Source organism: Streptomyces sp. NBC_01451, assembly GCF_036227485.1.
GTDB lineage: Bacteria > Actinomycetota > Actinomycetes > Streptomycetales > Streptomycetaceae > Streptomyces.
The window spans coordinates 5,152,962-5,210,632 of record NZ_CP109479.1 but is presented as its reverse complement, the minus strand read 5'-3'; the positions used below and the strand labels follow the sequence as shown (position 1 = coordinate 5,210,632).

The 57,671-nt window shown below is 64.2% G+C and carries 41 protein-coding genes and 2 pseudogenes (2 of these 43 cut by a window edge); 10 read left to right on the top strand and 33 right to left on the bottom strand.

Annotated features, from left to right (window positions below):
- Positions 1–842: the 3' portion of a diacylglycerol kinase gene (locus OG595_RS22770; protein ID WP_329274813.1), read on the top strand. Its footprint begins 46 nt before the window's first position; only the last 842 of its 888 coding nucleotides appear in the window; the start codon falls outside the window, past its left edge; its stop codon occupies positions 840–842.
- A gap of 107 nt (positions 843–949) precedes the next feature.
- On the opposite strand, the gene eutC is transcribed toward OG595_RS22770, so the two are convergent.
- Entirely contained in the window at positions 950–1,810 is an 861-nt protein-coding gene (gene eutC, locus OG595_RS22765) for an ethanolamine ammonia-lyase subunit EutC (RefSeq protein WP_329274811.1), read from the bottom strand.
- Positions 1,807–3,210 carry an ethanolamine ammonia-lyase subunit EutB gene (locus tag OG595_RS22760; protein ID WP_329274808.1) on the bottom strand — a complete coding sequence of 468 codons (1,404 nt, stop codon included), beginning with the start codon at positions 3,208–3,210 and terminating at the stop codon, positions 1,807–1,809. The genes eutC and OG595_RS22760 overlap by 4 nt, the downstream gene beginning before the upstream one ends.
- 154 nt (positions 3,211–3,364) lie before the next feature.
- On the opposite strand from OG595_RS22760, the gene OG595_RS22755 reads away from it, so the two are divergent.
- Entirely contained in the window at positions 3,365–4,894 is a 1,530-nt protein-coding gene (locus tag OG595_RS22755; RefSeq protein ID WP_329274804.1) for an APC family permease, read from the top strand.
- A gap of 100 nt (positions 4,895–4,994) precedes the next feature.
- Here OG595_RS22755 and OG595_RS22750 read toward each other — a convergent pair whose 3' ends face one another.
- Positions 4,995–5,501 (bottom strand): GbsR/MarR family transcriptional regulator, encoded by a 507-nt coding sequence (locus OG595_RS22750; RefSeq protein WP_329274799.1) that lies wholly within the window; start codon positions 5,499–5,501, stop codon positions 4,995–4,997.
- 73 nt (positions 5,502–5,574) lie between these two features.
- Here OG595_RS22750 and OG595_RS22745 point away from each other — a divergent pair.
- A pseudogene (locus OG595_RS22745) lies at positions 5,575–5,721 on the top strand (ABC transporter); the annotation flags it as partial.
- A 1,062-nt stretch (positions 5,722–6,783) separates the two neighbouring features.
- Here OG595_RS22745 and OG595_RS22740 read toward each other — a convergent pair.
- Together OG595_RS22740 and OG595_RS22735 are read right to left on the bottom strand one after the other, a co-directional pair.
- The gene (locus OG595_RS22740) at positions 6,784–7,011 is read right to left on the bottom strand and encodes a DUF397 domain-containing protein (protein WP_443073114.1); all 228 of its coding nucleotides are present in this window, start codon (positions 7,009–7,011) and stop codon (positions 6,784–6,786) included.
- A gap of 2 nt (positions 7,012–7,013) precedes the next feature.
- On the bottom strand, positions 7,014–7,913 hold the full coding sequence (locus OG595_RS22735; protein ID WP_329274796.1) for a helix-turn-helix domain-containing protein: 900 nt from the start codon (positions 7,911–7,913) through the stop codon (positions 7,014–7,016).
- A gap of 208 nt (positions 7,914–8,121) precedes the next feature.
- On the opposite strand from OG595_RS22735, the gene OG595_RS45410 reads away from it, so the two are divergent.
- Positions 8,122–8,547 (top strand): ATP-binding protein, encoded by a 426-nt coding sequence (locus OG595_RS45410; RefSeq protein ID WP_443073113.1) that lies wholly within the window; start codon positions 8,122–8,124, stop codon positions 8,545–8,547.
- Between the two features lie 856 nt (positions 8,548–9,403).
- Positions 9,404–9,655, top strand: coding sequence for a hypothetical protein (locus tag OG595_RS22730; protein ID WP_329274794.1), 252 nt, complete (start codon positions 9,404–9,406; stop codon positions 9,653–9,655).
- A gap of 450 nt (positions 9,656–10,105) precedes the next feature.
- On the opposite strand, the gene OG595_RS22725 is transcribed toward OG595_RS22730, so the two are convergent.
- The 14 genes from OG595_RS22725 to OG595_RS22660 all read right to left on the bottom strand — a co-directional run bounded on the left by OG595_RS22725 (position 10,106) and on the right by OG595_RS22660 (position 30,823).
- The gene (locus tag OG595_RS22725) at positions 10,106–10,303 is read right to left on the bottom strand and encodes a hypothetical protein (protein ID WP_329274791.1); all 198 of its coding nucleotides are present in this window, start codon (positions 10,301–10,303) and stop codon (positions 10,106–10,108) included.
- Positions 10,300–11,223, bottom strand: a complete 924-nt coding sequence (locus OG595_RS22720; RefSeq protein WP_329274788.1) for a GH25 family lysozyme — start codon at positions 11,221–11,223, stop codon at positions 10,300–10,302. Before OG595_RS22720 ends, OG595_RS22725 begins: the two co-directional genes overlap by 4 nt.
- Before the next feature lie 1,189 nt (positions 11,224–12,412).
- On the bottom strand, positions 12,413–14,509 hold the full coding sequence (locus OG595_RS22715) for a hypothetical protein (protein ID WP_329274786.1): 2,097 nt from the start codon (positions 14,507–14,509) through the stop codon (positions 12,413–12,415).
- A gap of 1,286 nt (positions 14,510–15,795) precedes the next feature.
- Entirely contained in the window at positions 15,796–18,156 is a 2,361-nt protein-coding gene (locus OG595_RS22710; protein ID WP_329274783.1) for a phage tail tape measure protein, read from the bottom strand.
- Positions 18,157–18,309: 153 nt separating this feature from the next.
- Positions 18,310–18,720 carry a hypothetical protein gene (locus OG595_RS22705; protein WP_329274780.1) on the bottom strand — a complete coding sequence of 137 codons (411 nt, stop codon included), beginning with the start codon at positions 18,718–18,720 and terminating at the stop codon, positions 18,310–18,312.
- Between the two features lie 511 nt (positions 18,721–19,231).
- Positions 19,232–19,642, bottom strand: a complete 411-nt coding sequence (locus OG595_RS22700) for a phage tail tube protein (protein ID WP_329274778.1) — start codon at positions 19,640–19,642, stop codon at positions 19,232–19,234.
- A 14-nt stretch (positions 19,643–19,656) separates the two neighbouring features.
- Positions 19,657–20,391 carry a hypothetical protein gene (locus OG595_RS22695; protein WP_329274776.1) on the bottom strand — a complete coding sequence of 245 codons (735 nt, stop codon included), beginning with the start codon at positions 20,389–20,391 and terminating at the stop codon, positions 19,657–19,659.
- Complete coding sequence (locus tag OG595_RS22690; RefSeq protein WP_329274775.1) at positions 20,392–20,835, bottom strand: hypothetical protein; 444 nt, start codon at positions 20,833–20,835, stop codon at positions 20,392–20,394.
- An 8-nt stretch (positions 20,836–20,843) separates the two neighbouring features.
- The gene (locus tag OG595_RS22685) at positions 20,844–21,437 is read right to left on the bottom strand and encodes a phage gp6-like head-tail connector protein (protein WP_329274774.1); all 594 of its coding nucleotides are present in this window, start codon (positions 21,435–21,437) and stop codon (positions 20,844–20,846) included.
- 476 nt (positions 21,438–21,913) lie between these two features.
- Positions 21,914–23,134 (bottom strand): phage major capsid protein, encoded by a 1,221-nt coding sequence (locus tag OG595_RS22680; protein ID WP_329274772.1) that lies wholly within the window; start codon positions 23,132–23,134, stop codon positions 21,914–21,916.
- A gap of 208 nt (positions 23,135–23,342) precedes the next feature.
- A complete protein-coding gene (locus OG595_RS22675; RefSeq protein ID WP_329274770.1) occupies positions 23,343–24,002 on the bottom strand; it encodes an HK97 family phage prohead protease in 660 nt (219 codons plus the stop codon).
- 13 nt (positions 24,003–24,015) lie between these two features.
- On the bottom strand, positions 24,016–25,062 hold the full coding sequence (locus tag OG595_RS22670) for a phage portal protein (RefSeq protein ID WP_329283123.1): 1,047 nt from the start codon (positions 25,060–25,062) through the stop codon (positions 24,016–24,018).
- A gap of 139 nt (positions 25,063–25,201) precedes the next feature.
- Positions 25,202–26,578, bottom strand: a complete 1,377-nt coding sequence (locus tag OG595_RS22665; RefSeq protein ID WP_329283121.1) for a terminase large subunit domain-containing protein — start codon at positions 26,576–26,578, stop codon at positions 25,202–25,204.
- Positions 26,579–29,488: 2,910 nt separating this feature from the next.
- Positions 29,489–30,823, bottom strand: a complete 1,335-nt coding sequence (locus tag OG595_RS22660; RefSeq protein WP_329274768.1) for an AAA family ATPase — start codon at positions 30,821–30,823, stop codon at positions 29,489–29,491.
- Between the two features lie 2,396 nt (positions 30,824–33,219).
- Here OG595_RS22660 and OG595_RS22655 point away from each other — a divergent pair.
- Both OG595_RS22655 and OG595_RS45405 read left to right on the top strand, forming a co-directional pair.
- The gene (locus OG595_RS22655) at positions 33,220–34,818 is read left to right on the top strand and encodes a hypothetical protein (protein WP_329274766.1); all 1,599 of its coding nucleotides are present in this window, start codon (positions 33,220–33,222) and stop codon (positions 34,816–34,818) included.
- 350 nt (positions 34,819–35,168) lie between these two features.
- A complete protein-coding gene (locus OG595_RS45405) occupies positions 35,169–35,666 on the top strand; it encodes a MarR family winged helix-turn-helix transcriptional regulator (RefSeq protein WP_443073111.1) in 498 nt (165 codons plus the stop codon).
- Between the two features lie 182 nt (positions 35,667–35,848).
- Here the strand turns inward: OG595_RS45405 and OG595_RS45400 are convergent, their stop codons facing one another.
- The 7 genes from OG595_RS45400 to OG595_RS22630 form a co-directional block, all read right to left on the bottom strand.
- Positions 35,849–36,736, bottom strand: a complete 888-nt coding sequence (locus OG595_RS45400; protein WP_443073357.1) for a bifunctional DNA primase/polymerase — start codon at positions 36,734–36,736, stop codon at positions 35,849–35,851.
- Between the two features lie 8 nt (positions 36,737–36,744).
- Positions 36,745–36,945: a hypothetical protein gene (locus OG595_RS22650; RefSeq protein WP_329274764.1), complete on the bottom strand. Its 201-nt coding sequence runs from the start codon at positions 36,943–36,945 to the stop codon at positions 36,745–36,747.
- Between the two features lie 170 nt (positions 36,946–37,115).
- Positions 37,116–37,466: a hypothetical protein gene (locus OG595_RS22645; protein ID WP_329274762.1), complete on the bottom strand. Its 351-nt coding sequence runs from the start codon at positions 37,464–37,466 to the stop codon at positions 37,116–37,118.
- Positions 37,467–38,665: 1,199 nt separating this feature from the next.
- Entirely contained in the window at positions 38,666–39,190 is a 525-nt protein-coding gene (locus OG595_RS22640; protein ID WP_329274761.1) for a DNA cytosine methyltransferase, read from the bottom strand.
- Positions 39,191–39,566: 376 nt separating this feature from the next.
- Positions 39,567–40,292 carry a hypothetical protein gene (locus OG595_RS22635; protein ID WP_329274760.1) on the bottom strand — a complete coding sequence of 242 codons (726 nt, stop codon included), beginning with the start codon at positions 40,290–40,292 and terminating at the stop codon, positions 39,567–39,569.
- A 706-nt stretch (positions 40,293–40,998) separates the two neighbouring features.
- Positions 40,999–41,157: a MerR family transcriptional regulator gene (locus OG595_RS45395; protein ID WP_443073110.1), complete on the bottom strand. Its 159-nt coding sequence runs from the start codon at positions 41,155–41,157 to the stop codon at positions 40,999–41,001.
- Between the two features lie 1,693 nt (positions 41,158–42,850).
- Positions 42,851–44,542, bottom strand: coding sequence for a recombinase family protein (locus OG595_RS22630; RefSeq protein WP_329274758.1), 1,692 nt, complete (start codon positions 44,540–44,542; stop codon positions 42,851–42,853).
- A gap of 31 nt (positions 44,543–44,573) precedes the next feature.
- On the opposite strand from OG595_RS22630, the pseudogene OG595_RS22625 reads away from it, so the two are divergent.
- Positions 44,574–45,404, top strand: a pseudogene (locus tag OG595_RS22625) (ABC transporter ATP-binding protein); the annotation flags it as partial.
- Positions 45,401–47,017, top strand: a complete 1,617-nt coding sequence (locus OG595_RS22620) for an ABC transporter permease (protein WP_329274755.1) — start codon at positions 45,401–45,403, stop codon at positions 47,015–47,017. The pseudogene OG595_RS22625 and the gene OG595_RS22620, both read left to right, overlap by 4 nt.
- Positions 47,018–47,354: 337 nt before the next feature.
- Here the strand turns inward: OG595_RS22620 and OG595_RS22615 are convergent, their stop codons facing one another.
- The gene (locus tag OG595_RS22615) at positions 47,355–48,572 is read right to left on the bottom strand and encodes a cytochrome P450 (protein ID WP_329274753.1); all 1,218 of its coding nucleotides are present in this window, start codon (positions 48,570–48,572) and stop codon (positions 47,355–47,357) included.
- A gap of 166 nt (positions 48,573–48,738) precedes the next feature.
- Between OG595_RS22615 and OG595_RS22610 the strand changes: the two genes are divergently transcribed.
- On the top strand, positions 48,739–49,890 hold the full coding sequence (locus OG595_RS22610; RefSeq protein WP_329274750.1) for a lipid II:glycine glycyltransferase FemX: 1,152 nt from the start codon (positions 48,739–48,741) through the stop codon (positions 49,888–49,890).
- A gap of 60 nt (positions 49,891–49,950) precedes the next feature.
- Here the strand turns inward: OG595_RS22610 and OG595_RS22605 are convergent, their stop codons facing one another.
- The 6 genes from OG595_RS22605 to OG595_RS22580 form a co-directional block, all read right to left on the bottom strand.
- Complete coding sequence (locus OG595_RS22605) at positions 49,951–50,625, bottom strand: response regulator transcription factor (RefSeq protein ID WP_329274746.1); 675 nt, start codon at positions 50,623–50,625, stop codon at positions 49,951–49,953.
- Complete coding sequence (locus tag OG595_RS22600) at positions 50,622–52,013, bottom strand: sensor histidine kinase (protein ID WP_329274743.1); 1,392 nt, start codon at positions 52,011–52,013, stop codon at positions 50,622–50,624. Before OG595_RS22600 ends, OG595_RS22605 begins: the two co-directional genes overlap by 4 nt.
- Positions 52,014–52,140: 127 nt before the next feature.
- Positions 52,141–53,013 (bottom strand): alpha/beta hydrolase, encoded by an 873-nt coding sequence (locus tag OG595_RS22595; protein ID WP_329274741.1) that lies wholly within the window; start codon positions 53,011–53,013, stop codon positions 52,141–52,143.
- 233 nt (positions 53,014–53,246) lie between these two features.
- Positions 53,247–56,315 (bottom strand): FG-GAP-like repeat-containing protein, encoded by a 3,069-nt coding sequence (locus OG595_RS22590; RefSeq protein WP_329274738.1) that lies wholly within the window; start codon positions 56,313–56,315, stop codon positions 53,247–53,249.
- 127 nt (positions 56,316–56,442) lie between these two features.
- Positions 56,443–57,657, bottom strand: a complete 1,215-nt coding sequence (gene kynU, locus OG595_RS22585) for a kynureninase (protein WP_329274736.1) — start codon at positions 57,655–57,657, stop codon at positions 56,443–56,445.
- Positions 57,650–57,671: the end of a tryptophan 2,3-dioxygenase family protein gene (locus OG595_RS22580; protein ID WP_329274734.1), read on the bottom strand. The gene runs 824 nt beyond the window's last position; the window shows 22 of its 846 coding nt (coding positions 825–846); the start codon falls outside the window, past its right edge — the gene reads right to left on this strand; its stop codon occupies positions 57,650–57,652. The genes kynU and OG595_RS22580 overlap by 8 nt, the downstream gene beginning before the upstream one ends.

The window sequence follows — 57,671 nt, the reverse complement described above, 5'->3', positions numbered from 1 at the left end:
CGGTCGCCCGGCGGACGGACGGCGAGTCTGTACGAATTGCGAAAGACGTGCTCAGCGCGGGTGCGAGGACAAAGGTGTGCCTCCCGGAAAGTCCCGAGGAATTCGCTCGGGCACTGGCCAGGAGGGGGTCCCGGAGGCCGGTGGTGATCGGCGACGACCGGGCCCTGCTGCGTACGGTGGCCCTGCTGCACCGGCAGCGGGAACTGGCCGGATGTGCACTGTCGATCGTCCCGGTGGGCGCGATCGGAGTGCTCTCCCTCACCCGCTCCCTCGGCGTCCCCACGGGCGCGGTGGCCGCGGCGCGGGCCGTCCTGGAGGGCGCCGAACGCCGCCTGGACCTCCTCGTCGACGACAGCGACGGAGTGGTGGTGGGCGCGGTGCGCATCCCGGCGCTACGAGGGCCGGCGACCGACGGCTCCGAGGAGGCGGAGGCGGATACGGGGGCCGCGGCTCATCCCTGGCTGCGGAGCTGCCAGTCCCTGGTACGGACCCTGGCGGCACGGCCGGCCCGAGGGGCGCGGGGAGCCCGGGTGGCCCCACCGGCGGGCGGCCCCGGGCCCTCGCGACTGCGCGTCGAGGTGGACGGGGTGACCCTCGTGGACCTGGACCAGCCGGTGGAGGCGGTCACACTGAGGCCAAGCCTGTCCGGGGGCGCCCGGGTGGAGGTCCGTCCGGTGTCGGTGGGCGCGGAGGCGTCCCCGCTGGGGGCGGTGGGGGTGCGGGTGACGGTGTCCGGGGCGGATTTCCGGTATCGGGCGGACGCGGGCCTGGTGAGCGGGCCTGTGCGACGGCGGACGTGGGTGGTGCGGGAGGGGGCTTGGGGGCTGACGTTGCCGGGCTAGCCAGATCTGGCCTGGAGGGTTTCGCCCCCGCCGCCCTCACCCGCCCCGTCCCGTTCCTGGGGGCTGCGCCCCCAGGACCCCGCTTCGGCCCTGAAGGGGCCTCGTCCTCAAACTCCCCCGGAGGGGGGACCCCCGGAAGGGCCGGAGATGCCGGCCGGCGCCGACATGTCAGCCCCTCCGGCGTTCGAGGAGCGGGGGTTCGGGGGCAGGAGCGGCGGGGGCGAGTCCGACTCGTCCTTCAGGGCCACCCCCGTCAGCCCCAGCTCCCGCGCCCTCGCCATCAGTGTCGCCAGTTTCGCCGCCGCCGTCTCGTAGGTCAGGCCCAGCGGGGGGCGGATGTTGGACAGGCAGTTGCGGTCCGCGTCCGTGGTCGTGCCCGGGCGCGGGGCGTACGTCAGATACGCGCCCAATGAGTCCGCCGCCGACATGCCGGGGCGTTCGCCGATCAGGACGACCACCATCGCGGCGCCCATCGCGTGGGCCACGTCGTCGCCGAGGGCCACCCGCGCCTGCTCGGCCAGGATCACCGGGGCCACCCGCAGCCCCGGTTCCAGCAGTGCCGTCGTCGCCCGCACCATCGGTGCCGCGTGCTCGTGCACAGCCCGGCTGGACAGGCCGTCGGCCACGACGAACACCAGGTCCCAGTCGCCGCCGGGGAGGTGGGCGCGGTCGATGTCGTCGAGGCGGCGCCCCAGGTCGGGGCGCTGGAGGTAGGTCAGCCGGTCGCCGGCGGCGCTGCGCACCCGTACCGTCGGTTCGCCCGTCAGGGCGGCGGCGACGACCTCCGGTTCGAAGGGCGAGTGCACCGCGTCCCGGGCGGCGGCATGCGCGGCCTGCAACTCCAGGCGGTGGCGGGTGGGGAGGGCAGAGCCCGCGCGGCCGAGGCCGATCCGGGCCTGCGTGTGCCGCCGTAGCGCCGCCCACATCGTGAAGTCATCGGCCACAGCAGTCAGTTGACGATCCGTCATGCCGCCAGTTCCTTTCCGATCGCCGTCAGCGGATGTGCCGTACCGGAGACGTCCCGGATCGCTCCCCGCTCGTCCAGCAGGCCGATGCCGTCCAGCCACGCCTCGAACTCCGGCGCCGGGCGCAGCCCGAGGACCTCGCGGAGGTACAACGCGTCGTGGTACGAGGCGGATTGGTAGTTGAGCATGATGTCGTCGCCGCCCGGCGTGCAGATCACGAAGGACGCGCCCGCGACCCCGAGCATGGTGAGCATCGTCGCCACGTCGTCGTCATCGGCGTCGGCGTGGTTCGTGTAGCAGATGTCCAGGCCCATGGGCAGGCCGAGCAGCTTGCCGCAGAAGTGGTCCTCCAGGGCGGCGCGGAGGATCTGGCGGCCGTCGTAGAGGTACTCGGGGCCGATGAAGCCGACCACGGTGTTCACGAGCAGGGGGTCGTAGCGCCTGGCGACCGCGTAGGCCCGCGCCTCCACGGTCTGCTGGTCGACCCCGTGATGGGCGCCGGCGGACAGTGCGCTGCCCTGCCCGGTCTCGAAGTACAGGGCGTTGCGTCCGACCGTCCCCCGGTTCAGCTCCCCCGCCGCCGCGTACGCCTCGTCCAGCAGCCCCAGGGTCACTCCGAACGAGGCGTTCGCGGCCTGCGTACCCGCGATGGACTGGAAGACCAGGTCGACCGGCGCTCCCCGCTCCATCAGGTCCACGCTCGTCGTGACATGGCACAGCACGCAGGACTGGGTGGGGATCCGGTAGCGCTGGATGACCCCGTCCAGCAGTTCCAGCAGGTCGCGTACGGCCTTGGGGCTGTCCGTCGCCGGGTTGATCCCGATCACGGCGTCGCCCGACCCCAGCAGCAGGCCGTCCAGCAGCGCTGCCGCGACGCCCGCCGGGTCGTCGGTCGGGTGGTTGGGCTGGAGGCGGGTGGCCAGCCGCCCGGGCAGCCCGATGGTCGACCGGAAGGCGGTCACCACCCGCACCTTCCTCGCCACCGCGACCAGATCGGCGTTCCCCATCAGCTTGGACACCGCCGCCACCATCTCGGGCGTCAGCCCCGGCGACACGGCGGCCAGCGCCTGGGCGTCCGCCGCCTCCGACAGCAGCCACTCCCGGAACCCGCCCACGGTCAGCGCGGCCACCGGCGCGAAGGCGGCCAGGTCGTGCGTGTCCACGATCAGCCGGGTCACGTCGTCGTCCTCGTACGGAATCACCGGCTCGGCGAGAAATTGAGCCAGCGGCACCTCCGCCAGCGCCCAGCGCGCCGCGACCCGCTGCTGCGCCGAGTCTGCGGCGAGGCCGGCCAGCCGGTCGCCGGAGCGCTCGGGGCTCGCGGCGGCGAGCAGGCGCGCGAGGGAGTCGAAGCGGTAGCTGTGGCCGCCAAGAGTGGAGGTGTACGTGCTGTACGTGCTCATGGCGACGACCGTACGAGCCACGTGTTGCGGTCAGATTTCTAAAGGTCTGGTTGACAAACATTTAACGCGCCGACACCCTTGACCGACTCATTCGGGCTACAGAGTTCCACCCCACCGGCAGTATGCGGAAAAGCAACCAGGAAGGGGCCACCCGATGGCAGTGGACGAGGGCGTAGCCCCGGCGGAAGAGACGGGCACGGGGACAACTCCCGGCGACGGCGGCACGGTTCACCGGCTGAAGCCGAACGCTATCGGCCTGCTGGGCGTGGTCTTCATGGCCGTCGCCACGGCCGCGCCGATCACCGCGATGACGGGCAACGTGCCCTTCATGGTGTCGTCCGGCAACGGCATCGGCGCCCCCGCGAGCTATCTGGTCGCAATGGTCGTCCTGGCAATCTTTGCCGTCGGCTTCACCTCGATGGCGAAGCACATCACGTCCACCGGCGCCTTCTACGGCTTCATCTCCTACGGCCTCGGCCGCACGGTCGGCCTCGCCTCCGGGCTGCTCGCCACCTTCGCGTACGTCGTCTTCGAGCCCGCCCTGATCGGCATCTTCTCGGTCTTCGCGACCACGACCGTGGAGGACCAGACGGGCGTCCACGTCCCCTGGTGGGTGTTCGCGATCGTCATGCTCGCGATCAATGCCACGGGTACCTGGTTCGGGGTGTCGGTGGCCGAAAAGCTGCTGGTCGTCCTCCTCGGCACCGAGGTGACGATCCTCGCCGCGATGGCGATCTCGGTCGCCCTGCACGGCGGCGGCCCGAACGGCTTCACCTTCGGCCCGGTCAACCCCGTCAACGCCTTCCAGGGCACCAGCGCCGGCCTCGGCCTCTTCTTCGCCTTCTGGTCGTGGGTCGGCTTCGAGTCGACCGCGATGTACGGCGAGGAGTCCCGCGACCCGAAGAAGATCATCCCCAAGGCGACGATGATCAGCGTCCTGGGCGTCGGCGTCTTCTACGTCTTCGTCTCCTGGATGGCCATCACGGGCAACGGCGAGGCGGAGGCGGTCAAGGCGGCCTCGTCCTCGAACCCCCTCGCCCTGTTCTTCAACCCCACCGAGCACTACGTCGGCCACTGGGCGGTCGTCGTCATGCAGTGGCTCATGATCACCGGCTCACTGGCCTGCGGCATGGCCTTCCACAACTGCGCCGCCCGCTACATGTACGCCCTGGGCCGCGAGGGCGTACTCCCCTCCCTCAAGCGGACCATCGGCCGCACCCACCCCGACCACGGCTCCCCGCACGTCGCGGGCTTCGTCCAGACGATCATCAGCGCCCTCCTGCTGCTCGGCTTCTGGGCCGCGCACAAGGACCCGTACACGGGTACGTACGTCCTGCTGGCCATTCTCGGCACCATGGCGATCCTCGTCGTCCAGGCGATCTGCTCCTTCGCGGTCCTGGCCTACTTCCGCAAGAACCACCCCGAGAGCCGCCACTGGTTCCGGACGTTCACGGCCCCGCTCATCGGCGGCCTGGCGATGCTCGCGGTGGTGGTGCTGCTGGTGTCCAACATGGGCGTCGCGGCGGGCACGGAGTCCGGCTCACTCGTCCTCAAGTCGACGCCATGGCTGGTCGCCCTGATCGCGGCGGGCGGCATCGGCTACGCCACCTACCTCAAGCACCGCGCCCCCGAGCGGTACGCACTGCTGGGGCGGACGGTGCTGGAGGAGACCAAGGAGCGGTAACGGTAGGCGAGTTGAGCACATGAACGTGCACATGAACGTGAACGTGGACTGAGCACAGCCAGGACCTTCGGGCAGGGCCCCGACGCGCCGCCACCGCGCGTCAGGAACCCTGCCCGAAGGTCTTTGCGCGCTCCTCGTGCCACCGGTCCATCAGCCGGGTGAGCTCGCCCTCCAGGTACTCGAAGAAGGCGAGCGTCTCGGCGATGCGCCGGCCGCCGGGTGTCTCGGCGCCGAGGCTGTCGACGCCGACGCGCAGGGTCTGCTCCCAGCGTTTCAGGATGGCGTCGCGGTTGGTCAGCGCCTCGTACCACTGGTCGCTGTGCACCCGGTACCGCTCGCGCCGCGAGCCGGGTTCGCGCTCCCGCGAGACCATGTGCACCTGGGACAGATACCGCACGGCGCCGGACACCGCGGCCGGGCTGACCCGGAGCTGTTCGCCGAGTTCGGCCGAGGTAAGGGCGCCGGCGTCAGAGGCGAGCAGTGCCGCGAAGACCCGGGCCGCCATGCGCTGCATCCCGCCCTCGACGAGCTGGGCGGCGAAGCCCTCGACGAACTTGGACACCGCGTCGGGGTCCCGCCCGCTCTCTGCCGCACCCGGTTCCGTCATACGCCGAGTGTAACTGTCATTCATACACTTCCTTAACTTCACAAATTTCTGAAGTAAGCGTACGTTCGGAAACATGACGAAGGCCAGCCCCGCTGTCGAGGTGTCCGGACTCCACAAGTCGTTCGGGAAGACGCATGCCCTGGACGGCCTCGACCTCACCGTCGAGACCGGCGAAGTGCACGGTTTCCTCGGCCCCAACGGCTCCGGAAACCCGATTACAGGCTTGGGGCTCAATTTGTGACCTACTTGTGATCAAGGTCTGTGTGGCTTTGTCCGGGTTCCAACAGGACTGTCAGCCTTGCTCGTTGGGCGTCTGACAGTGGGGGCGACGCGTCGACGATAGCGGCTATGGCCGCGTCTCTGACGCGCTCGCCCTCCGTCCGGTCCGGCTGCCCATGCTCGACCTGAGAGGCTGCGAGAGGGCGCCCAGGGGCGCGGCTCGACGCCTCCCCAGGGGGCATGTCGCAGTCGCGCGAGGGACCTTGATACACGGTTACCTCTCTCGGTCCACGTGGACTGTCTGAGTGGCCGGGTAGTCAACGAGAGATTCAATCTCTCCGGTCGCACAATTCGTCATGCAGCATCGAACGACTTTGCCTCGCTGGGCTTTACTGTGCGCGCTCACACGCGCTATCGGATAGCCGGCCTGCGTGCAGATCACGTCACCATTTGCGATTCCCCCCGCAGTCATGGTGATAGTCATTGGATTACTCCAAACTTGCTTATCAATGTTGTGACAGGGTCGCGCGCCGTTCTCGCTAGCTTGAGTGCGCGAGGCTTGTGCGCGCGGCCCTGCCGCTTGCTGTCTGCCACCTGTGCCCACTTGCGCGCCATGTCCTGGCAGACCTACCGGTAACAGTCTGGCAAGGGGCATAGGTGTATCCCCAAGCGGCTCTTTCAACCGGCCCAAGATATGTGGGTATGTAGAGGGGCCCTAAACGTCGGTCCTAGGTTGGCCGTTCCGTTTAGCGACTCTGCGGCTTGCAGTCTGCAAACCGTCTCTCTGCGAACAACCTTGAAACTGCTGGTGGCATGTGTCAACCGTCACAGGCAAGTAAATTTGCCGATCAAGGGAGAGGGGCCCCAACTCCCCAGCGGCCAAAGGGAATCACGCCCCAAAAAATCTTAAAGCGCAGGCAATCTTGAATGCGCAAGTATTGAGGCTCGTACGCCCCTGGGGAAAGGGGACAACGCCTGTCCGCCATGTTCCGCAGGCCATAGGCAGACAACGCAAAGGCGCCCCCCGCCCAGCAACGGACGGGAGGCGCCTGGGTGCGGCTAGCTACTCGCCAAGCAAGTGATCGAACTCGCCTGCCTTGACGCCTGCAACGAACGCCCGGAACTCAGCCTCCGTGTAGGCGAGCGCCGGACCGGTCGGGACCTTGCTGTGTCGGACAGCGACGCCCCCAGCGTGAGGCGCAGTCTCGACGCAATCGCCGTTGGCCCCGGACGCGGATGCCTTCTGCCATTCGACGTCAAGCGCCGAAGCATCCTTGATGATGTGTTCCACTATTACCCCTTGCGGTAACGGTCTGCGTATCTGCCGATCATCTGTACTGATTCCGGCCCTGTAAGTGCCTCTTTCATAAGGCGCCGGAATAGGTCGCTATGCCACTTGACCCGTTTGGCGTCCTCAAGAAATCGGTTCTCTGTGTACCCCTCCACATACACAATGTCAGGTTCCCAGCGTTCGGGAAAAGACAAGATAACGAACGGGCCGAAGAGTGACGCGTGAGTTGATGACTCCTCACGCAGCACTTGAATATTTGTGTTATGCGGGTTGTTGGCGCATCGCTCTAGCAAGCGGTCGAGTTGATCCGCCATGATTTCGGGCGAGCCGATCACGTGACGGAGCACGGACTCACTTATCACGCCCCAAAACATGGGAGGGTTAGGGCGTTCGAAAACCTCTTGCCTGCGCGCACGAATTGCTAGCCGTTCCTCGCGTTCCTCCGTTGGGATATCCGTCAAGTGCTCGCCCAGCACTGCGGACGCGTAGTCATGCGTCTGCAACAAACCTGGCACAAGCATTGGTTGGGCGCTATACATGCTTTCAGCGTCGCCCTCGTATGCGATGTAGTCCGCGTATTCGACGTTGACCACGTCACGCACTTGGGTCTCCCAACCGCGCTCATTCCCCTTGCGTTTGAGTTCAATGATCTTGAGCCGAACGGTTCCGTCCGGCCCCTTGTCCTTGACCCCGTACAGGGTGAACAACCGCTCTAGGTCTACCTCTGAGATCCCCAGGCGCCCAGTCTCGATGCGGGACAGCTTGGAAGGGTCCCAACCTAGGACTCCCGCCACCTTGCGTAGAGAGCGATCCTCCGCAGGCAGCCGCTCAAGCCGCAGTGCCTCAAGGGCGTGCCCTAGGCGTACTTGACGCGCCGTTGGCTCTGTGAAGCGTGACGCCATGCCGTGTGTCCTCCCGTCTCTGACCTGGGCAAACAGTGTCAACCCTGTAGCCGGCCCAGGGCACTTGAGCATCCCCCATGTGGGGGAGGTTCGCCAACAACGTTGCAAAGGCGCCCCCGCATGTGCAACGTTGTTAGCCGCCCAACCGCCTGTGACCGGACGCCAACCGTCCGCACACAGGTCCCCATGAGGCACCTAGGGGTGAGCTATGCCCGAACAGTCCACGCGTCGCCAGTATCCCACTCAAGCCGCAGCCGTACGCCAAGTGCGTACGGACGTACGAGCCTTCCTCATAGAGCGTGGAATTTCTGACGCTAGCGATTCTGCAAGCGCTATTGAGCTTGTCGTTAGCGAACTCGCGACGAACGCTGTCCGGCATAGCGAATCCGGGTTGGCGTTCTACGTGTCCTTTGAGTTTGTGGGAGACATATTCCATGTCTCTGTGAGGGATCACGTAGACGCCCCTCTTGGGCTAGGGCCGCAGGCTCGTACCGCGACCACACATGCGGAAAGTGGCAGGGGCCTATTTCTTGTCGAGACGGTTGCGAGCGCCTGGGGGTGGATTCCGGAAGTTGTAGGCAAGACAGTTTGGGCAGAGGTGGAAGTCAAGACACCTACAGAGTTGGCAGGGTGACATGTACCGCGTAAGACACATCGATGATCCGGAGGGCCAGACACACATAACCTCCGGTCCCGCCATTCGAGCAATGGCGGGAATGATCCGGGCGTTAGAAATGACGAGAGGCGAGGCGCGCGCATTCAACGCCTGGTTTGAGTGGCGCAATTACCGCTCCGTCGGTCTTGCTCTCTGGCATGGCAAGGCCTACGAACTCGCAGTCATGGCAAAGGGCGAGCGGCAACGATTCCGCATCGAGCCGATTCGCCCCAGGTTGCTTGAACACCTACCCCCAGCGCCCGTTGAGCGCGCCCAGGTGGCGCCCCTCAACGGGTCAGAGGTTCCGCGCCCAGGCGCCCCCGACTAGGTGCGTTGAACCTCGCACGCGCCCAGGTGAGTGCGTTCACCTGGGCGCGTGTTCCCCCCTTGTGCCCGGCAGAGGCGCTTGGGGGACGTCCGAACCTTGATCAAGGAAGGTACGAACAATGAGAGATCTTATCGGCTACGTGGCAGCCGTGTTGGGTGCCGCAGTCGTCGGATGGTGGCTCTTGGCCAAGAGTCGCCCCCAGGGCAAGCACAGGGCGCCCAGCGACGCCCCAGCGCCCCAGGAGCAGGCGCCCCAGGCGCTGGGCGCCCTGCCGGACCCTCGCGAGGCGCGTCAAGGGCGCTGGGATAAGAGGTGGCAAGAGGAACACGCCACAACGGGTAGGGAGTTGGCGCCCCTCGCGCCGGATTGGACAGGCGCCCACCTTGAGGGCCGGTCCCGATGGTTCAAGCCAGAGACGTACGAGCGGCCCTACGTGGGCGACGCCTACGCCAACCCGGAGGACGTCCGGCGCTTTGTCACGCACCCCATTACGGAGGAACGGCAGTCATGACGCATGACCCTCGCGACCACGTTGAGCCGCGCGTGATTGCCGACGAGCCGGAATGGCTCAAGTGGCTTGAGCACGTGGGCAAGTGCGACAGACAGTGTCGTTGGTTGGGCCGTGACTGCCCGGAAGCTGTCACCCTGCGCGCAAACCTACAGCGCGTGCGTGACCTCATTGAGCGGTTCGGCACAGACCCGAACTCCCCCGAGCTGCGCGCGGAGCTTGAGCGCGTCCGCAACGACATACAGGCGTAACCCCTAGCTGAACACTCGATGGCTGCCGCTCCGATGTGCCACCCGAAATCGGCTCGACCGAACTAGGGCGGGAACGCGCTTCCCTTGCGCTGGGCAGGAAGTACCTCAAGGGAATACAGACTCCCGCCACCTTGCTCGTATTGGACCGAGCAAGGTGGCGGGTTTTATTTTTCGGACTCAGAGATTGGGAACGATGAATCGCTATCGATGCCAGACATTCGAACGAATCGCAGCAAGCTATCAACGGCGCATCAACCGGGATGCAGACATAGCGGCAAATCATAAGCGGGACGCGTCCGCTATCGCAGCGGCCGGAAGCGTAGACAGCGCGCGCCGCGCGCAGGCGGTTGCGCTTAACCGTCACCTAGATACGTGCCGCTTGTGTCAATAGCCACAACGCAAGGAACGCCCCCCTGCCAGGAAAGGCAGGGGGGCGTTTTGCTGTCTGGCCTACTTGACCACGCTGGGGGAGTCCTTGTCCCCAAAGGGTGCCGCAGCCATGCCGTACACGGCGCGCAAACCGGCGCCTATGGCTGCGCCAAAGGCAGCCTGTGACAAGTCCCAACCGGATGCCGCCCAGGCCGCGAGGAAGCCACCCAGGGCCGTAGCAAAGGCCTGCTCGGCGAGCCTCTTGAGATAGACGTTCATGGCGTGTTACCTCCCCCTGCGGACAGGGTGATTGTCGTTGCGTTGATGGCTGCCTGTAGGGCGCCCAGGGCGCCGGACACGTCGAGCTGCGTGAGGCTCGCGGCCATGGCGTCGAGCTGCGCGCGGAGGGCAGCCACCTCGCCCTCAAGGGCCCGTACGCGCGCCTGCGTGTCCCGTGTACTCGCCCACACGTCCCGGAGGACACTCACGGGTTGCCACGTCGGGTTGGCCTGGGCGTCCGATGCGTCCGCGAGGGTCGGGACCTTGTCTGTCTTCCATACGGCTGCGTACGTCTGATCTGCCGTGAGCGCCATTGCGCCCCCTCCTATTCCGCCTGTGCTCGCCGGCTCAGATCCCTTTGCCCAGGCTTGGAGCGCTGCGCGCGTCGGGAAGTTGCCTAGGTTCCGGTCCATGCCGCCGCTAATCGAATATTGGTGAAACAGCCACGGGTGAGAGATCCGCGGATGCCCCTCCGGGGCGCTTGGGTCGGCTATCCACAAGCCATCACCCGCGTAGTTCGATCGCTCACGGTTCAGCCAATAGTCACGGTTGCAATACAGGATCACTCGATGCCTGGGGGCGAGCCTCACACACTCCCGAATGAACCTGTCTTTCTCGTCGTTGCTGGGCGTACTCCCGTCCGGCGCAGACTCCCAATCGCACGCCAAAATTTCGTTTGCGCGTGCGCCGGCCCGCTTGAGGAAGTAGGCCGCTTGTGCCTCCGGGTTGCCCTTTCTCAGGAAGTGATAGAAGCCAACGACGAGGCCTGAGTCACGCCCCCTCGCAGCCTGCGCAGCCAACTTAGGGTTCACGTATCCGGTCGCTTCCGTGGCCTTGACGAACACAAAGTCAAGGCCCTTTACCTCGTAGCTCGATGGCTGGTATGAGGCGACGTCGACGCCTCTTATGAGTTCGGCCATGACGTCCCCTACTCGCAGTTGAGCACTGCGTAACTCTGTCGTATCACCCTGAAAGCCTCCGCACGTCTGGTCATGTCTTGGCCGTTCTCTGCGGCCAATGCGCGAGCGGCAGGAGTGTCCGAATTGATGAACTGTTGATAGAGGGGGCACAACACCTGTGTCTGTGTGAGCCGCTGCGTTTCGTCGACTCGACTAGCGACACTGTGCAAGGTGACGAAACCAAAACTCATGGCAACGGTAAGTGCTATGTCGAGAACGAAACCAACCCAGAGAACCCAAATCATGCGCCGGTTACGTTTCGCTGTCTGGGCTAGCGAAACCATCTGATCGCCGGTCCCACCAACTAGCGCGTTGACCCTCTCAATCAATTCGTTCGCTTGTATCACTAGATCCCTGATCTCTTGATCCGTCGCCACATTCACCGCCACCCATAGCCGTCACGGCATCGTTAAGTTGCTCGCAGAATGCATCCAACCGGGCAGCCGTCCGCAGCAACTCATCACGCAGGCGCTGCGATTCCGCAACGAGGGCGTCAACATTTCCCACTAGGCGCCCCTTCTGATAGAAGCAAGAGCATCCGCTATAGCGCGCGTAGCAGACGAAATGGTCGTGAGGTATTCACCTCGCACTGCATGGTTAAGCTCTCTCAACTCTGCCTCTAGCCGGTCCGCCCTTTCCCGCTCTTGCTCGTACACCTTTTGCGCGTTGGCGTACATGACCCTTACAGCTGCAAGAGCAAATAGGGCTATCGCACCTACGGCGCCGTATTGCAGGAACGCATCATTCACTAGCGCCCCCTAGTCGACAACGAACACGCCATGTAGCCGGATGTTGGCGCCGGTATTGATATCTCCGGAGGCGGTACGCAGAGTACAGATGCCATCCGTTCCGTAGACGTAATCTCCGCCCTCGACGCCACTTCCCCAGAAACCCTGTGTCGTTCCCGACGTAGGGCGCCAACCGCTGGGGAGAGTGCATATAGCTGTGTCGGCTATGTTGCCGGACGTCTGCGTTATGTCCGCGCCGGACCGTTGGATATAGGCGCGGAACTCAATCAGGTTGCCCACCCGATATGCGGAGAAATCATTGAGCGTAAATCCGGTGGCCATGGTGATACCGGACGTCGTGGTTGTAGGAGTGTCATCGAGTAGGCGCGCAGCCGTAACCAGCATCCCTGATTTCCATGCGGTCATTCTGTACCCCCCTGTAGGTACGGCACATAGGAAGGCGTCCAGAGCTTTACGGCTGCGCCTGAACTCTGCGCCTTAGTTACGCCGTTCACAGATCGACTAACGGTCATTACCTGCGGACTCATGTTCACGAAATTGTCGTAACGCATGACAGGGTTAACGTTCGTATTGGCGCTCGCAGAAATGGAACGTATGCCGACGAGATTGGCCGCTGCGAAACTAGCGTCCGTTGTGCTTAGGTCCCATGCCACGGACTCATCATCCGTGGCTAGCCAGAGCTTCGCTCTAAGGGTCGTTCCGCTACCGTTGAAGCGCATTCGATAGAACGTCCCTGCCACGTGCGTAAGGGCCGGAATCGTTCCTGCGACTAGCTCTGTCTCAGTTGCTGTTACGCGCTTACGAATGGACAGAGTGATACTCGCATCGGTATTGAATGCGGCCCTAGCCGTATAGAGGTTGTCGCCGTCAACATGGCGCGCGGTAATGCCGCCGGAAAGAAACCCGCCGGTCGCAAGTGCACTAGTCGCTATCGAAACGTACATATCGAAATCGGCGAACGTGCTACTCATGAACGTGCGCCGTGACGAGTTGGCCGTGGCGAGCGTGTGAGTGCCTATGCCACTACCAACGGCGTAATCGGCAGACGTGCCCCCGCCCGTACTCCAAGCGCCTCCGATATCGGCAGTCCCCCATGCGTTGGAAACCGACCGGCCGAATGCGTCGACCGCATTACCAGTGCACGCGCTAACCGTTACGCGTTCGCCGGCCAACCTGATATCAAAGGGGAAATCGGAGGGGTGATTGGAGCTGTCAACCCATTCGGGACCGGTTGAGGTGAGGACATATGCAGTCGTGGCGCTAGACGTCATGGCGGCTGCCAACGTCGAGCCGGACGTGTCCGCTCGCGCCGTACCCACCTGGGCAATGCTCGACCAAGGGGCGCCGGGCGTGCAGTTGTAAGTGATATCCCACTCGTACTCTTTGATGACCTCCGAGTAGCCTTGAACCAATAGGTCTATGTCGTCCGGTGGCAACCATTCCGGAGGATTGGACACTGTGACTCTGTCGCCAATATCGACCGCCGTAGCGTCATCAATGAGCGAGGGGCCTGCGGCCAAGTCCACGTGCAGTGTCGGGTAACGCGCCTCGTCCCAGGTGCCCAGCATCAAGAGCCATTCGGCCATGTTGGCGGGTTGAGTGTCGTCATAGAAGTTGAACTCACGGGAGTCTTGATAGCGCCCTACGCCCTCCGGGGGCGCCTGCGTGGACAGGGTGCCCGTGCTGAGTTCGGCAACGGCAGAGGCACCATTTCTGCGGCTTACCACGATTTCATTCTTTACCAACTGGTCATCATCAACCGGCTGGAATGGGGGCGCTACATGTCCCGCCGTTTCGTAATCAAGCGCCAACCTGACTCGCTGGTTATAGAGGGAGGACGCGTCACGGTATATCAATCCGCTAGCGTGTCTCTGTTCGTACAGAATGCCGCCATCCGCCTCCGCGCAGTCCCTCAGAATGTCAAGCAAAGTCGCAGACTTCTGCGGCCCTAGCTGCGCCTGTATTTCCGGGTTCCCGAATACGGCTACGGTTACGGACTCTTCTTCTGCGAGGCGCGCGAGGCGCGTACCCGCTCGCTCCCCTGCCAGCCCCGTATATACATCCGTGTATGCGTCAGTATCGCTGGGAGAGAACACGCTTATGTGACCGGTTGACAGGGTGGAATTCTCCGGGTTCCATCCCGTCGACTCACGAGAATAGACCTGCCGAACGCGTCCGACCGTCCCGGCAAAACTGCCGCTATCCGTGACCACCGGACCGTTACCGTTAAGGATTTTCGACACCCAGTCAACGTTTCCGCCATTCTGGGTGGCGGTAATCTGCCAACGATTCCAACCGCCTGTATAGGTATCAGTTCCGGCAGCAACTGACGACGTTGCAAGAATGACGCCCTCACGGTTGACGATAAGTATGCGCGTGTATATCCCTGCAAACGATTCGAGCTGCACGGCCCATGTGGCAACGGTTCCCGTAGTGTTCCATTGCCACATACGGATAAAGTCCGTAGGCGCCTCACTCAGGTTATAGACGAACTCCACTTGCCATGACGTAGGACTACCGTCCGGCGCAGGCACATTGCCTGAACTAGTCGACCCTAGCGGCATGGTCGGAAGCGCACTTGATCCGGGCAGGGTGTCTAGTTCCCCCCATGACACGCCACTCGTAATCATGGCGTCGACACCCTCTATGGGCGAGTACGCAAGTATCGCGTTAGCGCCTTCCTCCATAGGCCAATATGCGACAGGGTCAAGAGTGGGCAGCCGACGAGTGAGCGTCGACTTAATCGGCGAGTTCCCTTGAGACAGTCTGCGGAGCACTCCCGACGCCGTGACCTGCGTATAGACGTCCTCTCCGGAGATGTCCCATTCAGCCGGCCATTCGCTCACCTCACCCACGAAACGCACCTTGCGATTAGTTATGGAGGTATTCCCCGCGAGGGTCCACGTGAGCCCCGCACTGTCCGCAAAGGACGTCGTGCCGCTCGCCTGCGCACTGAAATCCGGGTTGGCAACGATGGTGCCTGCGATGCCGTTTCGGACCTGGGCGGCATGCACAGACCCTGCGGCACGACCAAACGTGAACGGCGTAGCGTCGCCAATCTTTAGAGCTGTCGTTGAGGCAAATATTGAGGTTGTTCCCGCTTGTGTTACAGGGTCACCCAGTTGGGCCCATGTGCCACTTAGCGAGTCAGACGTATAGAACGTCACGGTATTCCCGGAGGCGCCATTGTTGACATCGAGGGTTACCCGTACCGCTATGCGCGCTGTAGGTGAGGCAGGGAAAGGGACAGTCGAGCGAGCCGTAATTGTGTTGGTTCCGTCTGCCGACCAATCAAAATAAAGGTCGTAACCGCGAATGCCCAGCATCCAAGATTTCTGTGGGGAAGTGCCGTACTTGGCAATTAGGTCGATGTGCTCCGACACGGATGCATCACTAGAAGGGTCGAGCCAATTACTTAGCGACGCGTCTACCCTCACGTCAAGGTCACCTGTGATATCCAATGAGGCGGTATCGGGAGTGCTAGCCCAATCGCCTACGGCGCCCGGTAGGTCGAGCGCCATAGAGCCTGCATTGACGGAAACCCTAAGAGGAGTATTCCGACCGATCTTCCCGTGATATGTACCGGTGGGATTGCGAGGGGAGTATTTACCGGAACGATTATTCAGCGTGAGCGTACAGCGCGTTGGGTCGACGTCATCACCATTGTTGGTCCGGCCGCGAGTGATGGTGATGGGATCACGCTGGTAGACGTCCGTTGTTATGTCGGTCCACGCGCTGTCTATGTAGAGTTCCGCTTTTGACGTGAGAGGAGTATTGGGGAAAGTCACCGACTCCCCTTCCCTAGAGCTTTCTGTACGTTGCCCCCGGATATCCGCTGAATCTCTCCGCGCAATGGGTCAATGAGAACGGAAGCCAACACGCGTGCGTCAACCACTAGGTTTGCCTGTAGCGGTCGCATGGGTGCGGCTGCGCTGGGCGCGTAGGAGGAATGGGAGGAACCCGACCCGTCGCCCCTATCCATAGCCCTTTCTGCGGCCCTGCGGACAGGCGAGACAACCTCTACCGCCCATGCGTGCATGTTGGCTTTCAGGGCGGCTGTACGCGCTCGTACGCCCAGCATGACGCCCGTAGGCACGTGCCTACCGACGCGTTCGGCCATGAGGCGCGAGGGCGACGAAATGCCTAGCGCTTTAGCGACCGGCCCAGGGATTACGGATTTCGCCCAACTACTGATCTGAGAAACGATCCATGGCCCCATGGCCTTAATGCCATTCCAAAGCCCACGGACAACGTTGGTTCCCTTGTTGTACAGCAGTGATCCGAGACTTCCTACGGCCCTAGAGATGCGCCCAGGTAGACCCTTTACCCAAGTCACAAGGGCCGTTGCGACCTGAATACTGCCGCTCTTTATCCGGCCCCAATGCTTGATGATCAACCCGTATAGAGTCCAATTCAGGAAGAACGAAACGACCTTCCCAGGGATACTCTTGATCCAAGTCATTGTGACATTCCAGACGCGGACCGTTCCCGCCTTGATCTTGTCCCAATGCTTGATGATCAATCCGGCAATAGTCCAATTAAGAAAGATATTCCAGAGCTTGGCGGCGATGCTCTTAATGTGCCCCCAAAGCCATGTCCAGATTTTGACTGTCCACTCTTTGATCTTGTCCCAGTTGGCGACAATGAGCGCGACGATTGCGATTACGGCAATGGTGATCCAACCAATGGGACCCATGGCGATTAGCCATTGAGCGGCCATGGTTGCTGCCCATATAACTGCCCTCGCGGCCATGAGGGTGAATTGCACAAGGGCCGTGGCGCCTGCGCGCACCACAGCGGCTATCCACGTGCCGATAGAGACAAGGGCGCTTCCTACCCATGCGGCTGCGGTAGTTGCTGCGGAGGCAACGGATGCGGCAGCAATCCGCGCCATGGCCATAAGGCCAACCGCCATAAGTCGCAGGTATCCGGCCACGGTTCGATAGAGCGCGCTGTTATGTATGTTGGTCGCTACCGTCGCGATAGCCGTATATGTGGCATAAATCTTCTGGGCTACGGCGACCGTCATCACAAGCCCTGCGACGACAGCTAGGACGATTCCCAAGCCTTTCATTAGGCCCTGATTTTTCATCCCAAACTTGACGACTACTCCGCCTGCCTCGCCTAGCGCGTGTATCGCCTTGCGCTTAAAAGATTCGAGCGAGGAGGCCGCCGTACCTCCGGCAGTCTTCGCGACCTTATTAGCTGCGCCGGTAACCTTGTTCATGCCGGAAGACGCGGCGGCGCTAGCAGGGTCCAGCGCGTAAAGCGCGTCACCCATAACGGCGCCCGGATCTCCAAATAGCGCAGTCGCCGCATTGAGCTTTATCTGTTCATTCTTGGTGCCTCGCATCGCGTCTAGCGTCATCTGAAGCGCTTGCTTAGAGGACTCCCCACCCTTGCCAATCATCGTTGCCATGTCGCCCGCGTTTAGACCGATGCTTTTGAACGCGGCCTCAACCGTCGAGCCTCCCGCCAAAGACAACTCGCCGAATTGGCCGATAGCGTCCGCGACTTGATCCGCATCGCGCGCGCCACCCTTGAGGCCCTGCGCGAGTAGGCCCGTTGCGGTTTGGGCATCGAGACCAACGCGGCGCCATTGCGTCGAGTACTCGTTAAGGGTTTCGAGAAAATCGCCCGCCTTATCGGCACCGGAGGACAGGCCTTTAGCGATAATGTCTAGGGCTTGGTCAGCATCCTTTGCTAGCCCCGTGCGCAGGAGTTGACCAGTCGCAGCGGTGGTCATTGCAAGGTCCTGATCAAACGTTTCCGCGAGAGCGAGGACTTTAGTTGTGACCCCTTCTAGTCCGCCCTCCGCCTTAGAGGTATCTCCGATGTTTTGATAAACACCTTTGACTGCCTCATTGACGGTCGCCGTCGAATCGCCCCAGGCGTTCGCGTAGACGTTTGCGGACACCTTAGAAAGCTCGGCAGCCTCCGCCGGCCCAACGCCCAGTTGTGCCGTTAGCTTGGCGTTGGCTGCCTCTGTGTTGAGGTTTTCCGCAATGCCTACTCCGAGTGCTGCGGCAACTCCCATACCGATACCGGCAGAGGCCGTAGATAGCCGTTCCTGCATGGCCGATAGTTCGGGACTAGCCTCATCGCGTGCAATGAGTCGGAACACAAGCGAGGTATCGGAGGCCACTCCGTCACCTCCGTTTCAACTGGGCTTCTGCCTCATCAAGTTGTCTCTTGTAGTCGTCAAGCCAACCCAAAAGGGAGTCCGTTTGCTCGACCGTAAGCAGGTCCCATTCCCAGGGGCGCACGCCCAACAAGTGAGCTGCGTTCCCTAGCTGGGCTAGCCTGCGATCGGCAGATCGACTTTTCCCCCGTCTTCGCTCTCGTCGATGGCCGTTTCTATCTGCTCATCAAGGTTGGCGAGAGTGGCCGCGCGCTCATCCCCAGACGTGTTCTCTGAGACTGCCTCGCGCATTTTCGTAAGCTCTTGCTTGGAGTATTCGAGCTTGAGTTCATCCCAAGAGAAGTCGACCGCATCCCACTTGATGCCGGGATGCTCACGCTTGAGATACATGTAAAGCAAGGCCCTACGGCAGAGGGAATTCCCGGACAGGACTGCGCTTGTGAAATCGGAAAAGTCCTTGTCGGTCTTCCGTTCCAACATCTCTCGCTCGGCACTCATCAACTTGCGAGGGTTGTACTTGAACCGCGTAGGTTCGTCGGAACCTTCGGGGTGATAGATCAGGTACATAGGCTTACTCCCGAACCCGGTTGGCTATGCGCTCCGCCATGTCATTGATGACTTTGGCTACTGCCTCGCGCGCCTCCGGGCCTACGCCCTGTAGGGCGTTATCGAACCAACCAATTTTTCCGAACTGCACGCGCCATTCGTCATTGCCCCATGACTGCGTACGCCACCCCTTGCGCGAGTTCGTCCGCTTGGGGGCGTTGGCAAACCCGCGGATACGTGGCGTGCGCTTTGCGCGGATGCTCGCCCCAGGGTTTCTAAGGGCTAGGTCTATGCGCGGTTGAATGCCTCGCGCGATAGCCGGCCTAAGCGCTGGGGACGTCCCAGCGCCCTGCGATGGGATGGCTAGGGCCCCGTTCTTCGCACGGTCCGCGCGAGGCTTTAGGACGTCCTTTAGCTCTTTCCTGAGTTCCTTACGCAGGTCCTTACCGTCCGCCTCGCTACGGAGGGCGCGCAGTAGGGAACGCAACCCCTCTTGGGTGACCTCAACGCCAACGGGCCCGTTGGCCATGGCTTACGCCACGGCGCGCGTGACAGCGCCGGACGTCGGGAAACTCACGGACTGCGAGGCCTCGTCTCCAACGCCTCCGCTAATGGGCTTGAGTTCCTTGATTAGTACGCTTCCGGTCCACTTGGGGTTTGAGGCGCCCATTGCTGCGGAGGTGGGGCGTACCTCAAATGCAACCACTGTGCCGAATAGGGGCCAGAGAATGGAGTCAAGAGCGGCAGCCGCAAAGTCTTGCTTGAACTCAATGGACAATCCGCCACTCTTGAGGCCACCTATGACCTGCTTCCATCCGGCGCTCCCGTATGTAGTGACGTCCTTTTCGTCAACCTCAACCGTAAGCTCCGCCTTATTCGCGTAGGCGCTTAGGTCGCTTGCATTGAGTGAAACGTATTCAGTCGTGAGTACCATAAAGGCCATGAGGGATCACCCTTTTACTTGATTCCGAATGCCACGGCAAATAGAAAGGAAGGGTTAGTTCCTGAAATCGTGTACTTGACCCGGTACCAAGTGTCAGTGATTGCAGTGCCATCGGTCCGGAGGATTTGGCCGCTTATGGCGTTGGCTTGAGTGAACGTCAGTTGAGTAAGGGAAGACGCAAACGTGTTGTCCGTGTCGCTCTCTATCTCAACGTTGAGAGTGGGAGTCGTACCCGCCACGGACAAAACATGTAGCGAGGCATACAGCCGTTCGTCTACGTCTGCCGCACCCAGTTGGACGCCCGTTGCCGTACCGGTCGACGTGCGCGCGGTTCCGTAGTGGTGGCCGAACGCCCCACGGACAAGCGGCCACGTACTTGACGCCTTGCCGGACCAAGGGGCTATATCTCCCACTTGGCCAAGGAACTTGTATTCCGACTGCAAGGCCTTGACGAAATAGGCAAGATCCCCAACGGCGCCACCTACCGGCCCAACCGACCATGGCCCCGTACCGCCGTTGTTCGCCCAGTTGGCATCATCGACAAGGGCGCTTGACCCTGCCTCCCAGAAACCCTCTCCGGTCACCTGGGCGGACCCTAGTCCCCCCATGACCTCTTTCCAGCCGTTAGACCCGTAGGTAGTCCTGTCCTTTTCTTCAACCTCTGCGGACAGCTCGACTTTGTTTGAGGCGCCCGTTAGGTCTGCGCCTACGGCAAACAGGCGCACGTTAGTAAGCGTGAGGAAAGACATTTACGCGCTCCCGTCACCGATCACGTCAATGGTGATTTCGGCCCCTAGGTATTGCAGTCCGTTGTGTTCGTACAGGCGTATCCCTTGCATACGGGAGACACGGAAGTCATGGGCATAGCCATTGAGGGCAGCACTACCGGGGGCGCCTCGCGCGTTCTCGATAACGTCCTTGAGGGACGCAGTACCCGAACCGCTCATCATGTTGTCGAGTAGCTTTTGCCCTGCCAAGTCGTCGGCTCGACTCACGAGAACGCGCGCGGTGAACGTAATGGCGTCTAGTCCTCGCTGCATGACCTTGTCGAAATCAATCGTGTAGTCAGCGATAAAGAAACACGGCTCATTCACAGCGTCCGGCATGTAACCGGTACATGTGAGCGAGGCTTTAGGTAGGGCGACTGCGGAGGCTGCGAGCGCCAATTGCGCCCGTACGTTATAGATATCCACGCGTCCCCCTAGAAACCCGGCAGCATGAAGCGCTTACAGAGTTCGTAGACGTCCGGGTCTACTCGTCCAACCCGGACCGCCCCCCATTCCGCAGAACCTAGTACGCCCTCCGGAGAGTCCTTACGCTTGTAGAGACGCAAGGCTTGCAAAATGGTGGCCTGCGTAATCTCCTCTGGAGTAGCCGGCCAACCCCATTTCGCAGTCACTTGGATGCGTGCCGTACCGCTTGATCCCCAGGTTCCGGAATAGCGGAGCAACCCGGTTATCGGGGCCCCTTGAGCGAGCGCGTTTTCCGGCCAGGTCTCGTAATCGGTAACGGCGGTATAGGTCCCGCCCACATTGCCTGTCTCGACTACCAACCCTGTAGCCGAACCGATGTCATCAACTATCAGGAGTTCACCTGTCTCGTAACAGACAGTCCGAATCTCCGGGTTATAGGTCCGGACGCTCACGGCGCCATCGAGATAAAAGCGACGTCCGCAGTTCTTGTCTATTCCGCGCGAGGCTGCCGCAATGGCAGCCGTGAGCAAATCGTCCCTTGTTGAGTCGCTTGAGTTAAGCGCTAGCTTGAGGGTTGCTGTAGTCGTGTACTCATTCGCCACGGCTGCGCCCCCTAACGGGTTTCAGGCTTCCGTCTGTTGCGCGCAGCCGTGGCCTTTTCGATGGGGCGAGGCGAGGCGGGAGGATCGTCGGGCACGCGCTCCGCCATGCCGCAGCCACAGAGTGAGTCCGCCTCGCCCTGGGGCAAGTTGACGACTGCGCCACGCTGGGGCCATGGCTTGCCGTTACGCGTGCCTGAGATGTCACCCAGAATGCGAACCAACATGGTTCCCCCCATTAGTCCTGGGCGATGATTCCGGCGCTACGCAGGGCCGTAAGAATGCTCGCGATTGCGGTACGCAGGGCGACTACTTCCGCTTGCACGTATGCCCCCCCAGGTGACGCAGGGGTAGCGATGTGCGCAGAGTGCACCATTGCGGATGTGTCCTCGTCGAACACGGTTGGTTCAGGCATTTCGATTCCTCCCGAAAGAAAGGTCCGGCCGTAGCGAACACGGCCGGACCGATAAACGCGACTGTTACGCAGCGCCCTGGAAAACCTTGACTGCGCCGGTAAGGTCGATGAGCGCAGCGTCCGCGCGGAGCAATGCGCGGAACGTAACGAGATCCGTGTTGAATGCGAAATCATCCGACCGCTCGAATCGGATTCCACCTGCGATGCGCACGAAATACTGCGAGAAATCGCCGAAGATTACAGACTTGGCGGTTGTGGCTACAGCCGCAACGTTCGGGTCGGTAACGATCGGCTTACCGAGCAACATATCCGGGGCGCCTGCTACTAGCGATTGCTGCCAGATGTACTGTCCGTCAGTTCCCTTGAACTTCCGAATGGTCGCGAGCGTCGCGTCCTTGACCACCCAGTAGCAGGAACTAGACGCGCGGTAAGGCGCAATCACGGAATACTGCAAATCGATCAAGTCATCCGCAGTCACTAGGCCTGCGGCGGTAAGTCCTGTCTTGCCCACGGTCGCATCCGTCACGATTCCGCGCGGCTTTGCCGTTCCGTCGCCGGTAACCATGTGAGTCCCGAACGCGTTACCCAGCGCGCGCCCAGCTTGCATGGAGAGGTAACCCTCAAGGTCAACCCCAGAGTCCGTGAGCAATTCGCGCGACACCTGAATAAGCGTGCCGTACTTGAATGCACCAAGCGTGATCTGACCGAATGCCGGGTCGGACTCTGTGATTGTGGCCGCCTCCGCAAACAGCGCGCCGGAACTGTGCGCCGTTGTCTTGGGCACCTGCACGTTTTCACCGGACGCCGTGTTAAGCACAGTGGGGCCGGTTTGCATGACGGCTGAATTCTCGATGAGATGCGCCATGAGCCGATCGTAAAAGGACGTCGGAACTACGTTGGCGCCTGCGCCTGCGGACAGCTTGGAGAGGTCACGGTAATTGACAGGGCCGTTGGGTACGACGTCGTAATACCGTCCCCCTTCCCCTCGCATGAATGCGCGCAGTTCCTCGGAACCGTAGGACGGCTGCGCCCCCGGACCTTGCTTACGCGGTTCCCCGCGCAGCTTGGCCATAGAGTCCTCCGTGTCCTTTGCGCGCTGCTCGCCCTCGATGACGTTCTTAATGCGCTTGTCCAGCGCGTCTAGTTCGGCATTGAGGGATTGCCACTGTCCCTCTTCCTCGCCGGACAACGCGCGGTTCTCTTCTGCCGCAGCATCGGCAAGAGCCTTTGCCGACTCCCATACATTCGCGCGCCGCTCGCGCAGCCGCTTGACGATTTCAGACATGAGGGGACTCCCGTTGAAAGTGTGGATTTCCAACGGGAGTCCGTGACGCCTCGCGCCCTTACGGGCGCCGGTGGTTGACGCGTGCTGCAATCAACGATCGTCCGGTTGCTCAACCGTGCTGTACGTATCGACGGGTTAGCCAATCGATAGGCAGGCCATATCTAGCCGGCCCCTGCCGCTAGGCAGGCGCACCAATGGAATTCAGTTGTTATGCGTAAGGGTCCTCGCGTCGCGCGAGCAAGGCCATGCGCGCGGCTGCGCCATAGACCTTTTTCTTAGGCGCGGAAGGGCCGTCTGTGCGGACAAAGAACCTGCGTAGTTCGTCCCGCTCCGCCATTGCCTGAACCTCTTGGAAGTCCGCTCCAACGTGGCGAGCGAGGGAGCGCAGTCCCGCCGTTGAATCCGGGTAGGCAGGGACGTTGACGGGGGCGACGTCGACTAGCTGAACCTTGCGGAGGGTGCGGAGGGGAAAGCCTTGATCGGTCGTTCCCCACTCGTCGTCAATCATCCGAAACGCAAAGCTCGACTTACGGACGTCACCACGTTGCACCAGTTCGAGAATGTCCGCGCGCGCGGCCGGTGGTTCTACTTCGTAGTCAAGTCCCGTTCCGTCAATGGCGAGGCGCAGGGTTCCGCCACCGGTCGAGCCGAGCAACATATTGTCATCATGGTTGTACCTGGCAATTACGTCCGGCCAACCGTCACCTCGGCTCGCATTGAATGCGGCAGGGTCGACAGCCTCAACGAATCCACCCATGTTGTGACTCTGCCGGTTGAATACGGCGGCATATCCACCTATGGACGATCGTTCCTTACGGGCGCGCAGTTCTACGGGAACTTTTGTGAAGCGCCGTTCGATTTCAGCCATGGCTAGCAACCCCTTACGCTGAGTTGTCGTTGTTGGGTGGCGCTGGGGCCGGAAGCGCAGCCGACCCGTAACCCGCGCCTTGCCCATTCGGCAGGGGCGGAAGATCCTCAATGGCCCTGATTTCATCGACGTTTCGCCAACCCTGCGCGAGCGCCATTCCATGCGCCGTGTAGCGGTCGAGCAATGAGGTTCTAATCATGGCGTCGACGTTGAACTTGACGAACTCACGCCCAGGCATCAAGTCGGAGAACACTGTTTCCAGTCGGACTAGCCAAGGGCGCAGGGTGACAGAGACTAGGTGAATCATGTTCTGTTCGGGTGAGCTATAGCTGAGTGGTCCGCCTTGATCTCCGCCCACCATTTCCGGCGGGATTCCCCAGATGGCCGCAATCTGAGTGGCGTTGAGTTTCATTGTCTCAATGAATTGACTTTCTTCCGGGCTAACTTGCAGCGCGGTAAAGTCCCAGTCACTACCGAACACGAGTGGCTTACGGCTGCGCATTGCTGCGGACAGTCGCCCCTGTATCTCGCGTGACTCTTGCGGGTTGATTGTCTTGGCAGAGTTCTTCATTGTGGCCGGAGGGGTGCCCCCGTTGTCGTACCAAGACTTACCGTAGTCGGTTACGGCCAATCCGACTCCGATTGTCTGGGCGAATGCGGCAACTGGTGACAGTCCCTTAACGCGCCCAGGCATGGCCACCCAAGGGATATGAACGATGTCTTCTCGTGGGACCTCATTGCCTAGCCAGTAGTACACGGGCATGGTGGGGCGCGAGTCGTCCACCCAAATCTCATCCGGGTTTAGCCATTCGATCATGATCGGAAAGTCAAGGTTATCGCGCAGGGTTACAAGTCCGTACGCGTTCCCTCGCAGGGCTAGGGAGACTACGCATTTATGCAGCCACTGAAAGAGGTTGTCTCGCGCGGCAGGTTGGAAAAAGAGTTGAGGTACGAACGTGATTGGTTCACGCGTCCCAAAGCCTCGCCGGTATAGCTGTATCGGCAGGGAGGCTATGGAGTCCGCAAGGATGCGCACGCTAGCGAATAGGGGAATGAGCATAACGGCGCGTTCGGAGGTCACGAGAGACGCGTCCCTAGGTCCGCCTGAAACCCAGGGCAGGGAGGTAATCGCGCGTGACTCAATGAGTCGCGCCCACGTGCGCCGGAACGTTACCGATAGGCGAGACATGCGCGCCCCCTTAGAGCACTGAATCAAGAACGTCGTATTCCGCCTGGGCGACGTCTGCGCGCAGACGCAAGACCCATAGGGCGTGCGTCGCAGCAACGAGAGGGGAGATATCAACGGACTCACTACGCGAGCGCGACCACGCCCAGGCATCCGTCAAGGGGCGCGTTCTCGCGCCGTTGATAGCCCCGGTTAGGGCGGGTTGATCGATATGCACGACAGTGCCTCGCCTCACGGCGTCTGCGAACTGTCCGCAGGCAACCGCTACATCGGGCGTGCGCAGTAGGGCTAGGTCCCCTCGTAGCGGCTTTTCCTCGTCCTCCGGGGGAGTTATGCCGTAGCCGGCCAACTCGCCTGCGAGAGAGGCAACAGGGCCTTTGGAGTCGATGGCCACGGCCATTGGGTCCCACACATCCCGCAGCCTCGCGAGCGCAGGCGCCACCCAATCCGTACCGGGGCGCCTGTCCACTAGTTCGACGTGTATGCGTCCGTCCGGCAGTAGAGACGCGGCAGATATGGAAGACCAATCGCGCAGGGTCGAAACCTCCGCAGCAAAGGCGAGGCGGGATGTATCCGGGCGGGATTCCGCCACCACGCAGCGCGCCCACTCGTCGCGAGGAACGTTCGGATCGGCAGGGGGGCGAGCCTCTTTGGTGCGGTTGAGGTACGCCCGGTCGAACTCGCTCGCGTCCAGTGATGCGAGTTCGGTCCGGATGATTTCAGGGGTGACCGTGTAGCCAAGCGCAGGCATACACACGTACCAAGTGGCAGGGTCATCACGTCGCAATTGGTCCGGCGCATACCACTCGAAATAAGCGACCGCAGGCCAATCCCCCGTAAGCCAAGCACGCTCGATTAGCTCGCGCCCCTGCTTCCGTTTCTCATTGAGGAACACTGCCTGATCTGTTCCGCCTGCGCTCGCCCACCACATCTGTGCATTACCGCGAGTCAACATGGCGGGACTCATGGCTTGCTCAACCCGATCGTCCTTATGGGCGAACGCCTCATCGATCATGCCGCAATCAAGAGGCGGTCCGTGTCCCGCCTTTTCAGTGGTCGACGTAATGCCCAACCGGCTGCGCGTCGACCGCCAAATGATGGCCTCATTACCGGTTGTCTTACGCGGATGGTATTTGCCCTTGAGTTTCGACTCATCGAGCTTTACAAGGAACTCGTCCTCCCAGCGCCTACGCGCGTCTATGCGCGTCTGCGCCGTGTACGTGACGTGTTGCCGTTCCCAAGCCATGATGCGATGCACCATGACGGTAAGGATCGTTTCGGTTTTCCCCTGTTGGCGAGGAACGCTCAAGCCAACCTTGCGATAGGCGAGGCACCCGGTAGCCGGATCAATCTCTAGAGCGACGTCTAGGACGTACCTTTGCCACGGCATAGGGGGCGAGCCGACAAGCGCAGTCATTACCTTTGCTGCCTTGCCACCCAGTGTTGGGCGAGCCCAGTTGCGAGGCGTCCCCCATCGAGGGGGGCACGTCAATCCGTACCGCTCGCGCAACTCGTCGACGTAGTCAGTCGGGGGCGCCCAGGTCACCAAGGAAGTCATCCGCGCCCCCCGCATGTCCGTCCGCAAGTTGGTGCAGAGAGAGGCGCAGCTCACGAGAAAGGGCAGCCATTTGGCGCCCCTCGCTCGCTCCGTTGTCGATTTCCTGGGCTACTCGGTAGGCGAGTTCCGCAAGGGTTGAGTCTGTGCCCATGAGTTCCCCCAGGGCGCCTACGTCTGCTCTCACGGCGCGCTCAATGGGACCCATGAGTTCCCCCCTCCGTAATACGCGCCGGAAGATTCGCGGGCACTTAGCGAACCTTGATCGCTCAGCCGAACTCGCCCCCCGCAAAAAAAAGCCAGTTGGGGCCGGGGCTGTCCAAGGGGCGCCCTCAAAAAACGGGGTGCCTCTGACCTGCGGTCGCATGGTGCGTTGCGTATTTCCGCAGGTCAAAGGCTTGTGTTTGTGGTGTGCGTGGTCTGGTTTTGCCTGCGCGCAGCTATATGCAGGTGGCGGGGGGAAACTCGCCCCTGCGCCGACACGTTGCACGCTTCTGACCTGGGCTTTTGCGCATGTGCTCGCATAAGTGCAGGTCAGAAGGGGTGCGGGTATGCCGTGTGTCACGGCCAGGCGCTCAACGTCCCGACGCGCGCACCCCTTCTGACCTGCGGGTTTGTCGACCGCGGTTAGCCGGCCAAGGGTGCGTGCCCCTCGCTCAGACCAACCCGAACACGTAATGCAGCACTGCCCACACTCCGATGATGGCTGCACATATCCACGCGATTACTTGAGCTGCGTACATGGGTGACCTCTCCCGCCTGCGCCATGGCTCGCCCTTGTCGTCATGGTGCCCGGTACCAATCGATCGACGTGCGGAGTTGATCGCACTCGCTAGGCAACTTGTCGCCCTTGAGGTTGTTGCATTTCCTCAAGCATGTTGGGCAGCCTCGCACCCCGTGTATGGGGCCTAGGTTGTCGAGTGCGTAAGGGTCTCCCCCTTTGCTTACGGGGATGATGTGATCGGCTGCGTCTGCGCCTGGGTGTCCGCACCACATGCACGCGTCGGAGGCTGCGAGTACCTGTGCGCGGTTCTCTCTGTAGCGCCGTTCCGTGAGTTCCTTACGGCCGGACATGGCGCCCCCTCCGGGCATGCGTAAGGCCCCTGGGGTGCGAGTTCCCAGGGGCCTTGTCTGCGTGTTTCCGGGCATGCCGGATGCCGCCCCATAGTGCGCTTGATCAGGTGCAGTCGTCAAGCGCCTGCCTGGGGCGAGGAAGGCGGACGGGGGGAGGTTCCGGCAAGGGGGGACAGGCAGCCTCTGTGAGGCACCCAGGGCCGCACAGGTGGGCGTATCGGGGGAGTTCGTCTAGGTCCCAGCGAGCGCCCCAGTGACCCCGTGTGCCATGCCTGTGTATGCGCCCCTCTCGCGCCCAGCGATAGAGCACGTCCCTTGGTCGACCGGTCCACATCTCAGCACAGGCGGTATCGACGAGACGCGGTTTAATTGGCTTGCTCATTCACGCCCCTGTAATAGTCCTCTATCTGTTGCCACGTGTATTCCATGCCGCATGGCGCGGACTCGCCTATGCGGCCGATACAGACGGCTGCGCCATTGTGCAGCTTGAGCGCCCCCATGCAGTTATGACAGACAGCGCCTCGCACGATTGACGAGGGGGGTACGTCATAGCCGAGTATTCCGCGCGCGCGACGTACCCAGGTCTGCGCAGTGCGCCGTATCTCGTCGATCAAGTCCAGTGCCTCAAGGTCCCCAGGAAAGGGACTATCGACCCTCGTTGCGGAGCGCCCGTTTTCCCCTTGCGAGGTAGCCGGCGCGCTTATTGCGGCTTGCAACTGGGCGACCAATGGAGCATGGCGGACTGTCTTAGCGCGCCTCTCTACAGTGCTGGGGCAACCGCACGCATCAACCGTGGCGTACCCGTACAGGCGCCTGCATTCTTCCGTGTGCGTCACCACGCGCAGGGAGTATTCAACGCGCTCGTTGAAGCCACTCAGTAGGGGCTCAAAGAGTCTGATCACGTACTCAAGGTCAGTGCTCATTACCTCTCGACTTCCGGGCATGCATCATGAACGGCCCATAGGTACGTTCCACATTCGATGCCCCAATAAGGCTCGCGAGGCTCAATGAGCCTGCGGCACGTGTCGCAACGGACGCGCCTAGAAAGGTGGCGGGTCGCAGGTGTTGCACGACGTCTGTTCGCCCCCCTGCGAGTCTCTGAGACAGACAGGGACGCTGGGCGCCCAGTAGCGCTCGCAGGGGGACGCGGAGGGACCTGCGCAGCCTCTTGGAAGGCGTGCGCGTCCATGGGGTGACCTCCGCACACGTGAACGCCCAGTAGGGGCGTCCCGCGCCCTACGTCGCCCCGTGAGGCGACGCGGAGCGCCTGGGCGTGTCCGGCTGCGTACGTCATGCGGTAGGCCGCCTGTCCGGCCATGAGGCGCGCGCGCAGCTCGGTAGGGGACAGGGGCACTGTGTCGACTCCCGCCCAGGTACCTGCGGACAGGGCCGTTAGTACCCAGGCGCCACACCTAACGCATCTGCCCAGGCGCGGAGGCGTATCTATCAAGTAATGCACCATAGATCATTTACCCTCACTGTCCGCGTAATCCGTCCCACCTGTCCCCCCTATAGGGGGGGGGACCGGACGGACAGGTCGTGAATTCGTGCGGACAGGTTTTAGAAACCTGTCCGGGACAGGTCTGACCTGGGCAAATGGCAAAACCTGTCCCCATGATCCGGGACAGGTCACTTTTCGACCTGTCCCCATGATCCGGGACAGGTTTTCGACTACTCTCCGTATTTTTCGCCCTCCGGTAGCTGCAATTCGACGCTCATAACCTGGGCGTCCGTTTCCGGCTGCCTCGCGGCCTCTCGCTTTTTCCGGTACGCAATGGCAGGGGCAAGAACAGTGTTCCCTATGGCTATCTGCCTGTCTGTGAGCCATGCGCGCATCCTGTCTCTGCCCAGGTCCATGGGCGCGTTGTGCTTATCGAGCATCTGGACAGCGTGACTTACGGCAGGGTCCAAACCCGGTACGGAGAAAACAGCCTGCCGTTCCGGTACGAGGACTACCGACGTTTCTTGAGCGCCGTTCTTTCTGTACATGCCCTGTACGGCCACCACGCGAGGCAGGAGCCGTATCTCTTGGGAGTCGTCATCATCCTTGGTCTTATCGATGCGGATGCTTATTACGCGGTCCGCGCCCTTGCCTTCCTTTTTGATCAGTAGCTCTGTCTGTACGGCGCCCAGCATGTTGGACGCTCCGCGCCCATGCTCCCCTGCATGCCCTGTGTGGTGAACCAACGTGGCGCACGCCTCCGACTCCCTCGCAAGCCGCTCGATTCTGTTGAAGATCACAGACATACGCTCATTGCTCGACTCTTCAATGCCCACAGTTGCGCGCGCCTGCGTATCGACGACCACTAGCGCAGGGCGGAGGCGCTTACACGCTTCCTCCAATACAAGCCACTCGATACCAGACACCTGAATAGGGCGAGGCAGGAACCTAACGCCATCCATGCGGCAGCCGTGTTCTTGCTCCCATGCGCGTACGCGTTTTTTGATGCCCCCTGCGCCCTCTGCCACTAGGTAGATCACTTCCCCTTTGGTGACGTCTCGCCCTGCCCATGACAGGCCATTCGCGACGCATCCGGCTATGTCAAGCGCCACGAAAGATTTCATCGTCCCTGGGCGTCCATTGATGCGCGCGACTGTCGAGCGGTACAAGAGTCCGTCGACCACTGGGGACAGTTCCTCAATGTCGTCTAGCCCCTGTGTCGTAAGGGTCTCTGACATGAGGGCGTCCACCATTGCGGACACCTGGGCTCGTTGGGTTTCTTCCTCAAGGGTTAGGGCCCTCTCCTTGGCCCTGTTGAATGACGCTATCTCTTTGGCTTTGTCTAGTTCGGCCGCCTCGCGTCTCTGTGCCTCTATGAGCGCCTGCGTTCTGTCGTCCGCATTGGTCGCAGGGAGCTTGGCAGAGAGAACGCTCACTAGGCGCTGTACGTCCTCGTTGAATGACTCAAGCGGAGCGGCCTCCGGGTTGAGTAGCCACCAAAGGGCGAGGCGCGCATTTATCTCCGATTGGGGGAGTTCGCTACTCCCCTGCGGTTCAATCGACACGGTCACCCCTGCCCCTGTCTAGACGTATGGGACAGGGACGATTTCTATTCCGATCCATGCCCAGGGGCGCCTACGCCGTTGGGCGAATAGCTTGTGCGTGTCGGTCCACTTGAATTTGGCACCCTTGTATTCGGGGTCAAGGCAATACCGCATGGCGTACTTGCGCGCCGTGTCGGCGTCATCCGCTATACCGCGTAGCTTGCCGTTGACTGCGATCACGTAGGCGCCCCCATTGTTGTTGTCCATGTGGCCGCATCCTCCGCGCGCTTACCTGGGCGCCTCCGGTATTGGTTCCGCGTCTGGGGGACGTCCCTAGACGTGATCTTTCCGGCTGCCCATAGGACACTCACGGCGTGAGGTTCGGTCCATGCCATACAGGCATCGAGCAACCGGCTAATTCTGTGTGACTTGTAGGGCGAGCGCTCGCCCTTGATGAGCGCCCGTATGGAGTCGACGTGTGCGCGCGCGACCCTCGCAGGCAGCCGCTTAGCTGTGACCCTGTCCGCCCGTATCACGCCTCTCTTGAGGCCTTGCGCCACGGCTGCCGCATTCGACGTCACGCCGTACTTGCGCCGTACCTCAAGCAACCCGTTCCGTACCGCCTGGGCGTTGACAGACAGGCGCTCCGCAGTCTCTTGGAACGTCTCTCCGTTGGCCGCACCCTGTAGGAAGTCGAGTTGTTGGGCCGTGACCCGATAGGCAATCGGATGCCCTCTGACCACGTATTTTTGTCTAGTGCGCTTGCGCCGGCCTGCGCGCGTAGCGGCATGCTGGGGCCTGTGCGGTCCGGTCCATTCGAGTTGTTCCCACCACGCCTTTGCGAGGCGCCTAGCCTCGCGCTTCCGGGCGTCCGCCTCGCTCTTACGGGCGTTGGTACAGGGGCGACACCTACGGCGCCACTGTCCGCGCCCCTTGTCGAAATACTCGCGATAGTTCGCAGGGTCATCAAAGCTATGTAGTCCGTTCCCGCACATGTCCTGCCTCGCCCTGGGCATGCTCGCTTCCCTTCCTACTCGCAGCCATCGAGGGGCAGAACCTGCGGACTCATGACCCCTACAGCGGGAACGGCCATAGGCCACTCGTCGCCCTTCCAACCAATGGCGACCACGTCGCACGTGTATAGCCCTGTCCTGCCGTGGCGCCACGTGTGCGACTCGCGCCTAGGCCATCCGCGGACTACCCATTGCCTACAGTTCTTGCATCTCATGGGGCCCTGTCCCTTTCCTTGTCGACGATTCCGCCCGAACACATTGCGTTGAACGCGTCTTCCATCCCTGGAGCTATGGCGAACAGACGAGAGATCATGAAATGGGGGTGCACCCTGCCCTCTCGCACAGTGGCTATATGTGTGGTCTGTGATCTCCCTGCCACCTGTCCGCACCCAGGGCAGTAATAGCGCTTAGGCATGTCAGCCTCTTAGGTAGACGCGCAATCGCCCCTCTGTGTCTGTGGTGACGCGCTCAATCTCTAGGCGTACGTCTGCCGTTCGCACGTCCTTTGGCGATAGGTGTAGGTCGACGTTAAACACTGCGTCGGAAATTTCTAGCCCGTCGATATATACGCGCGTGCCAAAACCCGTTGTCTTGCTCACCCTGAATCCTCCGCCCACTCGATGATTGCTCGGTAGTCCGCAGCCATGCCCTGTATGCGCGTGCGCTCCCAATACCGGTTGGCTGTAGTGCGCGAGGCTGCCTGTCCGGGTATGGGTTGGAGTTGTGCCGCGCGTAGCTCAAGGTCCGTGAGGCGCTTACGCAGTTCGGCCATGACGAGTGGTTGCATTGCTATGACGTCCTCCGTCTGTTCCTACGGCGGTTTGGGTTGGTCCGTGAATCAGGGTCGGGAACCTCACCCCGGAGGAAGGCGCCGTGAGCGCGCGCCCCCTCGATGGCTCTGAGTAGGTCTGTCGTTGCGTCGAATGCCTCGCGGACGTTCAACACGCACAACTCATTCCCGATGCTCACGACTACGTGTTCGCCATCATGATCAATTTTCACGGGCAGGGCCCCATTTCCCAGGGCGTGACGGGACGCGCAGTTAGCTCGACGTCTAGCCGCTTGGCTATCTCGACGCCTAGCGCGTTGAGTAGGTATTCCCGCAGTGCCTCGCGAGCGATTTTTTCCGACCACATCTCAGCCGGACAGGCTTGTTGGGCGTACACACGTTCCCCCTTCCAAGTGGTCGCGAGGGTGACTATGTAGCTGTCAGGACCGGTCGATACGGGCATCAAAATTTCCTTGCGTGGTCTAGCCGGCCAACGCTTTAGCGGCCGTTTTGGGCATACGAACGTAACGGTTGTGCGACAAACACACTGGGAATGAGGCTTGCAACGTTGCAAGTCCCCTTGTGGCGCGCTAACTTGGGTCTCGCAAGGCACGCACACGAGAGAGGGACACAACATGAACACTCAGGTCTGGCGGAACACGCGCAGCAACGATCTTCTCTTCCACGCGTTCCCGGAGGGTGCGGCCCTGTGCAACAAGCGGATCAAGCCCAACGAGGGTGACTACGTCACTGCGGACGCGGCAAAGGCGCAGCCCATGACGCACCTGTGCGAGCGCTGCGAGTTCCGCATGGCGCACCTTGAGCGCAAGGCGCAGGCGGAGGCCAACCCGATTCAGACGCTCGCCCCTGCGGACGCTCAGGCGCTCGCCAACAGCGAGGGGCACGTCCTTGAGTTCGGGAGCGCCAAGGAATACAAGCGCCCCCAGGGTTTCCCGAAGATCGTTCGGTTTGTGCCTGAGTCCAACGGGCGCATGGTGGCCCTTGTCGACACGGACGGGAACACGTACAAGCGCGTCCGCGCCGATCACAAGTTCTTCGTTCGGTCGGTCCCGGACGGCTACGCCTCGCGCGTCGCCCAGGCGCAGGCGGAGGCCCTTGCGGACCTTGACAGCGACACGGAGGCCGTGACCCTCGTTGAGGTAGTCGCCCCCGTCGCCCAGGCGGAGCGCGAGACGGACGTCCCGCAGCTCGACGCCCGGGCGGGACGCGCTCACGCCCAGGCGCGCATGGATTTGGTCAAGGTCCGCACCATCATGGGTGCGGGGGAATTCTGGTTTGGCGGTCGGGAAACCCGCAAGAACTTTGACGGCTATCCCCTGCGCGCGCGGTTCGAGAATGCCGCTAACAACCGCATGCGAATCGTTGATGCGGACAACGGACAGGCGCTTACGACTGTCGGTCCATCAACGCTCATTTGGGCCGCTCCGCTCGCCCAGGCGGACGCGGAGGCCGTGAGCGCCCAGGACATGGCGGATGCCGCCCTTGCCTCCGGAGAGTGCGAGTGGACCGACGCACAGGTTGCGGACGCCCAGGCGCGTGCCATGCGGCTTGTCACGCCTGCCGAATTGGAATCGCTCGCCAACGAGGATGGCGAAATTTTCTGGGGCGGCATGAACGGGCGCCCTGCGTCCTCCGTTACTCGCGTGCGAGTCGTGAGGCATGGCGGAACCGTTCACTTGCTGAGCGTCGAAACCGGCATGTCCGTTGGGAATGTCCACGCGAGTGCGTCATGGGCTGCGCCGGTCGATTCAGGGGACGCGCGTCCGGCCCTGCGGCTTACGGAGGGCGAGAGGGACAGGGCGGCTGCGCACGCCCAGGCGAACAAAGCGGAGCGCGAGGCGCTTGAGCGTGCACGCGCCCAGGCTGAGCGGCTGCGGAACCGTAAGGCCCTTACGGTCACGGTTCCCGTAGTCAAGGCCCCTGCCAACTTCCGTGACCTTGCTTGGCACGCGAACACGGAAAAGGCTCGCGCATGGTGGAAGCGCCGTTGCCTCACCTACTCGATGGTGGAAACCGTCAAGGCGCACGCCCAGGCCAATTACGACTTGGGTTGGGACACAGTGGTTGAGGCGTACGAGGATGCCGAAATCCTCGCCTACCTCAATGAGCTTGACGTCTCGACGGTTGAGGGCGCCATCAAGGCGTTCGATGATCTCGCGGACGAATGGGCGTCCCGACAGTGTGGCGCCCTCGTCGACGGATACGGCGTCTGATCACGTCCCCCACTCCGCCCTACTCGAAAGAGGTTGCAGTGACTGACCAAGATTTCACCCCGGAAGAATTGATCCTGTTGACCTCCGCAGTGATCAAGCAAATGCAAGCCTCGCGGCTCGACGCCAAGCGCGCAGAGGTGAACGGGGCGAGCGAGGCAGGGCGAGAGGCCACGGCCCTTGCTGAGAGGCACAAGAGCCTTTGGCGGAAACTCGTGGCGATTCAGACGCGCGAGCCGTAGCCGCCCAACTCCCAATCAGGCAAGGCCTATAGCTCGACCACACAGGGCCCCTCGTTGCTTAGCGAGGGGCCCTGTGTTGCGTTCTGCAAGGCGTAGGCGTATCACAGATGTATGGAACCAAGCTACCCACTCAACGAGATTTGCCCCCTTCCCGACGAGGACGCGCAAGCGTTGACCACATCGTTGATCACGTGTGAACACGTGTTGGTTGAGGCAACAACGAGAATGCTTGAAGCGCTGGACGAGTCATTGACCATTCCACAGTTTCGCACTCTCGCAGCGGTCGAGACACTAGGGGCTATGAGCCTTTCCGACTTGGCAAAGGCATTGGACGTACGTCCATCAACGGCTATGCGAATGATCGACCGTCTAGAAGGCAGGCGCCTAGCCGTTAAAGGGGTTTCCCCGATAGACAAGCGGGAGACCGTAATTCTCCTCACCCCTAGGGGGCATCATTTGGTTGTGCGCGGACTGTACATGAGAGAGCAAGCCATGTGCGCAATCGTCGAACGCATGTCAGAAGATATGCAAAACAATTTCATCAAGGGACTGCACGAGTTCGTCAAGGTGAGCGGACATGAGCCTAGGCAGTTCCTACCGAGTTGGTAACTCAGGCATAGGGATTGCTGGGCGCAGGGGAACGGCATTCCTCTTGGCCGCACCACTCATTCCGCGGACTGTTCAACATGCCGCAGTCGTCGCACTCCCACCCATCACAGATCACGCTATGGCAGGGGCAACACTTGTCGTGCAACAGATGCAGTAGGTAGCGGACTAGGTTTCTCACGCGTTCACTTCCTCTCCTGTAGCCGGTAGGCGCTCCGTATGGTCGCCTCCGCCTGCCTGTGCCCTCCGTCCCCCCCTGCGGCTGCGTACGCGTCCGCTAGGGCGTCTAGGACGTCGTCTAGGGCTACTCCGTCCGCGCAGGCCGCTCTAGCCGCCCACAAGAGCGCCTGATTGCGGTTGCCCTCTTGAGCGTTCTCTACGGTCGACACAAGCCCCGCGAGGCTGCCCAGGCGCCCAGGCTGCCGGTAAGTCGCGGACACCCTTACAGGCTCGCGTCTGCGGCACAATTCGACTAGCCACGGGGGCGCCGGCCTAACTGCGGACGCGTTTTCTGAGACGTATGCACCCTTGGCCGTGACACTTCCGGCGCCCAGCACATAGCCGCCCCATTCACCTGCGTTACAGCGAATGTCGACTAGGCCCTTGACTAGAGAAGCCTGAGACGCCTCACGGGGCCGAACGTGTTCCGGCCAGAGATAGTAATAGTGGCAGCCGAGTGACCCCGTACAGACGCGGTAGGTGTCGTATGCCTCTCGCCAAGACTGCCCCAGGGATTCACAGACATGTCTGAACACGTCAGTCCCATCAACGAGAGACCCAAAAGTGTCATGTAGTCCCGCGTACTGAGTACCCGCCAACGCGTATTCCCGCTTTGGAATGTCGCAATCGACGACGAGTATGCGTGACGGTTTACAAGCCACTCCGATATTGCTGTCCGGCCAACGCGTCCAATAGTCAATGATCCTGCCTACGTCGTTCGTGGCAGCCTCGCCCCAACGGAGCGTGTACGGCTGCCCAGGGGAGAGTCTGTGAGGCGTTTTCTCGTACGGCTCAACCGGGAAGATATGGAAACCTCGCGCTCGCGCCTGTAGCGCATACGAAATCAGGTTCACGCTCACGCCTAGTTGTTGCCTGCGTTGAGAATGGACTCAAGGCGATTACGGACGTGCTCGCGCTCACTGTCCGGTATCGGATGCCCGGCAATGGAATACACGTGCGCCACGGATTTGACGAGAGCGTCATAAGCCTGCATGGGCGTGAGTTCTCGGTTACGTACCTTGATGGCTGCCTCATTGGCGGCATGGACGCCAACCGTGTTCACGACGTACACGGCAACCCGGTTTAGATACTCCTGCTTACACGGCTCGCACTCCACAGAGTCAAACCCAGCGTCTATGAGTGCGTGGATAGTCTGTCGGTCCATTCGTCCTCTTAGGTAAGGCGTAGGGGCCTGTCCCCAGGCGAGGCAGGCCCCTACGCGTCATGTGTCGCTCAGCCTTGTACGGCTGCGAGCGCAGCGTGAAACTCGCGCTCCGCGTCCGTGAGTTCCGCGCGCGCTTCCTTGATCTCCGCCTCATGGCCATCGAGCCGCGCGAGGCGTTCGGTAAGGCGCTCCATTTGAACCCTTACCTTGTCCCGCTCCGCCTCAACGTCCGTGTCCTCAAGCCGCTCGACACGGACCTTTGCGCGCTCGTACTTCCCTGCGAGTGTGGGCAGCGTGAGAGGCGCGCGGCCACGGCGCTTGGGCACGTCAACGACGTCGTCTGATTCAGCCGGCTCGCCCTCAACGGCGCCATCCCATTCGGGGTCTTCCTCGTACGCCTGCGCCTGTACCTCCGTCATGTCTACTGCCTCCGATGCTTCCTTTGCCTTGCGACGAACGACCATTAGGGGACTCCATTGGTTGGGTTACTCGGTAAGCGCGCAGTGCCTTCCCCTGCGCCTCCGGACGTTGGCATTCCTCCGCCACGTTGGGGCGTGGCCTCCGGCCCACTTGCTCGGTTACTTAAAGGGGTTGTCCGGGAACGTGGCCGCAATCATGTGCATTTGCTGCTCTCCCATTCCGGCCACGGGTACGCCCTTACTCGTGAGGAAGTCAGCGAGGGGGGAGGGAGCTGCGGGAGGCGGAGGCGCGTAACCCTGCGGAGGGGGCACGTACGCCTGCGCAGGGGGCGCCTGGGCAGGCGGAGGCACGTACGCAGCCGCAGGGGCAGCCTGTGTGTTCTGCCACTGGTCATAGGGGAGCGGGGGCGCCTGGGGCGCTGGGGCCTGGGCTACCGGCTGCGCAGCCGGTTGGGCGTAGGGCGACGGGCGCGGGTTTCGCTCCGTATAGGCATCCGCCATGGCTGCATCCTGGGGCGTCCAATCCTGTAGGACGTACGCACCATCTTTCTGGCCCTGTGAGGGGAGTTTGGAGAGGCGCCCCAGCACCATTGCGCCAACCGCCTTGCGCAACTGGGGAACCAATCCCTTACCGCCAATGCGCGCCCCTTCCAACCGGGTCGGCTGCCCTGTCTGCGGGTCAGGCAGATCGATGATGATCACGTCTGCCGTGACGACGTCCGACGTTTCTTGCGTGCCATCGGGACGATTGAAAGTCTGCGGCGTGCAACTGTCCGGATAGATCAGAAACAGACGCCCCAACCAAGTTGGGTTATCGCGAGGCGCAAACTTATCCGCCTTGCCGGGTTGCTGGTAGTTCGACAAATCACTTTCTCTCTCTCGTGAGGTACCGATACGCCCTGTAAGCCTGTAGCGGTACGGCTGAATTACCGATGGCGCGTAGTGCCTCTGTCCGGTCCATCCCCCGGACGCCCATAACCCAGGCTGCGGGTAGACCCATAAGCCACTCGACGAAACGGGGTGACAGGCGCTTACCGCCTCGCGGCCCTATCTCGATGGGGGCAGGGGCAGGGCAACGCGTGACGCGCTCCCAACGCTCGACCGCAGGGCCGTACTTGCCCCAACCCGTTTCGCCCAGGCGCGCGAGCGTGGTTACCAAGTCGTCGCCCCCTGAATCAGGGCGAGAGGCGCGCGCATAATCAGGGCCCCGGATGTTGTCGGCTGCGGTTGGAGTTGGCAGGAGAGGCAACGGCAAACCATCTGTTGCGCAGGTGAGAGGCGCCCACGGAGGCAGCCGGTAGGCATACCCATTCAAGGTCATACCCGCAACCGGCCAAGTCCCCTGAAACGACGTCAAGGCCCCTTCCTCGCAGCCCTGCGACGTTTTCCAAGTACGCGATTCGTGGTCGTATCTCGCGAATGGCCTGGGCAACGGACGCCCATACTCCCGAACGTCTCCCACGTATCCCCCTGCGAGTGCCTGCATGGCTTATGTCTTGGCAGGGGAAACCCGCCACGATAGTTGTGATTTCTGGATGCTCGACCGCCACGGCTGCCCAATCAACCTGCGTTACGTCGCCCAGGTTGTGAGCGTCCGGGAACCTGCGAGCCATGACCAGTGATGGCCAATACGCCTTTTCCGCATAGAGGGTTACGCGCTCGCCTGTAAGGCGCTCAACGGCGTAATCAAGCGCGCCTATGCCCGAACACAGGGAGAGGATCACGGCAACTCGTGCTCAATGGCCCCACACGTTCGGCATGTCCACTTGAGCGGCCCTGCGGAAGTCTCTATCCAAGAGTGGCGCCACGGCGCTACCCAATGAACTAGCGCACGCAATGCGGTTGCGAGCATGTCAGTAGGAATACGTCCCTTTCGCTATGCCCTCCCGTATCTGCGTCTTTGAGTTGCTGTCAAGTGCAGTCCACTCGACACGGAACGACGTTACGTCCATTCCGAAGAATTCCCGGACGTCCTTCAAACTCGCAAGCTGGGTTTCCATTTGGGTAATTCCTTTCAAGTTTTGTTTCGGGTGATCAATGACGTCGTGCCGATAGGCGCACAACTCGCAACCGGCGCACAGACCTAGGCGCCAACCGCACTCAGGCTTTCCCATTGCACCCCCTCTCGCCCTTGCTATCTCCGGGCGCATGGAAGGGGCAGAATCGGCAATCGTCGGCTACGAGGAACTTGCGCGCTATCTGTTGAGGCTCGCCCTCATACCGCTTGATGGCCTCCGCTATCCGCTCGACGCGAGCGAGCGCGTCAATGGCTATGGAAGCGTCATAGGGTTCGGTCCACACGTAAAGGTCATCGAGGGTCGACGCCTCGCGCGGCCAACCCACGATTGCCACGTGCTCAACTTTCTCGCCCTTGAGCCTCGCCCCGTAGGCGTACGTGTGTACCTGTACGCGATAGGTGGGCGAGGCGCCTTTAGTGGAGAGCTTGTCGAGCGACCAACGCCCCATCAACTTATGGTCAAGGAACATCAGTAGCGTGCGGTCGAGTAGGTCCCCTGTGCCCTTGGGGACATAGGCGTTGGGGAACTCTAGGGGTACCTCAACGGCGTAGCGACCCGTACCGGCATTCGCCCACACAAACATATCGGCAAGACCAACGTGAACGCAGGTGCCGACGAATGAAGCCCAGTTATCGCCCCCAGGGTTTGAAGGGGCGACCCGCAGTAGGTGCATTGCAATACGCCTGTCACAGGGCGAACCGATTTGGCTTGGACCCAACGACGTCTGTTGACTGCGGTCGAGTCGATTCGAATATGCGTAAAAGGTTTCCTTGAGGCGCGCGGCAATCTCTCTCCCGTGTTCCGTCATGGGTACGGCCTGGGCGAGTACGCGAGCGGTCCGCCCCGGTTGCTCGTACGGGGGCGCCGGTTGGCGGAACTCATACGCTCCCGTCAACGCAGGCGCGTTCTCGGTTGCTGGGGCATCCGCCCGTACAGTTCCCGTCGCCTGAGAAAGGACAGTAGACGTCTGTGCGTTGGTAGCCCTGCGCGCGTTGAGTGCTCTCAGCGCCTCCAGTGCCTCTGTCGGTATGGGATGGACAACCGCAGGTGTCTGGGGAGCATCGGTCGTTGTGCTGTCCGGGGTGCGGACACTCTCCGGGCGGGAGTCCTTGTCCGGCAGGGTGTCTGAGCTTGGCTCGCTCGATGGCCTGGGCGTAGTCGTCAACGCCTGGGATTGGGTCTCTGGGCATTCCTCCGCGTCCTTTCCGGGTTCGCCGGCCTGGGCGTATTCCTTGCCGCTCATGGGGCATTCATCGCTGCCCCTGTGCACTATCAAGTGACGTCCGTAGCGCCCCTCTTTATCGAGAATGGGCGTGCGTCCGCAGACAGGGCAGTCGGCATAGTCACGGCCCTTTACCGGGACGTCTGAGTTGTCCGATGGCCCTGCCTCAAGAACGTGCGCAGGCATGATGACCCCGGACATGTCACACTCGACGCCCGATGTCTTGTCATGCTTGCGGAACTTTCCTGCCGCAGTCGGAGCTATGTCCTTGCGGCAGACAGGGCACCTGAATTTATCGGCCATGCATTCCCGCCAAGTGCTCAACTTCCATAGTCATGTAGACCCGCTCGCCTCGCGCTGTACGTACGGGCGTGAGAAACCGGCGCCTTTCCCAATAGTGGACGCGCCGCATGCGCACACCGAAATATTGGGCTACCTGAATTGGCGTCATGAGATCCCCCGATAGATCCGGAGGGGCCGCCCGCTCGACGCGCGGCTTACGGTTCCGTGGCTGCGTTCTCTTCACTGTTCCGCCCAACTTGCTGTGTGGCGCCTCATGACGAATCGCGCTTGCGGTCCGGTAATGGCAATCGGCCCCAGGCGATACCGGGTTATGTGCGCAAAGGACAGGTCTACATACCACTTCCATTCTTCGGGAGTGGCTTTCCCTGCGCGCTTGTGTACGAGTAGGGGCAGGGCGAGCGGACTACGGCGCGCAATGGTCGACGTGAGTTCGTCCCACCACTTTTCGAATAGCGCAGTCTGCATGTGGAGTTCGTGTCGTTGGCGACAGTGCGCGCAGTAGGCGCCCTCTTTGCCATCCTTGACAGAGATGATTACCGGGGGAACTGCGGCCGGAATCGGCTCGACGTCCCCAGGGTCGAATGTTCCGCCCAGAGTGTTACGCCTCGCGTCCGCATACCCGCAGCTCTCCCGCAGCCAATTGACAACGGAGGTTTCAGCGGCCGTCCCCTTTGCTTTGTTCCGGTTGCCCAACGTTCGCGCCTTTCTCGTGAGTGCCTACAGGGTTGGGGCGCGCGTCCCCACAACAAACACACCAGTCATGCGCAACGACCCTTGAGCGAGCCTTTATGACGGAGTACCAAACGTGTTCATGACTTAGCCGGCGGAGGGTCATTTACGGGTCTTTCTGACGGTCTTTCTGTGTTGGCAGTCGCATCCCTCGCATGCCTCATGGCCGCGAGGCGCAGGCGTTTTGCCTGGGCACCATGGGCGAAAGCTGCGCTCTTTCCCGTCTGGGGTAGTGATGGCCATACGAGGGCCGCAATGCTTGCTGAGTACGGCGCTACCGGGTTTGGCGAGCGCCACTGTGCGCCCACATGTGGCGCATGCGGTGGGAGGTAGCTTCCGGTCCGCAGCCTGGGCGCAAGGGGTACAGATCATGGGTCGGTCCCTGTGTCGAGTGGCGCAACGTTGCGAGTCGTCGGAGGATGGATAGCGAGGCGCAGAGAACGCATAGAGAGGGGCGCGCGGCCATGGACACGAAAAGCGTGATCGAGACATGGACGGGTAAGGGTGCCCACGAGGCAGCCGAACGCGCCACACGGGAAGGGCCCTTGTTTGAGCGCGCACAGGAATGGGGGCAGGGACTAGTGGCGCGATGCATCAAAGAGGATCACGCGAGGCGCGGGGGTGGTTGGGTCAAGGTCGCCACGTGGGGCGTGTTCCTCGCCCCTCTCGCAGCCGACGAGGGCGCAGGCGAGGCGGACGCCCAGGGTGGGGGTGCGAGGCACCGTAAGCCCCGTACACGGGCTAGCTAGGGCATGCGTAAGGCCCCTGCCACTCGCACAGGCAGGGGCCTTACTGACGTCGTACTAGCTACCGTCCCGGCAACGCTCGATATCTTCGGGAGTGTCGCGCGTCCAAGGGGCGTATCCGCGTCCGTTGAACGTGTTCCATTGAACCGTGATTACCTCTCGCGTCTCTAGATTCACGGTAAGCGTGATCCGGTCCGTATGGATGTAGTGAACCCCTGGGCGTGAACCGTGCGGCAGGGGCCTTACGGGGCTATCGATGGCCTCTCGCAGTTCTTGAGGATCAATGGCCATATCAACCGCTCGACTTAGCGCGTGGTGAGTGAAAGTCCAGTCACATGCGTTTCGTCGTTCGGCCATGTCTACCCCTTACGCAGCTTGCTGATTACCTTCGGTCCATGCCTTGACCTTGAACCGTGAGAGGTCAATGGGCTTGGCGCCCTTGCCCCTTGGCGTGATGATGAGCTTGGAGAGGTCAAGCTCTCGCTTGGGCGCGTTCTTGGGTGGCCTACCGGCTCGACGCATCAACGGCTGTAGCTCGATGCGGTACAGGAGACGAACCGTTTCCCGCTTCCTCGCGAGGCTTAGCCCCTTCCAAACTTGCTCCGCATTCCCGTAGTTGACTGCGAACGGCGCCAAGGGATCATCCTGTACCGCCTCCGCTAGTTCCTTGTTGATCTCTGCTATCCGCAGGTCTGACGTAGCGCACGCCGTTGTGAACTCAGGCAACTTGATGAGCCTCGCGCCGAACGCCTGCGCAGCCTCTGTCTTGGCTGCCTCAAGCTCCGTCAATTCCTCGCGCAGGCCCTTAAAGTCCACTTCCTTGACAGGCTTGACGAGACTGGAAACGTCCGGGCGTGACAGGCGAGTGATGCACAGGCGCGCTACGAAATCGTCTAGCAACTCCGCGGACTGTCGCCCCCTGCCGCAGTTCCTACAGCGGTACACGTCGACTCCCGTAGCCGACTTCCGCACGGTCATGATTGCCGGATCGTTCTCGTCTGTTGTGCAGTGTGGGCACTCATAGATGAGCGAGCCAAGCCACTTAGGCTGATTGCCGGTTTGCTTCCGGCGCGCAGGGTCTTTCAAGAGGATCAAGAGCGCCTTGCGTTGTTCGTCAGAGATGATCGCTGGGAAGGCGTTGTACTTGACGATTTCTCCCTTGTAGACGGAGTGACCGGACGTACGCGGACTCAGGAGAATTTGGACGATAGTCCGACTACTCCACTGCGAACCCGTGAACTCTTTCTTGCCGTGCTTGTACGTCCGACCCTCTTTCGTTGAGACAGTCTCGACGCCTCGCGCCTTGAGACTGCGAATGAGGGCCGCAATGTTCCCTTGGGTGCCCGGTAGCTCTGTCGCCCAGGTCTGGATTTCCGCAGCCTCACCCTTGTTGTGCTGGGTCATGTCCAACACGGGACGCTCGACATACTGACGTTCGGCAATGGGCGCCTTTGGGTTGAGGCACTTGTTAGTGACGCGCCCAGTGTCGACGCCCCAACCGAACGGGCGGACGCCTCCGCCCCACTCGCCATTGCGCGCTTGCCGCAAGCGAGCAAGGCCAACCCGCTTGGCCTTGAGGGCGGACTCTTTCCGGGCGTTGACGACGTCCGTGAGGAAGTCTGCGTGTTGCTGCGGGTTGTGAAAGTTGTACTCTCCGCCACGCTGCGTTGAATACAGCCGGACACTGTGCGCAATGCACAGGTCAATGAAATAGAGCGCCTGGGCAGGGTCACGCGTGAGGCGGTCCGCATGCCACACGGTCACAGTGCGCACGCTCCGCGCCGCCATGTCCGCGCACAGGCGGTTGAAATCCGGGCGCTCAACGCCTGAGTACGCGGAGATACCGACGTCTGAGTACCTGCGCGTGAGCGGACGCTCAAAGGTGTCTTGGAACCATCCTTGGTTCTCGCCCCACTGGGACTCTGTGGTGCCCCCTGTCTGTTGCTCATCGAGCGACACGCGGTCATAGGCGACGTCCAGCCGATCATCCTTGCTGGTCAGAGGCTTGGAGCCTGAGAACGTCCCGCTTGTCCGGTTCGGTATACTTTGATGGGTCATGCCACCCAAACTAAGCCCCAAGCCTGTAGTGGGGAAGTCCACGACCATCCGCGTCCTGCTCGGCCTGCTGCGCGCCGACTCCGGCGCCGCGCGGATCCTGGGCCGGGACCCGTGGGCGGACGCGGTGGAGGTGCACCGCCGGATCGCGTACGTCCCCGGCGACGTCACCCTCTGGCGCAACCTCTCCGGCGGCGAGGTCATCGACCTGTACGGCAGGCTCCGAGGCGGCCTCGACCCGGCACGCCGCGCCGCCCTGCTCGAACGGTTCGAGCTGGACCCGACCAAGAAGGGCCGGACGTACTCCAAGGGCAACCGCCAGAAGGTGGCGCTGGTGGCGGCGTTCGCCTCGGACGTGGACCTGCTGATCCTCGACGAACCGACGTCAGGACTCGACCCGTTGATGGAGGAGGTCTTCCAGACCTGCGTGGAGGAGGAACGGGACAGGGGCCGTACGGTCCTGCTCTCCTCCCACATCCTCAGCGAGGTCGAGGAGCTGTGCGACCGCGTCAGCATCATCCGCAAGGGCCGCACGGTGGAGACCGGCTCACTGTCCGACCTGCGCCACCTCACACGGACGAGCATCACGGCGGAACTGGCCGGCGCTCCGAACGGGTTGGCGGGCCTGCCCGGCGTCCACGACCTCGCCGTACAGGGAAAGCGGGTCCAACTCCAGGTGGAAACAGACAAGTTGGACGCGGTTCTGCGTTCGCTCACCGAGTCGGGCGTGCGGTCGCTGCGGTCGACACCGCCCACACTGGAGGAGCTGTTCCTGCGCCACTACCAGGAGGGGCCGAACGGACCGGACGAGCGGAGCGGGCGGGACGAACGGGACGTAACAAGTGGAGAGGCGTCGGGGCGATGAGCGCGACGACGGCCACGCCCTTCAAGGCACCGCACATCGGCAGGTCGCAGCAACTGGCGGGCACGGCAGCCCTGTTGAGGTTCAACCTGCGGCGCGACCGGGTGATGATCCCGGTGTGGGTGGCGGTGACGGCCCTGATGGTCGTCTCCCTCCCGGCCTCCTTGGAGAGCCTGTACTCCACCCCCGCCGAACGTGCCGCCCTCGCGCGCCAGTTGCTCGCCAGTAGCTCCCTGCGGGCCACGTACGGGCCGGTGTTCAGCGACTCGATCGGCGGCCTGACCGTCTGGCGCATCGGCGGTTTCGCCGCGATCCTCGCCTGCGTCATGAGCCTGCTCGTCGTCGTACGGCACACCCGCGACGAGGAGGAGAGCGGACGCCAGGAACTCGTCTCGTCGGCGATGGTGGGCCGCCGCGCCCCACTGACGGCTGCCCTGCTCACCGCCCTGGTCGCCAACACCGCGCTGGCGCTGCTGATCGCGGGCGGGCTGGCCGGCCGGGGCCTGTCGGGGGCGCTGGCACTGGGTCTGGGCGTCGGGGGCGTGGGAGCGGTGTTCGCCACCCTCGCGGCGATCGTCGCCCAGTTCACGGAGAGCGCGCGGCTGGCGAAGGGCCTGACGGGCGGCCTGCTCGGCGCGGCGTTCGTGCTGCGCGCGGCGGGCGACTCCGCGACCGACGACGGTTCGTCACCGCTGACCTGGATCTCACCGATCGGCTGGCTGGAGAACGTCCGGCCGTTCGCGGACGAACGCTGGTGGGTGCTGGGCCTGTTCGTGGCCGCGACCGCGCTACAGGGCTGGCTGGCCTACGAGTTGGCGGGCCGCCGGGACGTCGGCATGAGCTTCCTCCCGACCCGGCCGGGACCGGCGACCGGCCGCCTGAACACGACGGACGCACTGGCCTGGCGACTGCAACGGGGCGCCGTCCTCGGCTGGAGCATCGGGTTCCTCGCGTCCGGGGTCGCCTTCGGCGGACTGACGAAGGGCGTGGCCGACCTGGTCGGCGACAACGCCGGGACCCGGGAGATCATCGAGCGGATGGGCGGCCGGTCGGGCATCGAGGACGCGTTCCTCGGCACGATGGCCGGCATGTTCGGCATGGTGGCGGCGCTGTACGTCGTCTCGTCGGTGCTCCGCCTCCACGCGGAGGAGACCTCACAACGGGCCGAGCCGGTCCTCGCCAACGCGGTGGGACGACTGCGCTGGGCCGGCGGCCACCTGGTGATCGCCTTCGGCGGCGCGGTGCTGATCCTGCTGCTGAGCGGCCTGGGCCTGGCACTCGGGTACGGGCAGGAGCCGGGCCCGATCATGGCGGCGAGCCTGGTGCAGGTCCCGGCGGTGTGGGTGCTGGGCGGCCTGACGGTTCTGCTGTACGGGGTGTCGCCCCGACTGGCCTCCGGGGCCTGGGGTGTTGCCGGGTTCGTGCTGCTGGTGGGGTGGATCGGACCGGCGCTGGACGTACCGCAGGCGGTGCTGGACCTGTCGCCGTTCGGGCATCTGCCGAAGCTGCCGGGCGGGGAGATGGCCTGGGCGCCGGTGCTGGTGCTCATGGGGGTGGCGGCGGGGCTGGTCTCGGCCGGGCTGGCCGGGCTGCGGAGGCGCGATCTGAGCACGTGAGGGAAGGCGACCGTCGGCCGCAGCCGCACCTGGGGTGTCCCCCCAGGACGCTCGACAAGCAGCGCCCGCAGGGAAGTCGGCGGCCGGAATCCCAGGCCGTGCGACCGCGTCCCCCAGGGCATGGACAACGCGCACAGGCCGCGCAGGATGTCCGACCGCCGTCCTCGGAGTGGCTGCCGGACTGACGGTGTGGACTGTCAGGGCCAGGGCCTGGTCCGCCGCTTCGAGCAGGGCCCCGGCTGGAGCGTCCTCCGCGCCGAGCCGCCGTTGCCGATCCTCGCCGGAACCGCCGGTGGCCTGGTCGTCCGGGCGGTCCCGCGGGGCCTCGGCACCCGGCTCAGATCTCGACGCTCAGCCCCTCCAGCCCCCTGATCACGAAGTTCGGCTTGCGCACCGGCTCCGCCGCCAGTCCCAGGTTCGGCGCGCCCTCCAGCAGTGCCCTCATCGACGCGGCCAGCTCGATCCGGGCCAGCGGAGCCCCAATGCAGTAGTGGATCCCCGCGCTGAACGAGATGTGCGGGTTCTCCGCCCGCGTCAGGTCCAGTGTGCCGGGGTCGGCGAACACCGCAGGGTCGTGGTTGGCCGCGCCGAAGAGCAGCGCCACCTCGCTCCCCCTCGGGATCACCGTCCCGTCGATCTCGATGTCGTCCAGTACCCAGCGTTCGAAGAGCTGGAGCGGGGTGTCGTACCGCATCAGCTCCTCCACGGCGGAGGGGATCAGGGAGGGGTCCGCGCGCAGCGCCGCCAGCTGGGCCGGGTTGCGGAACAGGGCCCACCAGCCGTTCACCGTCGCGTTGACCGTCGCCTCGTGGCCCGCGTTGAGCAGGAGCACGCACGTCGAGATCATTTCCTGTTCCGTCAGGCGGTCGCCCTCGTCGTACGCGGCGATCAGGCCCGAGATCAGGTCGTCGCCGGGCTCCTCGCGGCGGGCCGCGATCAGCTCCCGCAGGTACTCCGTGAACTCCTCCGACGCGCGTACCGCCTTCGCCGCCGTCTCCTCGGACGGACTGAGCTCGTACATGCCGCAGATGTCCGCCGACCAGGGGCGGAGAGGGGCACGGTCGGACTCCGGGATGCCCAGCATCTCCGCGATCACCGCCACCGGCAGCGGCTCCGCCACGTCCGTCAGCAGGTCGCCGCCGCCCGCCTTCACGAGCGCCGACACCAGGTCGCCCGCCAGCTGCTCCACGTACGGCTTCAGGCCCTCCACCGTGCGCGGTGTGAACGCCTTCGACACCAGCCGGCGGATACGGGTGTGGTCCGGCGGCTCCAGGTCCAGCATGCCGTGGTCGTTGAGGGTGTGGAACGGCTCGTGTTCCGGCGGGGGTGCCGTGCGGCCGAAGTCCTCGTGGGTGAAACGGTGCTGGTAGGTCCGGCCCAGGCGGCGGTCGCGCAGCAGCGCCGAGACGTCCGCGTGGTGCGGGACCAGCCACTGGTTCGTGGGTTCGTAGTACACGACCCGGCCCCGGGCGCGCAGTTGTGCGTACGCGGGGTACGGGTCCGCGACGAACGCCGGGTCCCAGGGGTCGAAAGCAAGGTCGGAAGCAGCTGCCATGCACGGACGCTAGCCCGAGCCACCCCCATCTGACCAGGCATGTCCCACCGCACGGCAGGCCGCCGACAGGCGGAGTTCGTGTGGGCGCAGTTCACTGCCGTGAACTATTGACCTGCCCGGTGATCCCCGGCTTACGGTGGCCGCCCCGAACAGGAGTACCCCACCCATGAGCAGCCTGTACGTGCGGGAGATCACGCGCGAGGAGCATCTGGCCCACCTGCGGCAGCATCCCGACGCGAGCCATCTCCAGATCCCCGAGTGGGGCGGTGTGAAGCCCGACTGGCTGCCGGAGAGCATCGGCTGGTTCGAGGGCGAGGAGACGGATCAAGGGGTGGGCGACGCGATGGTCGCGGCGGCGCTCGTCCTGTACCGGCCGCTGCCCGGGACGCGGCGCTACCTCGCGTACCTTCCCGACGGACCGGCGATCGACTGGCGGACCCCTCGCCTGGAGCGCTGGCTGGACCCGCTCGTCGCCCATCTGGAGCGGACCGGGGCGTTCTCGGTACGGATCGGGCCACCCCTGGTCGTGCGTCACTGGGACGCGGCCACCGTGACGGCGGGCCTCGCCGACCCCGCCGTACGGCATCTGCGCGAGCTGCCCGCCGCCGGCATCGACGGCCACGCGCTCGACGCCGCGGAACGGCTGCGGCGGCTCGGGTGGCGGCCGTGCGAGGAGGACGACGGCAGCGGTTTCGGCCTCGGCCAGCCGCGCTACGGCTGCCACATCCCGTTGGCGGGCCGCTCGGAGGACGACCTGCGCGCCGCCCTCGCCCCGCACTGGGAACAGGCCCTGCGCACCTCCGAGCTGGCGGACGTCCGGGTCTCCTGGGTGTCGGACGCCGACCTTCCAGAGTTCCACCGTCTGTACACCGCGACCGCCGCCCACGACGGCTTCAAGGCACGCCCGTTGGACTACTTCCGGCGCATGTGGCAGGCCCTGAACGCCGAGGACGACGACCGGCTCCGCCTCTACGTCGCCGAGTACGAGGACGAGGTGCTCTCCGGGGCGCTCATGATCAACTTCGGCTCCCGGGCCTGGCACTCGTACCCCGCGTCCGGCCGCCGGGGGCGTCAACTCCGGCCCAGCAGCGCGCTGTTGTGGCGCATGCTGTGCGACGCGCTGGCGTCCGGCGTCGAGACGTACGACCTGCGCTCCATCACCCCCGCCCTCACCGGGGACCGCCTCCTCGGCCGCCTCCACTTCAAGACGGGGGCCGGCGGCCGGCCCGTGGAGTACCTCGGGGAGTGGGAACTACCGGTCGGCAGCCAGGGCAGAATGCTCCAGCGGGCACTGCGGATCTACCTCGGCCGCAGATGACCCCCTGACCGGGAGCCCTCCGCCGCTCCTCCCCCTCACCTCACCGCCCCGCGCCGCCCCTCACCCGGGCGTCACCAGCCGCGCCTCGTACGCGAACACCGCCGCCTGGGTACGGTCCCGCAGGCCCAGTTTCACCAGGATGCGGCTGACGTGCGTCTTGATCGTCGACTCGGCGACCACCAGCCGCCCCGCGATCTCCACGTTCGACAGGCCCTGCGCGATGAGCACCAGCACCTCGGTCTCCCGGTCGGTCAGTTCGCCGTACGCCGACTGCGCGCCCGCCATGACCCGCGGCGCCTCGGAGATCTTCGAGAACTCCGTGATCAGGCGCCGGGTGACCGAGGGGGCGAGCAGCGCCTCCCCGGCCGCCACCACCCTGACCCCCTCGGCCAGTTGGCGTGCCGACGCGTCCTTCAGCAGGAACCCCGACGCGCCCGCCCGCAGCGCCTGGTACACGTACTCGTCCAGGTCGAACGTCGTCAGCACCAGCACCTTCGCCGTGCCGTCCGCCGCGACGATCTCCCGGGTCGCCTCGATACCGTTCAGTTCGGGCATCCGGATGTCCATCAGGACGACGTCCGGGGCGAGTTCACGCACCCGGTCCACCGCCTCGCGGCCGTTCACCGCCTCGCCGACGACCTCGATGTCCGGCATCGCGTTCAGCAGCACCGAGAAGCCCTCGCGGACCATCATCTGGTCGTCCGCGATCAGCACACGGATCGTGGGGGCGCTCATGCCTCTCCCGTTCCGTCCTCGTCCGTGACGCTCGCGACCGGGAGGAAGACCGTGACCTCGTAACCCCCGTCGGCCGCCGGGCCCGTCGTCATCTCGCCGCCGAGCATGGTGACCCGCTCACGCATCCCCGTGAGACCGTGCCCCGCGCCCTCCGTCGGCGTCTGCTTCACGAACGACACCTCCGCCGCGGGGCCGTTGACCACCCGCAGACCCAACCCGCCCAGCACGTAACCGATCTCGACCCGCGCGCTCGCACCCGGCGCGTGCCGCAACGTGTTGCTCAGCGCCTCCTGCACGATCCGGTACGCCGACAGCTCGACGCCCTGCGGGAGTTCACGCACCGCGCCCGTCACCACCTTGTCGACGGCGAGGCCCGCCTCGCGCACGTTGGCGAGCAGCCCGTCGAGGTCGGCCAGGGTGGGCTGCGGGGCGTCGGGAGCCTCGTAGTCCTCCGCCCGTACGACGCCCAGGACCCGGCGCAGTTCGGTGAGCGCGGCCACCGCGTTCTCGCGGATCGTCGCGAAGGCCTTCGTCAGCTCCTCGGGCGGGTTCTCCACCCGGTAGGGGGCCGCCTCCGCCTGGATGGCGACGACCGACATGTGGTGCGCGACGACGTCGTGCAGCTCACGCGCGATGGTCGTGCGCTCCTCCAGCAGGGTGCGCTTGGAACGCTCGTGCGCGGTCACCGTCTGCTGGGCGGTCACCTCCTGCTCGGCGGCCCGGCGCACCAGTAGCACGGTCACCACGAGCAGCGACAGCGCGGAGAGGAAGAGGAAGGGCAGGGCGTTGGTGCTGAAGTAGCGGTCCCCGAAGAGGATCTCGGCGCACATGGCGTACGCCGCCGTCAGCGTCCACATCCAGGCGGCCGTACGCGGCCGGGTCCGGGCGGCGACGACCGTCAGCACCACCAGGTGAGCGATGAAACTCGCGGGCTTCCAGGGGTAGTCGCCGCTCCCGTAGTCGCCGTCCCAGTTCTGGCCGACGATGGCGACGACCGGGATCGAGCCCAGGGAGAACCAGAAGGCCCCGACCGGCCGGACCAGCGTCAGCAGGATCGGCCCCAGCGAGAAGACGGTTATCACCAGCGCTTCGATCAGGTCGCCCCTGCTGCCCTCGAAGGCAACCAGCATCGCCAGCATCCCGGCCGCGCCCACCAGGGCGTGCGGCGCCCAGACCGCGTACGGGCGCAGCCGCCGGGGCAGCACCCGGGCGATCCGGCCGGGCTTGTCCCTCGGGGGCAGCGGGCGGTAGGCGAAGGGGTCGTCCAACAGGTCCGCGCGCAGTCCCGCCAGCGCTTCCATGGCCACGCGGAACTCGGGGCTGCGCGACAGACCGTCGCCCGCCGTCTTCGGCCTGGGGTTCGTCTGCGTAGGGGTCGTCTCAGTCACATACAGCACGGTAGGCGCCGGGCGGGCGACGGTCGTCCGCAGTGAGAGGGGTTCTCCGGCATCCGTCTCAGGTACTACGGCGCCTGCCGCGGCGCCCGTGCCCGCCTCCGGTGCGCCCCTGCCGCGCTCACCACGCGAGCTGGGCGATCTCCTCCGCGACCACCGCGCACGCGTCCGCCACCGGGTCGATCAGCGGGAAGTGACCGACGTCCGCCAGCAGCGTCACACCGACCACCTCACCGGCCTTCGCCGCCGCGTCCGCGTACGACTCGGCGACGATCTCCGGTACGACCGTGTCGGCGCGCCCCTGCACGAGCGTGGTCGCGATGCCGGTGGGGAGCAGCAGCGCCGGGTCGGCGTAGGGCTGACGTTCGGCGAAGTGCCCTTCTCCGCCCAGGAGTTGACGGGCTGCGGCGGAGCAGACGTCCAGCTTCTCGGCGACGGTGAAGTCCGCGATCGGGGCGAGCGCGACCACGCCGCGCAGCGGGGCGGGACGGGCCAGGAACCAGGGCGCGTCGGCGGGGAGGAGGTGCCGGGCGGAGGCCCACAGGGCCAGGTGTCCGCCCGCCGAGTGCCCGGTGACGACCGTGCGGCGCGGGTCGGCCTGCGGGAGGTGGGCCGCCGCGAGCGCGGGCAGGGCGTCCAGCGCCGCCGCGACGTCGTCGAAGGTGTCGGGCCAGCGGCCGGCGACAGCGGGGGCGTCCCCGCCCCGCCGGTACTCCACGTTGGCCACGGCGAACCCGCGCCGGGCCAGGAAGGCGGCGAATGGCGTGATGTGCCGACGGTCGTACGGCGCCCGCCAGGCACCCCCGTGCAGTACGACGACCAGCGGCACGCTCGCGTCGTCCGGCAGCGGCTCGGGGCCGCGCGGGGCGTAGAAGTCGATCACCTGGTCGGCGTGGTCGCCGTACGCGGCGGTGGCGTCGGGTTCGACGGGCGGGTGCGAGAAGGCGGACCGCTCCTCCTCCGCCGCGCGCGCGGCCACGGCATCGTCCGGCATGCTCCAACCTCTCAGCGACGAAACGGATTTGGCGGACCGGGAGAGATCACGGCCGTTGCCGGGGACGCTATCAGGCCCGGCGGGGCCCGCCGACACACGGATGTCGCCCCCGGTGAGGGCCGAACGGCTCTGCCGGGCTCGCCCCCCCGACCCGGCCGACCTGGCAGAACACGACCGGGCCCGGCCGCGGGGGTGGTGCGGCCGGGCCCGGTCGTGGCGGGCGGTCAGCGGGCTCAGTACAGGCCGGTGTAGCCCTGCCAGCCGGTGGCGATACGGACCTTCGTGCCGAAGGCGCCGGCCGATGTTCCGTTCCAGCGCCACAGGGCACCCGCGCCGTCCCGGCCGACGAGGTCGGGGCGGCCGTCGCCGCTCAGATCACCGGCCACGGCCAGGGCGTCGACCCTGATACCGCCCGCGATCCGGACCCTCGCACCGAAGGCACCCTTGCCGTTGCCGAGCCACCGCCACAGCACACCCGCGCGGTCCAGGCCGACCATGTCGCCGATCCCGTCGGCGTTCAGGTCACCGGCACCGACCAGCCGGGTGTAGCCACCCTGACCCGCGACCAGCCGGACCCGCCCGGCCAGACCGCCCTCACCGTCGGCGGAGTACCGCCACAGCACACCCGCCCTGTCCCGGGCGACCAGGTCGGCACGGCCGTCACCGGTGAGGTCACCGGGCGAGGTCAGCACGTCGTACCCGCCGAAACCGGTGCCGATCACCCGGTGCGGCGGGCTCTTCGGCGTGAACGCCTTGCCGCAGCTTCCGTCGTACCGGGTCAGGCGCCCGGCGGAGTCCCGGACGAGCAGGTCGTTGCACGCGTCGCCGCTCAGATCGCCGAACGGCACGAAGACCGACGCGGCGGGCCAGCCACCCGCCAGGGCCTTGTGCGCGCTGTCGACGGTGCCGCGCCCGGTACCGGGCTGGATCGCGAGACGGCCCGCGCCGTCGAAGGTGACCAGGTCACCGATGCCGTCCCGGCCGAAGTCATGACGCTCCGGCGACCGGACCGACACCGGCTTGTCATGGATCACTGTGTCTGTCGTCGCACCGTTCGCGGCCCGGGCGGTCAGCTTCACCCGGTAGGTGCCGGTACGGACCAGTGTCCCGTTCTCGGTGCGGCCGTCCCAGGCCGCGGCGATCCTCCCGCTCGCCGGGCCGCCGGTGAACGTCCGCACCACGGCGCCGGCGGAGGTCGTGACGGTCAGCTTCCAGCTCGCGGTCGGCCGGGTCAGGTGCCAGACGCCCTCGAAGACGCCGCCCTGGCGCACGTCGACGGAGGTGGGAACGGTGGAGTGGGTCGCCGTGAGCGGGGAGAGGGTCACCTGCGGCCACTTCACCGTCACGTCACCGGACGCCGTCTGGTAGGCGACCGGCCCGCCGAACCGGTCCACGTTCCAGAACCGGCCGCGCCGGTCGGCCGGAGCGTTCAGCGGCGACGGCAACGGACCGAGCTCCTCCGTACGGACCTGGTTGGAGGGGACCGCGCCCTTCAGGTACGTGATCAGCAGCTTGCCGGCGTCTTCGTCCTGGGAGACCAGGTAGCCGTCGCCGAGCCGCGCGTAGCCCCGCGGCACGTCCTGTTCCACGTGTGTCGACTGGTTGTAGACGCCCGCGGGTTTTCCCGGCCCACAGGACCAGTAGACGTACCGGCCCACGACCTGCAGATCCGACGGGAGGCAGTTGCCGAGGGACAGGCTGTCCAGCTTCCGCATCGACGGCAGCGAGAACCTGTCGTACACGGCGGCGCCCGGCAAGTCGGTCCGGGCCGCCCACAGGGTGTTCCCCCACAGGGCGACAACCGGCCAGTCACCGGAGGCCAGCACCTTGCTCCCGTCCCGCACCTGCTGGCTGCGCCCTGCCCGGACCACCGAGTACGAACCGGACGCCGCCAGGACCGCCGACACCTCGTCGTCCGAGTGGCGGACGGTGCCCTCTCCCGTGCCGGTGAACCGCAGGCACTCGCCGCTGCACGTGACGTGGACGGGGCTGCCGAAGGGGTCCTCCACCTCGTATCCGAGGTCGCCCAGGTTCTGCGGCGGTGCGGCGGTCAGCGTGCCGTCGGCGGTGAGGGAGAGCGCCGAGGCCGAGAGATCGGTGCTGGACCCGTCCGACCGCTCGGTGCCGAGCAGCACCCGCCCCTGGTCGACCGCGACGCCGCCGACCTCGTACACCGAGACGGCGGGCAGCGGCGTCACCGGTTCGGCGACCGGGGTCCCGTCCGGGCCCAGGGCGATGCGCTGGAGCGCCCAGTGCTCCGCGTCCGTACCGCCCTGGATGTAGAAACCGCCGTCGTCGCCGTCGACGAAACCGCCGTTCGCGGCGGGCAGCACCGTCCGGGCCGGGCCGCCGGTCACCGGCACCGCAACGATCGCGCTGGGGGTGGTGTCCGGGTTCGCCGGGTACACCACCCAGTCGCCGATCGCACGGGCCTGGCGGAGGACAGGATCCGGAAGATCCACCAGCTGACCGGGCGCCTCCGGGTGCTCGCGGTCGACGACGTACCCGCGTATGGAACTGAAGGCCTTGTCCACAGCCAGGAAGTACACCGTGTCGCCGGCCAGGCGGGGGCTTTCCACGACACCGAATCCGTCGCTCGGAACGTATTTCACCGACGCGGTGTCGAAGTCGAGCAGCACGGTGCGCCAGGGGCTGGAGTCGTCGGCCGGTTTGTACCAGAACGCGGCCCCCCGCGTGTCCGACGCCCCCTCGTAGACGTTCCCGGCGAAGTCGTCCGCGACACCGGTCACGAGCCGGTCGACCGGCTGCCCGCCTCCCTTCGGCACCTCCAGCAGGTGGAGCGTCCACTTCCCCCCGCTCCTACGGGAGACCAACAGGCGGTTCTCGGCGAAGACATAGCTGACCCGGTCATCGGGCGACAGGGAGAACCGCGTCACCGCCCCGGTGGAATAGCGCCGGATCTGGTACACGTTCGATGTCCCCGGGACCCCTTCCAGCCCGAAGCCGCCGTTGTACGCGTACACATGCACGGCGGGCGTCGACCGGGTCGAGCCGTCATAGCCGACCCATGTCGCCAGGCTGCCGGGCCCCACGTCCCTTCCTGCGGACAGGTACCCCGTGCCGTCCGCGGCGGCCAGGGCCACGGCCCGGGGCCACTCCCGGTGCGGGCCGGTCAGCGTGACGGACGGCATCTCCCCGCTGTCGGCGCTGTCGGCGGCCACAGCGGGCCCGGACGCGAGCTGCAACAGCCCGGCCAACAAGGCCAGGGCCGCCGCGACCGGGACGACCCCGGCCCTCGACCGTCTTCTTCTCGGCACCGTGCGCGGAGTCGTGCTTCTCACGCTTCCCACCCCCCGTTGTGTTCCTTCAGCCCGTTCCACCCCGTCAGACTCACGCCGAAGCACAGACGTTGTACGGGTGGGGCACAGGAATCAGCGGGGGTGGATCACGCGTCCCGCGGCCGGGTCCTCAGCCGGCCACGACCTCGCCCAGTACCCGGGCCGCCCGCTCCACGTCCGCGAACCCGACGTACAGCGGGGTGAACCCGAACCGCAGTACGTCCGGCCGACGGAAGTCGCCCACGACGCCCCGCTCGATGAGCCGGCTCATGACCTCCCCCGCGTCCTCGCACCGCAGGGCGATCTGACTGCCGCGCTCGGCATGCGCGACCGGCGTCACGCACTCGACGCGCCCCTCCGGGACGTACTCGTCGACGCACTCCAGGAAGAAGTCGGTCAGGGCGAGGGACTTGGCCCGTACGGCGTCGATGCCGACCCCGTCCCAGACCTCAAGGGCCGACTCCAGGGCGAGCATCGAGAGGATGTCCGGCGTACCGACCCGACCGCGCGTCGCACCCGGGGCGGGGGCGTACTCGGGCCGCATGCCGAAGGGGTCGGCGTGCGAGGTCCAGCCGGGGAGCGGGGAGTCGAACCGCTCCTGGTGCGCCTGGTTCACGTACAGGTAGGCGGGCGAACCCGGGCCGCCGTTCAGGTACTTGTAGGTGCAGCCGACGGCGAGGTCGACCCCGTGCTCGTCCAGCCCGACCGGCAGGGCGCCCGCGCTGTGGCACAGGTCCCAGACGGCCAGGGCGCCGGACGCGTGGATCGCGGCCGTGAGGGCGGGCAGGTCGTGCAGCCGGCCGGTGCGGTAGTCGACGTGGTTGAGCAGCACGGCGGCGGTACGCTCGCTCAACTCCCCCGGTACGGCGCCCGGTTCGATGGCGCGCAGGGTACAGCCGGTCATCCGGGCGGCGGACTCGGCGATGTAGCCGTCGGTGGGAAAAGTGCCGGCGTCGACGAGGATCTCGTCCCGGCCGCTCCCCCTGCCACCCCCCGCCAGCCGCACCGCACCCACAACCGCCTTGAAAACATTGACACTTGTCGAGTCGCCGACGACGACCTGACCGGCCGCCGCTCCCACCAGCGGAGCGATGCGGTCACCGATCCGCTCGGGCGCGGTCCACCACCCGCTCTCGTCCCAGGACCGGATGCGCAGCTCGCCCCACTCCCGGCGCACTACGTCGTCGAGCCGGCCGGGGACGGACGCGGGCAGCGCGCCGAGCGAGTTCCCGTCCAGGTAGGTGACGCCGAAGTCGAGCACGAACTGAGCGCGCACCTTGGCCAGTTCGTCGCGCGAGTCCAGTTCCGAGGCGACCTCGGTCTTCGAGCGCAGCAGCTCAGACATGAGACCTCGCCGTC

Excerpts from the sequence above, each read along its gene's own strand:
- OG595_RS22670 (WP_329283123.1), bottom strand. The coding sequence starts at position 25,062 with ATGCTCATTCCCCTATTCGCTAGCGTGCGCATCCTTGCGGACTCCATA.
- OG595_RS22695 (WP_329274776.1), bottom strand. The coding sequence starts at position 20,391 with ATGTCTTTCCTCACGCTTACTAACGTGCGCCTGTTTGCCGTAGGCGCA.
- OG595_RS22760 (WP_329274808.1), bottom strand. The coding sequence starts at position 3,210 with ATGAGCACGTACAGCACGTACACCTCCACTCTTGGCGGCCACAGCTAC.
- OG595_RS22655 (WP_329274766.1), top strand. The coding sequence starts at position 33,220 with ATGAACACTCAGGTCTGGCGGAACACGCGCAGCAACGATCTTCTCTTC.
- kynU (WP_329274736.1), bottom strand. The coding sequence starts at position 57,657 with ATGTCTGAGCTGCTGCGCTCGAAGACCGAGGTCGCCTCGGAACTGGAC.
- OG595_RS22665 (WP_329283121.1), bottom strand. The coding sequence starts at position 26,578 with ATGCCGTGGCAAAGGTACGTCCTAGACGTCGCTCTAGAGATTGATCCG.
- OG595_RS45395 (WP_443073110.1), bottom strand. The coding sequence starts at position 41,157 with ATGACGCCAATTCAGGTAGCCCAATATTTCGGTGTGCGCATGCGGCGC.
- OG595_RS45405 (WP_443073111.1), top strand. The coding sequence starts at position 35,169 with ATGGAACCAAGCTACCCACTCAACGAGATTTGCCCCCTTCCCGACGAG.
- OG595_RS22630 (WP_329274758.1), bottom strand. The coding sequence starts at position 44,542 with ATGACCCATCAAAGTATACCGAACCGGACAAGCGGGACGTTCTCAGGC.
- OG595_RS22720 (WP_329274788.1), bottom strand. The coding sequence starts at position 11,223 with ATGGCCGAACTCATAAGAGGCGTCGACGTCGCCTCATACCAGCCATCG.
- OG595_RS22620 (WP_329274755.1), top strand. The coding sequence starts at position 45,401 with ATGAGCGCGACGACGGCCACGCCCTTCAAGGCACCGCACATCGGCAGG.
- OG595_RS22635 (WP_329274760.1), bottom strand. The coding sequence starts at position 40,292 with ATGACGGAACACGGGAGAGAGATTGCCGCGCGCCTCAAGGAAACCTTT.
- OG595_RS22725 (WP_329274791.1), bottom strand. The coding sequence starts at position 10,303 with ATGAACGTCTATCTCAAGAGGCTCGCCGAGCAGGCCTTTGCTACGGCC.
- OG595_RS22735 (WP_329274796.1), bottom strand. The coding sequence starts at position 7,913 with ATGGCGTCACGCTTCACAGAGCCAACGGCGCGTCAAGTACGCCTAGGG.
- OG595_RS22750 (WP_329274799.1), bottom strand. The coding sequence starts at position 5,501 with ATGACGGAACCGGGTGCGGCAGAGAGCGGGCGGGACCCCGACGCGGTG.
- OG595_RS22755 (WP_329274804.1), top strand. The coding sequence starts at position 3,365 with ATGGCAGTGGACGAGGGCGTAGCCCCGGCGGAAGAGACGGGCACGGGG.
- OG595_RS22700 (WP_329274778.1), bottom strand. The coding sequence starts at position 19,642 with ATGGCCTTTATGGTACTCACGACTGAATACGTTTCACTCAATGCAAGC.
- OG595_RS22680 (WP_329274772.1), bottom strand. The coding sequence starts at position 23,134 with ATGTCTGAAATCGTCAAGCGGCTGCGCGAGCGGCGCGCGAATGTATGG.
- OG595_RS22615 (WP_329274753.1), bottom strand. The coding sequence starts at position 48,572 with ATGGCAGCTGCTTCCGACCTTGCTTTCGACCCCTGGGACCCGGCGTTC.
- eutC (WP_329274811.1), bottom strand. The coding sequence starts at position 1,810 with ATGACGGATCGTCAACTGACTGCTGTGGCCGATGACTTCACGATGTGG.
- OG595_RS22705 (WP_329274780.1), bottom strand. The coding sequence starts at position 18,720 with ATGTACCTGATCTATCACCCCGAAGGTTCCGACGAACCTACGCGGTTC.
- OG595_RS22645 (WP_329274762.1), bottom strand. The coding sequence starts at position 37,466 with ATGACGGAGGTACAGGCGCAGGCGTACGAGGAAGACCCCGAATGGGAT.
- OG595_RS22605 (WP_329274746.1), bottom strand. The coding sequence starts at position 50,625 with ATGAGCGCCCCCACGATCCGTGTGCTGATCGCGGACGACCAGATGATG.
- OG595_RS22610 (WP_329274750.1), top strand. The coding sequence starts at position 48,739 with ATGAGCAGCCTGTACGTGCGGGAGATCACGCGCGAGGAGCATCTGGCC.
- OG595_RS22595 (WP_329274741.1), bottom strand. The coding sequence starts at position 53,013 with ATGCCGGACGATGCCGTGGCCGCGCGCGCGGCGGAGGAGGAGCGGTCC.
- OG595_RS45410 (WP_443073113.1), top strand. The coding sequence starts at position 8,122 with ATGCCCGAACAGTCCACGCGTCGCCAGTATCCCACTCAAGCCGCAGCC.
- OG595_RS22675 (WP_329274770.1), bottom strand. The coding sequence starts at position 24,002 with ATGGCTGAAATCGAACGGCGCTTCACAAAAGTTCCCGTAGAACTGCGC.
- OG595_RS22730 (WP_329274794.1), top strand. The coding sequence starts at position 9,404 with ATGACGCATGACCCTCGCGACCACGTTGAGCCGCGCGTGATTGCCGAC.